We start from the raw sequence: 57,671 nt of genomic DNA, 5'->3' as shown, positions 1-57,671 counted from the left end.
CTGCTAATGGCTCATCCGTTGATAAGCCATGTCGCTTTACCCCCGATGTAGTCGCTTGGGCGCGGACTGTAGTACCCGCCATAACTGCACTTCTTGCACTGAAATTCGGTCATGAGTTCGCCGTTAACCCTAACGTTGAGGGCTGTAACGACTCCCTTGTGCAGTCCGGTCATCGTTCCGGGGCACGTTGGTGATTGCGGCATAAATTGTTGATACCACGGGAGTGCCGGGTGCTCCACCGATTCGAGCGTTCCCATTTTCCAACGGTCTGGAATGCAACGCGCATACTCTCAGAGCGAATTCAGCTCAACTCAGGTTGACTGAGCAGGACGGCCGAGAATTGATCCGCCCGTCAGAGATGAGGAAGATCGTGAACGGATGTTCCACACGGTTCGAGGGCTGGGGCGATGACATCGTGCGGTTCCTGGAGCCGACAGATGGGTACATGCTGGCCAGATTTAATCACCGCGGTGACGACCACGTGTCAGTCTGGTCGATGAATGAGTATCTGCAGAAGGTTGATCTCCTCGTCAATGCGGTCGGGAACTATCGAGGCGATCGAATATTTGGCGTCGATGAGGCCATCGCCGCCCTGGAGATCTCCGCATCCGGAGCTTGGAACCTGCAGCTACTGGAACTGAAGGATCTGCCTACACTGTCCGAAGGACGATCCCAGTTTGTTGGCGACACCGTCATCCGCGCGACAACAGCGGCTGAGCCGTCGGAGGTTGCCTATCTCGCCACGTTCGATGTTCGAAGTGACGAGCATGTCGCTGTGCATGCCTACGCACTCCAGGGCGGTCTGCTGGTCAATGACATTGGTCCTTACCGCGGAACGGTGGTGGTGCCGGCCGGAAGTCAGCTGCTGACAGTCGATGCTGCCGGGCCATGGGAGCTCTCGGTTGAGCGCGGACCAGCCTCGCCCGTCGTGCCGGTGCCGACGCGCTCGATCGAAGCGCCAGATGTTGGCACCGCAACGGGTCTTGCAGCTGAACTAGAGAAGCTGAGGGATTTGCGGGACGCAGGCGTTCTGTCTGAGGCGGAGTTTGAAGAAGCTAAGAGACGCGTCATTTCTAAGTACTAGCAGAGGCGTGCTACTCCCCGCTGCAATCTCCGGCCTTCATTTGGTACAGCACTGGGATCTCAAGGCACACGCCGGAACTCAGCGCGCGGCCGGGTCCATGACACGCTGCACTCGAAGTTGACGGTTTGTCCGCGGATGGGTTCGGACCTCTGATTAGCTAATGGTCCCAATCGCGGGCGGTCATCCGGCCCGGAGCCCATGACGTCAGGAAATATTGCAATGCACGCCGCCGAAACGAACCTGCTGAAACTGCTGCAAGGATCGAAAGTCTTCCTAGTCCCCAACTTTCAGCGACGATACTCATGGCGGAGGGCGGAGTGGGAGCAGCTGTGGGACGACCTGCTGCGGGAGTGTCGTCGAACGCATGACTCCGACGCCCAAGCGTTAGACGGTCACTTCCTGGGCAGCGTGGTGCTCCACCCAGCGCCTGGAGGGGCCTCGGTACTGATGAAGCACTTGGTCGTAGACGGCCAGCAACGGCTGACCACTGTGCTGATCCTCTTGGCGGCAATGCGAGACGTAGGCGAAAGCCTTCAGGTGGAGGGCTGGAATCCCGAGGAGTACAACGTCAAGTATCTCGTCAACGCCTACGACGATACGTACAAGGATCGACTTGTCCCGACGAAGCTGGACAGGAAGGCATACGAGCAGACGGTTCGCCACCGTGTCCCGACGGAGGGGATTGGTCAGGCGTATTCATTCTTCGCGAAGAGCATCAAGGCCGCGGTGAACGATCCGGACGAGGAGGCTCGCATCCCGCTGAAGTTGCTTGCAGACACCCTCCTCCTTCACATGCTCGTCGTGGAGATCAACACGACCCCCGGCGACTCCGTCAACAACATCTTCAACCGGCTCAACTCCAAGGGCATGCAGCTGAGCCCAGCAGACTTGGTTCGAAACGAGCTGCTTCTCAACCTCGACGAGGCGCAGGCGGACGCGGCGTACGAGCAGTTCTGGATGCCGATGGAGGGCAATCTCGTCAAGCTGAAGTCCAACGGCAACCGGGACGACCGAAAGTTTGTGACCTTTCTGTGGGCACGTGAAGTCGTGTTCGAGCCCTCAACGACACAGTCGAGCCTCTTCCTCACGTTCGAGAAGCGCTTCCGCGACGCGCTGCGCGATTTGCCTCCTGCCGATCGTGCTGAAAGGGCAATGGAGATATTCGAAGAGATCCATGCTGATCATTTGCTGTTCGTCCTGATGCAGGACCCCCTCAACGCTGCATACGACAGTTCGCCGGTGGGCAAGCCGCTTCGTCAGGCGCTCGAACGCCTAGGCAGATGGGGTTCGGATCCGTGCATACCGCTCGCGCTTTGGCTGCTCAAGTCGGCTTCTAATGGGTCGATCGAGGAACATGAGGCTGTCTCGGCGATCGACGCGATGCTCAGTTATCTCGTTCGGCGAGCATTGGCTGGCATCCCCACTAACCAGCTAAATCGGCTGATTACTCCCATCGCCAATCAGTTGGCCTCCAGAGGCGACAAGCCACTTCATGCTCGACTCATTGAAATCCTGTCGTTGCCTGGGTATCACTGGCCTAGTGACCCAGAAGTCATGGGAGCTGTTGCGAAGACCCCGTTGTACCTGTCGGCGCGCAAGCAGGTGAACTACTTGCTGACCATGGTCGAGCGCATTCTCGAGCCCCTTGAACAGGTTGACACGTCAACCCTGACGATTGAACACGTCTTGCCCCAGAGCGTTCTGACGACGCCAGGCTGGACCGAGTATTTGGAAGGTTCCAGCGTGCAGCTGGGTGACGCCGTTGCTGTGATTCATACCCTCGGCAATCTGACTCTTGTGGCGGGCCCGTACAACTCAGAAATGAGCAACAGGACCTTTGAGCTGAAACGGACTGAGTTTGGTGAGTCGCCGCTTCGCATCAACAACGTGATCGCGCACCACAGTTCCTGGTTGCCGCAAGACATCGAGGCCCGGTCCTCGGAGTTAGCCGGACTGCTGCTCGCTGCTTTGCCTGGGCCGTCGACAAGCCCGCCCGCCCCGGATCCGATGTCACTTGAAGATGACCAGCTCGACAAGCTTGAAGACATTCTGCAGAGCCTTCCCGACGAGGGTTGGACAACGGAGGTGGCGCTGCAGGAATTTCTCGGGCTAAGCGTTGATGAAGTACGGGCACTGGTGAACCGGCTCGGGCCGGAGGTCGCGCGTCTCGTCAGAGACAAGAGTGGTGGTATCCCAGATTGGTTGACTGCGGACATCGGTGAAGCCGTGCTTTCGCAAACGTTCGAGGCTAGTTCAGTCAAGTACTTTGATGCGGTGAAGTTGGGCAAGTTAAACGAGCGGGGGGAGCAGGTCGCCGACGGAATATTTGACCCTGACGATTCAGAACCTGATGAGACGTCGCCGTGGTGAGCGATCAGCAGCTGCGGCAGCGCGTCGCGCAAGCCCGTTTCTGGAGTTGGCTCTCTCCACTTGGCAACGTTGTGGGAGTAGCTTGCGGCTTGGTTGGGGTTATTACTGATCTCTTCTCTACTGCGGTCCGCGTGACGATCGTTGTCGTGGGCGTAGTGCTCTGGGCGATCGCCTCCGTTGGAGCGGCTCTAGTAGCGCGGGCACAGCGCAGGGATGAAGAAACCATTCATCAATTGAGATCCCGACTAGAGAGTGCTGGTGTGCTCGACCGCGGTTTGCCTGATCACGCCCTTCGGATGATCGCTCCAGTTGTCTTTCGAAACGACACGTCATGGCGACTGACGCTGTTCGTCTTGGAGGCGGAAGGTGACGTCTGGTATCTCCGTCCAAGAATCCGGTGCGCCTCGATCGAGATGTACGAGGCGATGCCTCGGCCGCTCATTTCCGTTGAATCATCCGTCCTGAGAGAGCTAAAGTCTCGTGATCTTCCGGCATTCGGCGAGCAGGGTGACGCGCCTGACCGCGATATCTCGCCCGATGCATGGACCGATTGGCAGGGCGAGTTCATCGCAGACTCCAGCATCGTTAAGTCACTCCGGATGCCAACGCGCAAGTATGCGTGGTGCGCGGCGCGTCAACCCGGGTACAACGGCAGAACTGTCGCGCTGGTAGCCGAGACTATTCAACCGAGTGGGGTGAACACTGACGTGCTCGCATCGAATTTGATGCCGCCGATTTTGGAGATGGTAGCGCGTCTCGTCGACCTCCCAGAGGCTGCTGATCCACAGTTCGAGCCGCAATGAAACCCAAGAGGGTTAGCAGTTCACCTGGCGCCGATTCCGATCTGAGGGAAGACCTCCGGCGAGTGAACCGTCCGCGCTGCCTCAAGGGCCGAGTCTTTCACAACAGCCACGGCGGTGAGCCGGAGACGGCGAAATTGTCGGAGTTGGGCTCGGTGCGGAGCACTGGGCTAAGTCCGTCCCATCTGGGTCGCCTAGTCGTGTCTGCTTTTCCTTGCCGCGGAACTCCTCCAATTGCCTTCAACGCTTCTTGCCCGCACTCGCTGGGCGACGCGATATCTTTCCAGCAAGTGATCAGTCAGATACTTCAGGGGATGCATATGTCGGCTGCGAACTCTGATGGCCCGACAGGTGAGCGTCGCGAGCATCACAAGCTCGCCGTTCGTTCACCGCAGTGAGAGCCAGCAGACGGCCAGCTCTCGAGCGAAACGTACTTTCCGGGGAAGGGCTAGGCGGCGCAGCAAACGTGTCGCATGCGAGTCAACCCGTCCCACGATTCAGAGGTCGGATCACGCGGGCAGGTTTGGTCTTGGTTCTGAGCATGGCGTTACTCGTGGCTCCGATTGCGCTGTGGCACGACTCGGATCCGTTTGCGCAGGTCCGTGCGGACGCCTCAGCGGCCCTTGAAGAACTGCGGGAGGGGGACCTGCTTGCCGTCGGCGCCCGGCTGGCCGCACAACGCGGCAATACCGACTTCGCGTATTTCTTCACGAAGAAGACATCGCCCCGCTTGCTCGGCGACGCACTGGGATCGGTGGCCGGCGACGGGGCAGGCTCGCCGCTCAAGAGCGACGTCGATCCGCATTCTTACGAGATTGCTTTGACGGATTTGGCGGGCACGCTCGCCCTGGCGAGTCACGGGTTCGGCGATCGGGCCCTGCCGCCCTCGTGGCGGGAGTCATTTATTTTGGCCACAACAGCGCCGGACGCTCTCCGGAAAGACGCCGCTCGATATCAGGGCGAGGAGATGCAGGCGCGTGCAGACCAGGATCGAGCCAACAAACAAAATTTGCTGCTGCTGCTCTCGCGGGGCTACTGGTCAACGGACTTTCTCCAGGGGACCACTGCCGCATTCTGGAAGCTTGATCACCGGTACAAAGGCGATGCCTGGCAGGATGAGCGAATCGACGGGGCGCAGTATGCGCCCGCTCCAAACGGGGCCTACCTATCCGATGGGGTCGTCGCACTGATGGCAGCACTGACGGCAAACCCCGCAGCCAGCAGATGGGCCTTTTCGGAATTTCAGGCTGGAAGCAAAGGCATCGAAGGAACCGACGACTCCGTCGGCAAATTCACGCACTACCTGCTATTCGAGCACCGCTATCCTAAGACGTCGGATGGCGAGGGTCTAGGAGTCACCGCAGTGCTCACAGCGCTCTCGTCGGCCATCGAAGCCGAGTCCGACATCGAGGGGGTCGCGACCGTCACCAACTATGTCCAGGACCTCTTCGGTGGCGGGGGTCCCCTGCACGACTCAAGCGTGCTTCAATCGCTAGCCCGTGATGTGAAAGCGAACAGCAGATGCACTTGGCATCCCGTGACTTACTGGAACTGCACCAAGGCGGTCGCGAGCGCTGTCTGGCGATGGGTCACGCACTGGGGTCACAGGATTCTTGACATCCTCTCGTTCGCGCCGCCACCGGTTGGCGTCGTCGCTGCAGGCTCGAACGCGGCTTGGTACGTCATCGAGGGCGACTACGCCGACGCGGGCCTGTCACTCGCTGCGGCAGTACCGGCTCTCGCGTTTGTGAAAGTTGCCAAGGCGAGAAAGGCCGGCAAGCTCGCGAAGGCCAGCAAGACCACGAACAGCGATCGGGAGATAAGACGGGCGGCTGCAGAGTCGAACGAGGTCGCGAACGCAGCACGGCAGATTAGCGGTCCGGCGCGGCGTGCGGAAGATTTGAGGCTTGCAAAGAAGGGGGCCGCACGAGTTAAGAAGTCGCCCCAAGACACGTACGCCAAGGAAGCCGTCGGACGTGACGATCTGATGGAGATGATGCCCGGGACTGTGAGGGAGAAGACACTCCACCCGAAGTGCACCATCACGTGTGAGGGAGATAGACGCGTCGACATCTATAACCCGAAGACGAGGAAGTGCATCGAGGTAAAGAAGGGCGTCGGTACGACAAACATCAGGCACGAGACCACGCAGGTCGCCAAAGACGTATTGCTGAGACAAAGCGGTATATGCAAGCGGGTGGAATGGCACTTCCTACCGGACGCTTCAGGCTACGTTGGTCCATCTGCTGCCCATCGCAGACTGCTGAAGCAGTACCGCATCCGATATGTGATCTACCTCCCGCGGGCTTATCGGTAACGTTCAACGCAGTGCTTGAAGCCGATCTCGTACGCTCGCGTAGGCCTTCGTTCCATTGCGGTCAGGTGCGGGAACCCGCACGACGGGGGGATGCCCCATCGCCGGCGTCACTAGATCGCGCAGAGCGTCGTGGTAGGCGCGCTGACGCCGCCGTCCCGAGTCACCAAAGCCGCGAGCTGGTCTGGTGGCACGGTAGCGATCTGAGCGCGACAACCAAGTCCGACACAGTGTCTTATACCCGTCGAGGTCAAAACCCAGCGACGCGTTTGCCGGGTACAGCTCAAGAGACAACAGTCTCCACGACGTGAAGTGCTGTGATTCATCGACCTCAATCATCGTCCCGCTCGATTCGTGTAAGAAGTCACCCGGGAGTGGCGTAAGTCGTTTCGCTGCCTGGTCCTCTACGGCGCCTCCGAGTGCCGAGAAGATCTCTCCCATCAATGGGCCAACGGCGGCAGCCTCAGCAGGCAGCCCAAGATGCCCGCGCTGGTTGAGCCACGACACCTTTGCTCGGGTCAGCAGTACACCATCGGCCGCAGCCGCAGCAAAGAATGCCCGCTCGCAATCTCCGACCGGCATACGTCTAAACAACCACGGCGGCAGCCGACTGATACACGTCGCTGGGCATATCTCGTCGTAGCTTCCAGGTGAAGGCGATCGGCTTCGAACCGTTGTGGCTGACGTAGTCAACCTGGCCGAGACAGTGGAATGGCGCCCCAGCACCGACCTCATTCTCTGGTGCGTCGCGGGTGAAGAGGAGAATGTCGGTGCCCGATGCACGGTGGTCGATATACCGCCGCCCGGTCGTGGACTCCGATGCTGTTGAACCCTGAGATTCCCAGTGAAACAGCCGCGTCCCTAACGCGTAATCCCGGTACATCGTAGTGTCGCTGAAGTGGCTATCAGTCTTATGAAGATTGACGAAAAAGACATCTGTGAGGAAGTCCTCGCACCACATGACGCCGGTAACCGCGCCTCGGACCGCTCGCTGCAGTGACGCCCAGTTCATGGCCGCCAGCACCTCTTCGCGTTTGTAGGTCGCATGCGAAAAGAGTGGAGCCGATGCGAGCCGACCGGTTAGCGGCTCCGGGACTATCGCCGACTCTCTCTCGCCGATCTCGAGTACGCTCGTAAGTTCCCGGCAGAATGCGGTGTTCGAGCGCAGAGCCTCCAAAGCGTCCTGGTAGCTCGAGAACATGTTGTTCAACGCTGGCCATACGGTGAAGCCCAGCATGCGAGAGTACGCCTGGTCGCGCGCTCCGAGGTCGTCGTAGTGCGGAGCGTCGGCCGCAACGAGTCGTCGATATGCGTCCGCGCGTTCCGGGTCGTCGACGTGTATGAAGGCGCGCGCTCGCTTGAGCAGCTCGGCATCGTCAGCGGGTGAGTATTCGATGAGGAGGCCCGCCTCAAATGCGAGATCTGTCCACGATCCCTTTTGGTAGACCTCGGTCAGTTCTCGTCCAGATTCCTTCAGGTATTCCGCCAGGTCTTGCTCGTTGTGCGAGCGGATGTCCGCGATCAACTGCTTGCGGGTCATTGAAATCTGGCGTCGAACGTTCTCGAGCACGATCTCCTTTGAAACCCGGTCGAGCGTGATGTGACACCCCGAGGGCAAGAAGGGGAAGTCGTGCTCGATTTGTTGCTGCAGGTCGCGGCGGCCCGACCCTGTGAGTGCGCGAAGCTTGAGGTCGAACCTAAAGTTGGCGTTCTGCTGGCCGACGAAATCCAGAACGGTGAGGACCGACTTGCCTTCGGACCGGCGTAGTCCTCGCCCCAGTTGCTGGAGGAAGATCGTCGCGCTCTGTGTGGGCCGAAGGAACAGGACCGTGTCTACCTCGGGAATGTCGATTCCCTCATTAAAGAGGTCAACGGTGAAGATGCAGACGACGTCGCGCTCGATCAGGCGAAGCCCGGCTTCATCACGCTCGGCCGTCGGGGTCTTGCCATGCAGCGCGATAGACGGAATGCCCTTGTCGTTGAAGTAACGAGCCATGTATTCGGCATGCGCAACCGACACGCAAAAGCCTAGGGCGCGCATGCGCGATACATCCACGATCTTGGCTCTGAGCTCGTGGATGACGAGGTCTGCCCGAGCGTCGTTGCCGGTGTAAATCCTCTCGAGCCCTTGAGTGTCGTATCCCTGACGAGACCACTCGACACCAGATAGGTCGACGTCGTCGGCGACGCCGAAGTAGTGGAAGGGCACGAGCAGGTCCTCGTGCAGTGCGTCCCAAAGTCGAAGCTCGGACGCCACGCGACCGTCGAAGAATTTGCTCACATTGACGCCATCGGCTCGCTCTGGCGTGGCTGTGAGTCCTAGCAATTCCTGTGGCTCGATATGCGCCAGTAGGCGTTGATACGACGCTGCTTCGGCATGGTGGAACTCATCAACGATCACCACGTCGAAGTGCGACGGATCGATCGTGGCAAGGCGATCCCGGCTCAGGCTTTGGATGCTTGCGAACACGTGCTCTTGCTTCACGGGCTGGAGACCCGCGACCATCAGCTCGCCAAAGTCTGGGTCGCGCAGGATCTCGCGGAACGTGCGGCGAGCCTGCTCTAGGATTTCGCGGCGATGGGCCACGAATAAGAGGCGAAGCTGACCGCTGGTGGTGCGAAGCCGCTTGTAATCGAGACCAGCGACGACGGTCTTCCCGGTCCCGGTCGCGGCAACCACAAGGTTGCGATGGTGCCGCCGCGCTTCTCGTTCATGTGCGAGCTCTTCCAAGATCCTGACCTGGTGCGGTCGCGGCGTGACCTCAAGCCCGCTAAGTAGAGCGGCAGCGCCGGCCGCCCCACCAGCCAGTCGCAGTGCCTCATCCAACGTGGCTGCGTCAGTATCGGGGTCGTAGGGAATGAAGGATCCGCTTGACCAGTAGCTCTCGTACGTCGTCCGAAACTTCTCAATAACCTGCGGATCGCGGGCCTCGGATACTCGGACGTTCCACTCGAGCCCGTCAACCATCGCTGCCTTAGTGAGATTAGAGCTCCCGACGTACGCAGTTCCGAACCCCGTCGACCGCTGAAACAACCATGCCTTCGCGTGAAGCCGCGTGGATTGAGTCTCGTAGCTGATGCGTACTTCGGCATCGAACTCGCGTATCAGACGATCGAGCGCTTCACGCTCGGTCGTTCCGGTGTAGGTCGTCGTGAGAACCCGAATTCGGGCCCCTCGGGCGTGCGCCTCGGTGAGGCCCTCCAGGAGAGTACGTATCCCTGTCCAGCGGATGAAGGCGCACACCAGATCGACGGACTCAGCCGTCCGAAGCTCAGCGCCGACCTCGACGTTGATCGCAGCATCTCCAACAGCATTGGTTAGCAGACCAGTCTCGCCTACCCGGCCAAGCGCACGAGGAAGTCCGCCGAGTCGAAGCTTGTCGCGATGAACCGACAGCAGCTCCTGGGGCGGCAGCGCTACGACGTCACCGTCGTTTCTCGCATCGAGCATGTTCAGCAGAGCATTCACAACGGCGACCTTCTCGGCCGGACTGGTTGTGTGGTGTAGCCGAGCTAGGACCCGTTCGGCTAGATGGGTGCTGAGGGCACGATCGATCACCTCCGGGGACAGATCCTGGAGCTCCGCGAACACCTCCGCCGAGTCAGCGATGTGCCGACGGAGAGAATCCGTGACGACCAGTTCATACAATCCGTCGGGCAGGCTGTCTGACATGCACAGAGCTTCCCATAACGGTCGGACGAGATCTGACATCCTGGGGTGGTGAGTTCGCTGCCGCTAGTCGTAGGCGCTGTCATCGTTGACGCCTACCCAAATGTCACTCGAGTACTTGCAGCGCGGCGAACGCGACCGCCTGAGTTGGCAGGCCACTGGGAGTTTCCCGGTGGCAAGGTCGAGCCTGGGGAGAGCGCTCAGCAGGCGCTGATTCGTGAAATTGCCGAAGAGCTCTCAGTGGATATTGAGGTGCTGGACGAGCTGCTCCCGCCGACCGGGACCACTTGGCCGGCGTCCAATGGGTACCGCATGCGCATCTTCTACGCGATCCTCGCCCGAGGAGACCTTCGTCTAGGCGACGGGCACGATCTAATTCGGTGGCTCCCGCGTCACGAGCTCCTTAGCGTCGGATGGCTCGCATCGGACCGCGATGTGACAGCGCGGCTACTGAGCCATATCCGATCTGAGGTCGAAGCAAACTGACGTTCCGCCAGACCCTGCCTCGCAGACACAGGGCCCGGCCCTCTAAGGATCTCTTGGCCGACTGAACCGCCCTCAGCACTTTTGTTCGATGCTTCGAGCTGGCTCGAAAGGGCCATATCGGTGAAAAGCCCTCCTCGCGACCTACATGCGAATAGCGTTCTCGGAACAGACGTCATGTGTTCCACGGGGGGTCATGTTCACACTTTCGACTCACGAGGTCGCGGACCACTGGGGCTATCATCCGGGTTCGTCGGCTGCCGCCGAGGTTTTCCGGGCATACACGTTCGACGAGATCCTCATCGTCGCGCCGGGATTCGACGATTTTGATACCGGTGCGGCTGAGGTCCGCCTTCACACCTCTCCTGTTGAACTTCCCTCGGGCACCTACTGGTTTTCGGGCGGTGGCCTGAGTTCAGTGCTCCAGGTGGTGGCCGGAGGGCCTGCGGGAGCGAGCGAGCGACAGCTCAAAGACAACCTTCTTGAAGGGTCAGCACTCGCGACCGCAGCCGACTGGTTCGAGCACCTTTGGGAAGTGGCCGTACCGATCCCAGCCCCGATGTTCGAGGTTGGCGGTGACGTCATCGTGCGGGTGTCCGGGCAGGACGGCATCATCCGGGGACGGCAGTACGCCCAGGCAGGTTGGCGATACCGCGTCTTTGCCGCGGGTGGCCTCAGCTGGCTACGCGAATCAGACATGTCTGTCCGACCTTCTTCCGATGACGCGTCAGCGTGGGTTCAGCTCAAGCCGGAGCCTCCGGATCGGTTCGCCGCCACGCTCACAAGGGCAAAGCTCAACATGAACTTTCGCGACACGCTCTATTCGTACAGCGCCACTCGCACTGTCTTCAGGCCTTACCAGTTCAAGCCGGTTCTCAAGCTCCTGAACACAGACACACTTCGGTTGCTGATCGCCGACGAAGTTGGCTTGGGCAAGACCATCGAAGCAGGTCTCGTGTGGACCGAGCTCGAGGCGCGAAGACAGGCAGACAGGGTTCTAGTGGTATGCCCGTCTTCCCTGGTCTCGAAATGGAAGCGCGAGATGGAGGAGCGATTCAGTGTCGAGCTCACTGAGCTCACCAGCGATCTTCTAGCTGAGATCAACGAGCGGCTCGAGCGAGCAACCCTCCCCGCACGCCGGGCTTACATCTGCAGTATCGAGCGGTTGCGAACCTGGGAAGGGCTTGAACGTGCGAACGACCTAGGGCTCCAGTTTGACCTGGTGATTGTGGATGAGGCGCACTCCTTCCGGAACAGCGACACACGCAGCCATGAGCTGGGAGAGTTACTTTCCGAGTGGGCCGATGCGTTTGTGATGCTTTCTGCGACTCCCGTCAACCTACGCAATAGAGACCTCTTCAATCTGCTGGGCCTGTTGGTCCCGGGTGAGTTCGAAGACCTCGAGTCGCTCGAGGAGCGACTCGCGCCAAACAGGGCCCTCAACAGGATCACCGAGTCATTGACCGATCCTGCGGTAACGAACGCAGATCGCCGCACATGGCTGGAATCAATCCGGCTCGAGATTTTCGGCGCCGCCCTTGCGGAGCGGCCGGACTTCGAACTCCTATCCGAGGTGCTTTCCCGGCCGAAGTTGAACTCTGCAGCAGCGGCACATGTGAAACGCCTCTGTGCCGAGCTGCACGCCCTCTCAGGCCAGGTGACACGGACACGCAAAATGGACGTCCAGGAGTTCAAGGCGCTCAGAAAGCCCGAGCCGATACCTGTGCACTGGACAGAACAAGAGAATCAGTTCTACGAGGCTTTCCGTCACTGGTGCGTAGAACGGGCAGAGTCCGTGGACATGCCACTTCACTTTGCGATGCAGATGCCTCTGCGGCTAGCCGGAAGTTGTCTGCCGGAAGCGGCTAACTCAGTCCTGGAATGGGTGCGCGGAGTCGACTCGGTGCCATCGGAGCCCGATGACGAAGTCTCAACCTCGGGTGGCGGCACAGGTCGAGAGTCTGCTTCTCGAGCCGTGCCGCCGAGCGAGCGGCTTATCGAACTGGCCGGACGGCTGACGGAGGACACGAAGTTCGACCAGTTCAAGGTCGCAATCGACAGCCTGGTGAACCAGGACCGTCGGGCTCTCGTCTTCACGTTCTCCCGCCGTACGCTGCGCTATCTCCGTGAACGCCTTCAGAATGACGCTCGAGTCGCAGTCCTGTCGGGCTCCCTTCCTCGCAAAGACCGGGACCAGGTCATGGCGGACTTCCGCGCTGGCAAGTATCAGGTCCTGATCGCCACCAAGGTCGCGAGCGAGGGACTGGACTTCGAGTTTTGCTCCGCGGTGGTCAACTATGACCTGCCGTGGAATCCCATGGAGATCGAGCAACGCATCGGTCGCATCGATCGCATTGGCCAGGAAGACGATGTTCTGGCCGTCTACAACTTCTACACACCAGGGACGATCGAGACTGACATCCTGATGGCGGTGTATGAGCGAATTCAAATCTTCACGCACGCGATCGGTCACCTGGAGCCAATTCTTGAGTCGCAGTGGCCATCCGTGCAGAAGCTGCTCTTCGAGCCGAACCTCACGCCGCAGCAACGAGCTCAACGTGAACGGGATGCCGCGTTGGCTCTCGAGGAGCAGGCATTGTCACTGGATGACGTTGAAACCGCCGCGCCGATGCTAGTGAGCAGCGACGGAGCCGAGATTGATGGGCTGGACGGCGAGCTGCAGGCGTCTGGTCGATATGTCGGGCAGCAGGAACTTGCCCTCCTGATTGAGGACTGGGCGGGGGCGCGCGGCGGCTCAGTAGAGCGCGACTCAACTGTCCTCAGGCTGCGTGGAAACATCGAGATGGCCGAAGAAGTGCAGGCCCTGGTCCGCACGGGCGAACGCGCGAACCACGAGGTCAGCCACATCGTGGCAGCGATGCGTGGCGACCAGTGGGTAACCGTTTCGATCGATCACGAGCTCGCCCGCACGTCGGGGTTGGAGCTTCTAAGTGCCAATCATCCGCTGACGCGCGCCGCGCTTCAGATCCCAGGGCACCGCCAAGCTCGCTACACCGTGCTTCAAATGACACCTGAGGCGTCTGGCCTGGAGCAGGGGGAGTATTTGGTCGTTCTAGCGACGGCTGAATGGGCTGGCGTGCGACCAGTGCGCGAGGTCTGGTCGGCTGGCGTCGACGTGAACCGCCGCTCGCCTATAGGCCCGGGTCTCGGGCAAGCCGTGATGTCGGAGCTGGCCCGTGGGTCGCTGAGGCCAGGACCGTGGATTACCGACCGCGAACTGACTGATGTCGTGGCGCTCGCCGAAATGTACCTCGCGAATGAGGGCAACGACCGATTGACGCAGCTCGAACAGGAGAATTCGGCGTTCCTAGCGATGAGGCGGACGTCGTACGAGCAGGTACATGAGCGCCGGATGAGGACCCTCAGGGAGCAGCTCGAGACGAATCGTGTCCGTAACCGCGCCAAGGGCGTGCGACTGACTGAATCACGGATCAACAAGCAGCTCGCTCGCTTCGAAGCCCAGACCGAAGATCTCGTACGTGCCGACAATCCAGGTCTAGAAATGAAGGACCTGGCGGCATGTCTCGTTGTGGTGCACGAATGACCGATCACCCTGACGTCCCGTACGAGCGTGCGAAGAACGCCGAGTACCTCAAGGCGCTCGAGCGTAAGCTGAAGACTCGGATCGAGATCGGGATGTCGCGGAATGAGGCATGGGCTAATCCGGGCGGAGTATCTCTTCCGTTCTCTCCAGATGACTTGCACCCATTGATCGGCCGAGTCGGCCTGGATCGGCAGCACGAGCTGTTGGGAACAGATTTCTACATCGGTCCACGCCGGCTCGTCGTAGGCGGCGTTGATGTGTACAGCTGCTTTGCCGAGGTGGCCAAGCTGTTCTTTCAGCCCGATGGAGACGGGTTCGAGGGCCACGAAAGCGTCGTCGTCCGCCGGACCTTCGAGGCCCGCCGACAGGAACTCGTCGCCGCAGACGACGAGTGGGTGCGTAAGGTGGACGACTCGCCATTCGCGCCGCAGCAGCTCAAGATTCCGGACGCCCCAGCCGGGCGTTCGAAGCGCCGATTCACGCTTCAACGGGAGGCGCCAACGTCACGTGAAGTGGACCTAGCGACGACTGAACCTGACTCCAGCCCCACCGTCAGCTCGCCGCCAGCTCAGCAGGCACCAGCGGGGATGCGGGCCGTCGAGGCAGTGCGGCGCAGGCTTTCGGCTCCACGAAGCTCCCAGCTCACCACCGTGCTAGCGACCCTGCAGCCCGACCAACATGAGATGGCGACTTTCGACCCCGGGGAGGATCTCGTCGTCCAAGGCCACCCCGGCACCGGCAAAACGATCATCGCTACCTATAGGGCAGCGTTCCTCGTTGACCCCGATCGTGGAGGGGATCCGACTGGTCGCGTGCTCCTGCTTGGTCCAACGAGTGAGTATGTCAATCACGTTCGGGGCATCCTGCGACAGCACGACCCTGAGGGGCTGATCGCCGTCACGGACATGGGGGGCCTCTTGAGCAGCTATATCGGCAGTGCAGCCAGGACCGAGCACTCTCTTGCAGGTCGGTACGATGACGTGGACGCCAGCACTCGTCGGCTGTGCGAAATCTCAGCGCATAAGGTGCGTCAGCTCGATCGGTTCTATGCGGATAAGGACCTTCGCCGGCGGTGGCTTCGAACGACGTACGACGTGCTGAGAACGAACGGCGACTCAGAAGGTACGCGAATCACGGCTAGCCCGTCCGAGGCTGCTTGGCTCCAGGAGTTGCCGTCTTTCGAGGTGGCGACGTCCCAACGACGGTACCTGCCTCTCCTTGCGCAATGCGCGCTCGCTCTCCGTCCCCCGAGCTCCCAGGAGCAATTCGACCACATCGTCGTTGACGAAGCGCAAGATGTGAGCCCGATCGAATGGAACGTCCTCGATCAGGCGAAGTCGAAGACCGGTCGATGGACCCTGGTCGGTGACATGAACCAGCGACGATCAGACACGTCTTACGAGTCATGGCAGGCAATCGCACACCACTTGGGAATTGGATCAGGCGATTCGGATTTTCAACCAACCGTCGTGACCCGTGGATACCGTTCCACGTCTCAGATCCTCGAGCTCGCCGACAAGCTCCTACCTCGCGCCCAGAGAGGCGTCGAGGTAGTACAGCGCGACGGACCGGAAGTCCAAAAGGTCTGGGCAAGTAACTCCGAGAAGCTTTTCTCGATCTCAGTCGAGATCGCTCTCGAGTTCAAAGCCACGTACTCAGACGGCACGGTTGCTCTAATTACGGCAGAGCCAACAGCATTGACTGAATGGATGGCGAGGTCAGGCTGGCGCCGTGACGGCTCAGTCCACCGCTGGGTGCTCGATGGCCGATTGCTGAACGTTTATGGCCCTGCTTCGGCGCGCGGTCTCGAGTTCGATGCAGTGGTGGTTGTTGAGCCCTCGAAGTTCAAACAACACGTTGGAAAGGCTGGTCAGTTGTACACCAGCCTGACGCGCGCGAACCGAGAGCTCGCAATCGTGTGGCAGAAGAATCTCCCTCAGGCATTGCGATAACGACCATGTCATCGCAAGAGGCGGCTCACTCCGACGGCTCGTCCGCCAACACGGCTGACGAACGGTGGGTAGGCAGCCAGGGTCAACACGGGCAGGATTGGGAACTTCGCAAACGGGTGGATGGCTACGAGCTGCTGACTCAGCGGACGAGAACGATGATCGCGCTGGACGAAATTGAGCGCATGAGCATACGGAGAAGGTGGCTGATCCTCCGGGAGCTTGTGATAGTAGGCCGCTCGACCGCTCGGTATCGCGGCCTGAGCCGTCGTGCTGCCAAGTCATTGTCGGCCTCTCTGCGCAGGAGCGCTTTGCGAGAGCGGGTGAGCTCTGAGCTCCGATCGATCATTGAATGGAACGACGCGGTCGAAGGCTGCATGGAGAGAGCGGTCTCGAACTCCCGCTGGATCCCCGAGGAGTGCATCGAAGCGTTGATTGCGAGCCGCCCGAACGTCGACACGGCGCGATGGTTCGCGTTTCGTGCGGGCGAAGAGCTCGAGGCCGCTCTGAGCGATGAGGATCGCGCTGCCATCGAACTGTTCGCGCGAGACCTCCCGGCCTGGGCGGCCGACATCAACGAAGCGATCCTGCAACGAGAACTCATTGATCGCCGTGACTTCTTCGATCTGATCGAGACGTCGCCGCTGACTGACGAACAAGCTCGCGCGGTCGTCTGCTTCGACAACCGGGTCAATGTTGTTGCCTCCGCAGGGTCGGGCAAGACCTCAGTCATGGTGGCGCGTGCTGCCTACGCAATCGAGCGGGGATTCGTGCCACCCGAGCGGATCCTCCTGTTGGCCTTCAACAAGGCGGCCGCGGTCGAACTTCAGGACAGGGTGTCGAAACGACTGACCGCTGTCGGCCTCCCGAGCGCGGGTCTCAGGGCATCAACCTTCCATTCCTTTGGTCTGGGCGTGATAGGCGACGCCACGGGCCGAAAGCCTCGGTTGGCAGCATGGCTCGACGGCGGCCAGGACGTCGGCATGGTCATGCGGATCGTCGACGAGCTGCGAGGCGAATCGATGTCGTTTCGATTCAAGTGGGACATGTACCGGCTCCTTTTCGCTCGCATCAGCGAAGATTCAAGCAACGAGGAAGAGCTGTTCGACGCGTGGGACAAGGTAAAGCGACGGTCCGGCTTCCGTACCTACGGAGGTGAGGTGGTCAAGAGCCAAGGCGAGAGGCTGATCGCCGATTGGTTGTTCCTCAACGGCGTCGACTATGAGTACGAACGACCGTATTCGGTGGACGTCGCAACTTCTTCGCGTTCGCAGTATCGGCCTGACTTCTACTATCCGACGGTTGACGTCTGGCATGAGCACTGGGCGATCGGTCATGACGGGAAGCCGCCCAGGTCGTTCATGGGCTACGCGGAAGGCATGGCGTGGAAGCGCACTCTGCACGCCACTCACGGCACCACGCTTGTCGAGACGAAGTGGGCCGACATCATAGACACGTCAGGCTTCTCTGCTCTCGCCGATGAGCTCACCGCGCTGGGATTGCAGCTCGAGTGGAACCCCGACCGGCCGATCCCTGGCGCGAAACCCGTGGACAACAAGGAGCTGGCGCGTCTCATCCGTACGTTCATGGCGCACGTTAAATCGAACTCTCTCACGCGCGAGACGATGCAGGCCCGGCTCCAGCAGGCGCCCAACAAGCTCAGGACTCAACGCACCAAGCTTTTCCTGGCCCTTTACTGGGAGATTCACGACAGATGGCAAGCGAAGCTCGACGCGGACGATTCTGTGGACTTCGAGGACATGTTGGTACGTGCTGCCGACTACGTCGAAGACGGATCGTCACAGCCCCACTACGATCTCGTGCTCGTCGATGAGTTTCAGGACGCAAGCCAGGCCCGGGCGCGATTGATCGCTGCGCTCGTGAAGCCGCCCGGCAAGTATCTACTCGCGGTGGGGGACGACTGGCAGGCGATCAATCGTTTCGCAGGGGCCGACATCTCAGTCATGACGAAATTCGAGAGGCGGTTCGGCAAAGGGCAGGTGCTCAACTTGCAGACCACCTTTCGGTGCACCCAGGAAATCTGCGACGTGTCGAGCGCATTCGTCTCGAAGAACCCGCGGCAGCTGATCAAGCAGGTCCAGTCAGCACAACCCGATCGGGGTGAGCGCGTCCTGAGCCTTGCGGCCGCGTCGACTGAAGCAGTCCCAGCAGCCATCCGAGCATGGCTCGACGGACTGGCAGCCGACGTCTCGTCCGGACGGATCAGTCCGCGACGTGACGACGTCGTCACGGTCGATGTGCTCGGTAGGTACAACTTCGACCGCGACCTCGTACCGGACTGGAGTGCGGCCGGCGTGCGGGTCACCTTCCGCACGATCCACAAATCCAAGGGCCTCGAGGCCGACTACGTGATCGTTCCCAACCTTGGCCGCGGCAGGTACGGCTTCCCGAGCCAGATCGCCGACGACCCGGTCCTCGAGCTGGCGATGTCCCAGGCGGAGGACTTTCCACACTCCGAAGAACGTCGACTCCTGTACGTCGCGCTGACTCGCGCTCGACGGCAAGCAGTGCTCATCGGCGTAGCGGGTGCAGAGTCACCATTCCTTATTGAGTTGATCAACGACGGTCTCGTTACCGCCGACCCCGAAAGCAATAGACCGGCAACCTCAATCTGCCCGGAGTGCCGGGAAGGGACACTGGTTTCCCGCTCAGGGCCGTACGGGGCCTTCTACGGATGCACGTCCTTCCCGAGGTGTCGGCACACCGCTCAGTACATCAGAGCTTGACTCGCCGTGTGCCACGAGCCGCCCGCAGTGAGTTTGGGAGAAATGCCCTTGTCGAGATCTGCACATCGCTCGTCCAGAACAACTAGCCTCAGGGCATGCCCGACATCGAACGCCGTTTTGTGATCGACCTCCCCATCGAAGCGGCGAAAGCAAAGGCCGTGGGACTGCTTGACGACCTCGCGAAGCCGTGGGGCCTGAACGCCGAGTGGACTGGCGCTACTGCCACCTTCAAAGGATCCGGCGCCAAGGGGGTGCTGAAACTAGAGGCGAAAGGCGAAGGGCAAACCCAGGGGGCAATCGAGATCGGGCTCAACATGCTTGTGCGGGCCTTCAAGGGGAAGATCGCGAGCGAGGTGGATAGCGGGTTGGACAAGATCGGAGCAGAACGGGTGGCAGGTCAGTGATGGAGGACGGTGCAATTGTTGGCGGTGGGCACCTCTCAGCAGCCGATATCAACGAGATGAACGATTCGTCTGCGTTCGAGAAGATGATCGAAACGGCATTCCTCCGAGAACTGCTTGAGGAGATGTGGTTTGGGAGGGGCCAGATCGTCGACGTCATGCATTCCTCGCTCGACGCCTTCGGGTTCGACCTCGTCCTCGAGACCAGCGGGGCCCTGAGGCATGTCCAGCTGAAGGCCAGGCGTCGTGGCGGGAAGAGTGCGCGCCTCAACATCAACACCAGGCTGGCCGAACGAGCGTCGGGCTGTGTCGTCTGGATGGAATGGGCGAAGGCGGCAGACAAGAACGCTCTTGAAATTGAGTACCGCTGGTTCGGCGGTGCTCCCGGCGAACCTCTGCCTTCACTCGGTGACCGCGTCGCGAAGCACGCGAAAGCGAACGCCCAGGGGATCAAGAACGAGCGCAGCGGAATCCGAGTGCTGGCACTAGGCCAGCTCGAGCGGATCGACGGGATCGCTGAGCTCGCCGAGCGGCTGTTTGGACCCAACACGTAGACAGCCTCTGCGCCACAGCACGCCGACGATGTTGCCGCCCATAGGGCAGGCACCGGCGTAGGGCCAATAGTTGAACCTCGCAGCCTTGGACGGCCGACATCAGAGGATCTCGGATTCATATGGCTCGATAGGACCATTTGTTGCGGGGGTTGCTCATATCCACCTCACTGGTGTGGGAGCCGCAGTAGCGTGAGCTCCGGAACCACTCGGGAGGACGAAGAATGTTGGGTGCCGTCGTTGCGTCAGGCGTTGTGGTCATATTGGTCGGCATCGCGGGGCTGGTTGCTCTTCGACGACTGAAATCTGACCGCTCGGACACATCGGTCGCTGTCTTGGAGGCTGGCGAGGCCGATGCCATCGCAAAAGCTCTGAACGGCGGGGAGTCGATCTTTCTTCCCACAGGGAGGGCTGATGAGTACGTCATGTTCTCGTCTGGTGCCAACTCGGTCTCTGGGGTGCCGATTCCGAATGATCTTGCGCAGTCCGCAGCAGGAACGATTTCTGCAATCCTTCGGGCCGGAGTCGAAGGAGCGAAAGCATCTGGACGGCTCGTGACGGTCGACGGTCAGACTGCCAAAGCTATTCGAGAAGGGGCACTTGCGGTCGACAAGGCTGGCAGGCCGCTGGCACTCGTTCGGGGTGCCGGCGGCAAGTTCGAACACGTTGCGAGGCTTTCCCCTGCCGCAGGGAAGGCTGCCGGCGCCGCCTTGGGTGCCGCCAACGTGCTTGGCGCTGTCAGCACTCAAATGCAGATGGCGAGCATCGAGGCGAAGCTCAGTGACATAGTCGACGGTGTCCGATCGCTCGAGGCGATCGCGCAGCGTGAGCTCGACGCGTCGATTTCTGCCACACGCCAGTTGGTAGAGGAAGTCATTGGCGCCAGCCGCCATGCGGGTCATCTCCCAGAGCAGTCCTGGGCGCAGCTAGCCCCTCACTACAAGGCGATCGTCGAAAATCAGCTGATGGCGCGCGGATCGGTTGAGGACCTAATCAAGAAGGCAAACGACGAGCCGAGAGGGTTTTGGCTCGGAGCAAAGGCTAACTCGCTCAAGACGAATCGCGATTTGCTGGTTGAACGGTTGCACACACTGAAGGAAGCCGATCTGAACGTCATTCGGATGCACATCGTCCGACTCTGGCACTACACGGTCGTGCAGCCGGAGCTTGCGCCTTACTTCGAGCAACTTGCGCGGCACGAGCTCCAGCGACAAGGAGAGATCGAGACTCACCTGCTCCAAGTTACGAAGGAGACTATTTCGCAGCACGGTGAGCTCGGCCCTCTGGCTGACATCTTCCATTGGAGTAAGGGTGATGCCTTCCGTCGGCAGGTTGAGGAGTTCAGCGACTTTTCCTCGTTGGCGAGAGTGAAGGGGAACGAGCCGGACGAGCAGTCGGGGCTGCCGCGCAAGGAGGCTCCGGCGTGACAGCAACGGCAATCGGTGGTGGTTCTAGCGCCGTCGCGGCTTCCGCACATGCTGCGTGCGCGCGGTTTCGAGGCACCGATCCACTCATCGTCGGAAGGTCTCGTCGCAAGCTCGCGGCGGACGTTGGTTTCGCGGACGACTCCGGCAAGATTCCTGAAGCCCGATGGCTGCGGGCCGCTACTTTCGAGAAGCTAGTGCGCGACGACAAGTTCGCCAGCGAGGTCGCTACCACCACCGTGGGCCGCCTCGGCCTCGACCGCCCTGAGTCTGTCGTGATCAAGTCGGGTCACAACAGGCCGGCCGACACGGCAGGGGTGCTGCTTGCTGCGCACGAGCGAGCTGTAGCGCATGGTTCGGCGACGATGATCTACCAGCTCGGGCTGCCGTTCGTTGGGTTCGAAGAGGACGCCGGAGCGACTCCCGTGCTCCCTGACTTCGCCGTAGTCATGCGCAAGCGCAAGGCAGAGGTCGATAGCGACGCTGACGGCAGCTGGCTGATCATGGGCGATGCGAAGGACTACGAGCGCGTACGGTCGAAGATCGACGACGGAAGGTTGCTGAAGGGTTTTCTCCAGGTCGCCCTGGGTGCGGAATCAGCCGCCGAATGGTCGAAGCTTCCGGCCGGCATGGACGTCCATCCGTACGGGGTGCTCGCCGTCCCACGCAACGCGTTTCTCCAGCCTGAGGCGCTGGTCGAGGACATCACCGATCACCGAACAGAGGTTCAGATGCGCGTCGCCGAACGGCGCGAGCAGTCAGAAGGTTTGTCGATCGGCGTCGACGACGACATCGTGGAATTCGTGGCCCATCTGGAAGCGACCTTCGACCCGGCACGCTGCGCCACGTGCACGCTGTTCTCGTACTGCCGCCACGAACTGCGTACCTCCCACCGGGCGACCGATTTGCTCATCGAGCTGGGAGTCCCTGCCGACATTCGACATCACGCAGCGGGACTGGTCGACCCCGAGCGTCAGGCCGGCCCCATCGCTCGCTCCCTGGAGGCGATGATCGTCGCGTCCCGAGAGGGCGTAGCGCAACGAACGGGTCAGCGTCGTGTGGATCCTATCGGGCGCCCAGGCACCATCAACGTGGTCGTTGCCAAGTCAGACAGCGCCGCGCTCGGCGTGCTCGGAATCTCGATTCAGCGCATCACTAGGTCAGGGCCCACGGAGTGGTCGTCCACAGTCTTCAACAACCCGCTCGCGCCGGAGACCCGCCGCGCGATCATGAAGCTCTTGGGCAAAGAGATCTCAGACGCCATCGCGGAGCAGCGGTCGGTTGATCTTAAATCGCCGGATCCTGTCCACATCGTGGTGCCCGAACGGGCGACGGCCGACATCTTGGTGTCTATCGCCGACAACCTCGCCGGCATCGAGATCAGCAGGCTGCGGTGGCAGCGGGACAAAGAGATGGGTCGGCCGCCGTTGACGTTCAACGGCGAGCCTGCGGTAGTCCCGCCACCGCTTCGCGAGCTTCAGCGCACGGCCGTGTCGTTCCTACTCGAGGAGGATCGTGCCCGTACGCTCCAGGTCCGCTCTCCGATCGTGGATGCTCGCGCGGCGCTCGCTCGGGTGGTGGTTCCTGGCGGCCCCGCTGTCAGCGCATTCCGTCTCGATTACCTGGTTGTGTGGGCCATGGCCACGGCCGACAACCCGCTCGACCACAGGGCCATCGCGGACGAGGTCGAGGAGTCGATCCACACGCCCGGCGCCAGACTGACGAGCCGCCGGTCCGACGCCATCCATCGGGCCTTCATGGGCGACGTGGAGGGGAAGGACCGACCGGCCGAGCCAGCGAAGTACGAGCAGCTGATCCTCGACGAGCTCGCCTACAAGCAGGAGGTGCTCGACGACGCCCGACGTGTGCTCGGCACGTTCCCGCAGTCCAAGGTGGGTGAGCTGCACCGTCGAGCCGAGGCGAACGCTCAGGAGGTCTGGTACCGGCGTTTGACGTTCCACGCGTCCGACTTGGTTCGCTTCGGTCGAACGACCCGACCGTGGCGCCGCGATCTTGTGCCGGTCGTCGAGAGCGACGACAAGGTTGCCAAGCAGCTAGCGGTGCTAGCCAGTCCGCAGGTTGCGCTCGACGCGGCACAGGACGCCGGCAATCGGACAGTCGCGCTCGCTAGTGTCGCCAGCGTCGACCCACTGGTCCTCGACGTTCACTCGAGGCGCATCGGAGACGAGTCCCGGATCGTCCTGCTCCACGTCAACGGGGAGCCGTGTGTCGAGGGGAACGACGTGACGACTGACAAGGGCAAGGTCGTGGGCCTGGCCATCGGTCCGCTGTCGAGTGGGCAACATGACGTCCCCAGGCGGTTCGACTGGAAGCCGGCTCGCACGCCTGAGGTCGAGGTCGGCGACGAGCTGGTCGTTGCGGACTTCGGCTGGTTCTGCGACCTCAAGAGAAACACCCACCTGGCGATCGATTTCCCGAAGGTCGATGCGAGTCGCGCGCCGCAGAAGAGCTGCGAGCTCGACAGCTTCGCGAACGACCCGTCGGGCCATCAATGGTGCTGTCGTCCCCACGAGGACGTGGAGGCCGAGTGGTCGGACACGTTGGCCGAGCGGCGCAAGAAAGGTGAGCTCAACCCGCAGGCGTGGCCACCGATCGTCGACGGAGACTCGTTCGAGGTGTCACCGGCCGGCGCAGAGCAGGGCGATCCTGGAGCGGGTCCCGCCGAACCGGTCCCGGAAGGGTTGACGATCGATGACATCGACTGACCCGTCCGTGGAGTTCGCGCTGCCTGTCGCTGCTGAACCCGCAGACGCAGTACACCGAGCAATCGCGGCCTCGGGCAACGCCGCGATTGCCGCGGAAGCGAGCGGGCAGTTGCTAGCGGCGCTCTCAGGCGACACCGACATCGAACGCATCCTGATCAAGGCGGCCGCCGGTGCGGGAAAATCGTACGTGCTCAAGAAGCTCGTGGAGGACGCCGTCAACCACGTCGACTGCCGACGGGTGGCCGTGGTCGCTTTCCAAAATCGACAGCTCTGGCCGATTGCGAAGTCGCTCGGCGAGCGGCTCGGCAGGGACGCCGTGACTTTGCTCGTCGCCAAGGGCAAGTCTGACCTCGTCCCCGACGACGTGGGCGAAGCGGCCACTGTGGTGGAGGCGATCAAGACGGTCCCTCAGGACACCCAGGTCGTCATCTCCACCTCGCACAAGATGAGCTTCGACTTCGGCAACACGCTCAAGCACCTCGGTGCGGGTGCGAACGGTGAGGCGCCGTACGACGTCCTGTTCATTGACGAGGCGTGGCAGCTGCCGCACCACCTGTTCGACCCGATCCAGGGCAAGGCGCCCATCACGATCGGCGTCGGCGACGTCGGCCAGCTGCCGCCCTTGGAGATTGGGACCAACCCGTGGCGCGGCGACCCCGGCTTCAACCCCTATCGTGCGTGGCCGACCAACTATTACGGCGACCCCGACACTTTCGAGACCGAGCTGCCCGCGGTGTGGCGGCCGACCGCCGAACAGCTGTCACTATGGCGGGCGTTCTACCCCGAGTGGGAGGCGCTGAACTGCGTGGCAGCTCCGGGAGACCGACTAGTCGAGCTCGGGGAGCTCGACGGTCTCGCCGCGACTGTGTGGGCACAGGTGGCAACCGGAGTGCCGACTCTGCTCGAGGTTGACGGGCTGCCGGATCCCGAGGCCGCCGACGTCGACCTCCCCCTCGTCGAGTTTGCCGAGGCGCTGCTCGAAGACCTGTTCGCCGCCAAGTTCGCGCTGGTACGCGCCCGTCTCGACGACACCGGCACGCCGACAGGAGAGTGGGACTCGACAGGACCGGGCGATGAGCCGGACGACACTCTCGTCACAGTGCTGGCCACGCGCAACCAGACCGTCGACGACGCGACGGATGCGGTCGAGAGATTGCGCAAGCAGTTCGACCTGACCGAGAAGGACTTGATCGCGTCGACCGTCGACTCTTGGCAGGGGCAGACGAACGGCATCACCCTCGCGATCCACCCCCTGACCGGCGCCGCTCAGCTCGACGAGTTCAACTCACAATTCGGACGGCTGGCAGTCACCTGCACTCGAGCGACTCACGGGCTGCTGATGTTGTCACGCCCCGGCCTCGACCAGCTGCTGAACGAAGCACCGGCGCGACCCGGTACGCCGTTCGGGGAGCCGGGAAATCGGCATCTTCCAAGACAAACTCATCAACGAATCCTCGCCACGTTCGCGCGGGGGACCGTCAACGTCGCACTTGAAGGGTAGAACTGACTCTGTGTCACGACTCAACGATTTGATCCGACAGGTAGCTCACCAGGACGGCAAGCTTGCAGCTGATCTTCGACGCGAATTCGACGCCCTCGCCGATAGGCGCGCCTTCGGTCTCAACTTCGAACGCCACACGCCGGAAGCGGTCGAGCTGCCCGGCCGACCAGTACGCAAGAACGACAAGGTGCGCATCCTGCCTGAGCGCGGCCAGATGCCTAAAACGGCAGACGAACGACTCTTCAAGGTCATAACGACCTATCCAGAGGGGGGCGAACGCTGGGCGGACGTCGAAGCCCTGGACGATCCGAATGAGTCGTGGTCAGTGGTCGTTGATGACCTCGTGGTGGTGGCCGAGTTCCGCGATCCGATATACCCCGGACTTGTCTCCACCGGAAAGGTCGAGCGCGGCGGCGACAAGCCCTTCCACACCGTCATCAACGCCGAGAACTATCACGCTCTTCAGTCTCTCCTGTACACGCACCGGGGCGCAGTCGACGCTATCTACATCGACCCGCCCTACAACACAGGCGCGAAAGACTGGAAGTACAACAACGACTATGTGGAGTCCGAGGACCACTATCGACATTCCAAATGGCTCGCGATGATGGAACGCCGCCTCCTGCTAGCTCGAGAGTTGTTGGATCCAGCGCGGTCTGTCCTCATCGTCACAATCGACGAAAAGGAGTACCTGAGACTCGGATTGCTGCTGGATCAAGTATTTCCAGATGCCAAGATTCAGATGGTGACTAGCATCATCAACCCAGCAGGGAGTCCACGAGCCAACGGATTCTCGCGTAGCGAAGAGTTCTTGTTTTTCGTCGCGCTCGGTGACTCTGCACCCGCGCGCACGGAATACGACATGAGCAGCGATGAACCAAGCGCTGTCGCAACTCCCGACATGTGGAGTCGGCTTCAGCGTGGTGGAACCGGTGCTCGCCGAGTGGACTCAAAGAATCTCTTCTACCCCATCTTCGTTGACCGAGGTGCTAGAAAGATCGTCGAGATTGGGGACCCCCTTCCGTTGTCGCAACCTCGCTCAAGCGTCGTCGTGCCCGAGGGCTTGACCGCCATCTGGCCGCTTCGGAAGGACGGTTCGGAGGGACGGTGGCGAGTATCCCACACGTCGCTCCGGGGGCTTGTTGAAAATGGGTTCGTCCGACTGGGCAAAGACGGCACGTCGTTGTCATACCTCCTGTCGTCAGCGGTTGCGCGAATCGAGACCGGCGAACTCGTTGTTACAGGACACGTAGATGGGACTGTTGTGCTCGAGGCGGGACAGGATGCTAAACGCGCAGTGCCGCCGAAGTCGGTCTGGTTTCGCCGTTCGCACGACGCTTCGAAGGGCGGCTCGTATCTTCTCAGAAGTCTCATTCCTGATCGAAAGTTCCCGTTTCCGAAGAGTGTGTTCGCCGTTGAGGACGCCTTGCGGTTCTTCGTCGGAGACAATGTGGAGGCCACGGTTGTCGACTTCTTCTCTGGTTCTGGCACTACGGCCCATGCCGTGATGCGCCTGAACAGGCAAGACGGCGGGCGCCGCCGCTCCATCTCAGTTACCAACAATGAAGTATCCATTGATGAGCAGGGCAAGCTCCGAAAGGAGGGATATCGACCCGGCGACCCCGAGTGGGAGATGTGGGGCATTTGCGACTACATCACTAAGCCGCGCATCGAAGCCGCAGTCTCGGGGCAAACTCCCGATGGCGAACCGATCAGGGGCGACTACAAATTCACAGACGAGTTTCCGATGGCCGAGGGATTTGAGGAGAACGTCGAGTTCTTCACACTCACTTACGAGTCCGCACTTCGTGTAGCGAGCAATCGCGAGTTCTCCAAGGTTGCGCCTTTCCTGTGGTTGCGGGCGGGCTCGAGGGGTCGCAGGATTGACGAGATCACGTCAGGTTGGGATGTAGCCGAAGCATACGGTGTCATCGCGAACCTCGATCTGAGCGAGCAGTTCGTTAAAGCCGTTGAGGCGCAGGACGGACTCACGCACGCGTTTATTGTTACCGACGAAGACCGTCTATTCGAGGCGATGGTGCGGCAATTGCCGGCTCACATTGAGCCGGTCCGTCTGTACTCGTCTTACCTCCGCAACTTCGAGATCGAGGCTGCGAGGGCCGCACGATGAAGTTCACGCTCAAGCCGTATCAACAAGCGGCCCTCGAGGACATGCTCACCGCACTGGACCAGGCGACTACGGTCTATCGGCGTGATGCGACTCCGACATCGGTCTCCTTGTCGGCCACTACAGGTGCGGGCAAGACCGTCATTGCTTCGGCTGTCATCGAGTCGTTGTTCTTCGGCAACGACGACTACGACTTCGAGCCTGACGAGGGTGCTGTGGTCGTGTGGTTTTCCGACAACCCGAACCTGAACGATCAGACGCGATTCCGGATCATGGAGGCCTCCGACAAGGTGACGTCGACGGATCTCGTGACGATTGAGCCGCCATTCGCGAAGCCGAAGCTGGAGCCCGGAAAGGTGTACTTCCTCAACACGCAGAAGCTCTCCAAGACGTCGCTTCTCACCCGCGGACACGAGGTCGTTGACGAGGCGGACGTCCTCGAAGGCACCCACTCGAGCGTCCAGCCTGACTTGCAGGGATACACGATTTGGCAGACCATCGCCAACACGATTGAAGACCCCGACCTGACGCTCTATCTCATCATCGACGAAGCGCACCGCGGATTCGGGACTAAACAGACTCGGGACAAGTCGACCATCGTGCAGCGACTGGTCAACGGGCACGCTGGATATCCGCCGGTCCCGGTGGTGTGGGGCATCAGCGCCACCATCGGCGACTTCAAAGGCGCGATGGACGATGCAGACGTGTCCGGCGACAGACGCTACCTTTCCCCAGTTGTAGTCAGCGGGTTCCAGGTACAGGAGTCCGGTCTAGTCAAGGACATCGTCAAGGTGGACATCCCCGCGGAGGCACAGGCAATTGACATGATGCTCGTCCGTCGCGGCGCACAAAAACTCAAGCACTCCTCGCAGCGATGGGACGCGTACTGCACGTCGCAAGGCTTGCCTGACGTCGTCAAGCCACTCCTTGTACTCCAAGCCCCGAGCACGCCCGACCACGACAAGCTCGGCGAAGCGCTGGACGTGATCTTCGACGTGATGCCTGATCTGGGATCAGACGCCGTGCGGCACGTGCTTGGGGAGCACAACCCGCAGACTTTTGGCTCGTACCAAGTCGACTGGATCGAGCCCCAAGTCGTGGAGGACCGGTCGCACGTGCGGGTGCTCGTCGCGAAAGAGGCTATCTCGACCGGATGGGACTGCCCTCGCGCAGAGGTGCTCGTGTCGTTCCGGCCCGCGAAGGACCACGACCACATCCAGCAGCTTCTGGGCCGCATGGTCCGTACGCCGCTGGCTCGCCGCGTCCCCGGCGACGACGAGCTGAACTCGGTCGACTGCCTGCTGCCATTCTTCGATCGAAAGACCGCTGGCGACGTGGTCAAGTTGCTCACGGCGCAGACGGATGGGGTGCCCAACTCACCCAACCGCAAGGTGATCGTTGAGGAATGCGTGATGACCCCGAACAAGGGTGTGCCCGAGAGTGTTTGGAGGCTGTGGGACGCGCTTCCGACGATGACGATCCCGCAGCGCGGCACGTCCCCAGTGAAGCGCCTAACATCACTCGCACTTGCGCTATCGACCGATGGGGTGCGCAAGGACGCCTTGGCCGAAGTTTCAGTGCGCATGCATCGTGTGCTTGACGAGGCCGCGGTCACCTACAAGTCGCGAGTCGAGGCCGCCACTGAGGAAGTGCTCGCCGTTCGGCTGCAGGAGATCTCAGCGAAGTTCGGGGCGAAGGGTGTTGAGTACGTTGACATCGTTGAGCAGGCTGACGAGCGTGCAATCCGCTTCGCTTTCGATGACGCCAAGAAGGCGTTCGGCCCGGACATTGCGAATGCGTACGTCGACCACCTGACCGCGGGCGACGACAGCGACGACGCGTTGCGGGACGCCTTCGTCCGGACTGCCGCTCTCTCTTACGTACCGGAGGTCCGCGAAGCCGTAGACAAGAAGTCCGACCAGATGGCCGAAGACCTGTTTGAGGAGCACGCCGACGCGATCGAGGCACTGCCCGACGACCGACGCCAAGAGTACCGCGACATCAATGCGCTTGCGGCTACGCCGCAAGTCTATCGCCTCGGCCGGCCGCGGACGCGGATCGAGGACTACGTCGAGACCGACGAGCACGGGCAGACGACTCGCGCCGAGCTGGTGAAGTTGCACCTCATGTCGGACGAGAACGGCGATGCGCCCATCACGAAGCTCAACGACTGGGAGGGCGAGATTGTGAAACACGAGATTGCCCGGGAAGGTGCAATCGCTTGGTATCGCAACCCGCCTCGCCAGACCGCCGACTCGCTCGGCATCGCGTACCGCGATGAAGCGACGGGCAACTGGCGGTCGATGCACCCGGACTTCATCTTCTTCCACGAGGTCGAGGGTGAGACGAAGGCCTCAATCGTCGACCCGCACGGGCACCACTTGGAGGATTCGCTCGTCAAGCTTCAGGCGCTCGCCGCATTCGCGGAAGAACACGGCGACTCGTTCCACCGGATCGAAGCGCTCAGCAAAGTAGGCAATGTGATGAAGTGCTTGAACATGAAGAGTGGGGACGTGCGGGGAGCGTTGAAGGTCGGCGGTCAAACAGTCGACTGGTACTACAGCTCCCAGTTCGCCGAAAACTACTACGCTGAGCAACCAGCATGAGCTCGAATGAGCACCGCTTTCGGGTGTATGTCATCGAGCTCGACGACACCGGGCTCGGCGATTGCGGCAAGGGTGCTGTGTACGTGGGAGAGACGTGGCACTCGGCAGAAGAGCGATTCGCCAAGCACATGGCGGGACAGAAGGCGGCACGCGTAGTGACGAAGCGTGGTGTGAAGCTGCGTCCCGACCTGGCCCCGGACGAAACCTTCGACTCTCGGGGCAAGGCACTGCGAGCAGAACGACGCACCGCGAACCGGCTCAAGCATCAGGGGTATCGCGTATGGGGTGGCCAAGGGCACCGTTCCATGAAGTCCTCCGAAAAGAAGAAGTAGCACGTGGCGAGCCCGTGTCGCAGGGCTGGCATTCGACGCCGACCAGCAGGCCCCACCGCTCATGGCGGCCTGAACGAGTCGACCTCTATCGACGAGCTAGGCCTAGGCGTCATCCGCGACCGCATTGCGAGCGCTCTGCGTCCGGACCTCACAATCCGCCACACAAGGCCGAAGTATCTGCTGTTCATCCCGAGGACTCTCACGACCTCGCCGGCACGATCCCCGAGCGAATGGCCCACGAAGTGCGCGGAGCGGAGCAGCAGGTACTACATCCTGTCGATCCAGGTGGCATGATCGCGGCTGTCCCATGAACTTCCACCCGTCGATCTATCTGTCGTAGGGGCCGTGAGCCGATCAACCACGCGACGCGCTTGGACGGCGGTCAAATCTCTCAGCGAAGTTACGGGGGAGAGGACCACTGACTCTACGAATCTTTTACGGTCCTCCTGCGAGACAAGCCCGAGTTCATCAAGGCCTTTCCGGATAGCGGCGACCTGTTCCTCCCGCGCGGGCGCCGGCACCTGTCGGACCCGGTCAGAGGATTCCTCGCCGAGATCGAAAAGCCCGTCGCTCATGACATCGATCGTAGGCGCAGTCGGGAGAGATGATGCTCGCGGCATCTAGGTGCCACGGTCGCGAGTGAAGCGAAACCGCGGTTCGCGAACGTATCGGCGACATGAGAAGGCGGCTTGCTAGTGAGGGGGAACAGCCGGTTCAACGCCACCATCATGACCACGCCGGCGACGTCGAGAAGCTAGATCGGATGCTCACGACTAGTGCTCGGGTGGTCGCGCCCCTTCCGACTAACTAGAGAATGGCTCGCGGTCGAGCTCATCCAACAGCTCTGAGAGCCTCACCGCAAGCAATCCCATGGCGCATGCCCACGGTTCGCCGGCCTCGTCGAGATACAGGTCGCGCCGGAGCTCGAGCATGATGGCGCGCACGGCGCGGTCGCGGCCATAATGCTTCAGCGGGACGTAGCACCCTGCGAAGGGTGAATCGATGCCCGTGTCGTAGCCGCCGAATCGCAAACGGGCGAGCGCGGTCAGCGTGTCGGGCGTGTGGAACGGGTCGGTGCCAAGGCAGATCTCCGGTCGCGGTACGTCACTGTGCAGCTCGTACGGAAGCGGATCGCGCGGATACGAATGGAGGTCGATCATCGTCACTCCACCGACGGACTCGAGACGCTCGTCGACGAGGACGCTCAGTGCTTCCGCGTATGGCCTGAAGTAGCGGTCGCCGAGCCCCGAGATCTCGTCGGCCGATGGATCGCGCAGGATGTAGCCGTCGGAGGTACGGGTGTAGACGGCGCCCATGCCGACCTCGTTCATCTCCTCCCGCTCGTCAGGGAACCGCTCGGGTCCACGACCAGGCGCGAGAGGCCGTTGACGAAGATCCATGGCCGCAGAGCTGCGATCGAGGCTGCCCGCTCTGCGATGACATCGGTGTGGGCGTCGGTGATCGCGTCGAGCTCACGCTCGAGAGCGGCATCGTCGAGCGTGATGGCCGCGCGCACGTCGGGCGGGATGGTCCGCGACGAGTGGGGGACGTGGATGACCACCGAGGAGTCCGGGTGACCCGCGATGACGCGAAATGCAGCGGTCATGCGCCGCGCCGTCCGCTGCGGCGCGACTTCATGTGAACGTCGCTCGACATCGCCCGTGCGGCGAATGCCGAGCCGGCGACTCCTTCGACGACGACCCGCTGCTCCATGGCGCCCAGCAGCTCGATCTCGGCCTCGAACTCGGCACGTCGCTCGAGCGGGATGTCGTTCCAGGACCGCTTGATCTTCTCGATTGCACGAGTGATGTGGTGGCGGCCGCGCTGGACGTCGCCGCGGCTCAGGGCACGCATGCCGCGGCGCTTGCGCCGCTGGATCTCCTGCCACAACACCTCCGCCAGCACGTCCCGCCGGGGCGCGGCAGGGGAGTCGTACGGCGAGGCGATCTGCGCCCACAACGTGTGACGCACGGTGCGCTCTGAGAGATCCTGGGTGCTGAGGTAGTCAAACGTCAGCGTCGCAAGCTTGCGTCGACCGGGCTTCGTCGCAGTGCGCGGTACGAACTGGATGACGAGCGACTTCGTCTCGTCGGACTGGAAACCACCGAGATCGATCTGCAGGCCGTCCGGCGTGAGCTGGGTCGTCAGCTCGTTAAGGACGTCGATCTGGGTCGCGCCGGTGCCGAGCTGCACGGTGAGGCGCCCTGAGAGGAAGCGCTGGCCGAGCAGCTCGCCACACTCCTGACCGATCTGGCCGGCTGCGGTGTCGGCGTCCTCGGCGAAGTGCTCGTTGCCACCTCCAGCTCGTGAGATCGCCGTCAGCAGCAGAGGGTCGTACCCGAGACCGAGGCCGAGCGACGACGTGCTGATGCGGCGATCGAGCTGCTTGCTGACGTAGCCGGCAAGCACCTGAGCGTCAGTGATGCCTTGATTGGCATGGCCGTCGCTGATCAGCAGCACCCGAACGCCTTCGGGCACTCCCAGCCGCTTGGCCTCCTCGAGCGCCTTGAGCAGTCCGCCGCCGAGGTCGGTCATGCCGCGTGCGTCGACGGAGCGAATGGCCCGCTTGATCACCTCGCGATCGGCCACGGGAGCGGCGGGCACGGTGAGCTCGACTCGGTCGTCGAAGGACACCAAGCCGAACGAGTCTGCCGGTCCGAGCTGGTCGACGATGTCGCACAGAGCCCGGCGGGCGTGCTCGATCTCGGCACCGCCCATCGAGCCGCTGCGGTCCAGGGCGACCACGAGGTGCGTGGCCCCGCGCTTCTGCTCGGTATCCACTGACGGCGCGGTGATCTCGACGAGTGCGGCTGCCGCGTCGCTCTGATCGAGGTCGGGCGTGATCCAGAAATAGCGATCGTGGTCCAAGCGTGTCTTGAGTTCCATCATTGACCTCTTTCCGTTAGGCTATGCAAGCAGCATAGTGCACTCCGCAGACATTATGCAAGGAGCGTAATCATGTCAGGCACGTCACGGACCCCGTCCACGTTTTCTCGAATGCTGGTCGAGTACCGCAAGCGCAAGGGAATGTCCCGGTCCGACCTGGCCGCCGCGGCCGACCTCTCGTACCCGTACGTGTCGCAGCTCGAGACGGGCATGCGCAAGCCCTCGCGCGAGGCGGTCGCCAAGCTGGCGCGGGGTCTCGGCATCGATCCGCTCGATTTCGAAGCCTTGATCCCTACGAGTGATGGTGGCGGGCTGGAACCGCGGCGCGTTCGCGAGGTCACGGCAAGGCTGAACAGCTCGCTCGGCCTTGAAGGGCCGCCCGACAGCAGCGACGAACCGGGGTCGCCCGGACGACTGTCGGCGTCGATCGTGTTCGACCGCGACGTGCTCATCGGCGAGATGCTCGACCTGCTCGAAGAGTTCGATGCAGAGGAACGATTCGACGTGCTGTCCGAGCTCCAGCGCCGTGCGATGAAGAACATCGTCGCGGAACAGTCTCGCCGGACATGAGCGTCTCATAAACAGAATTATGCTGGCAGCATTGATTCTGTCGGACCCTGCCTCTACGGTTTGCATAAGACCTAGGAGACAGGAGCGTGGCGATGGGATCGTACGAAGAGCAGGTCGTCGACGGGGCTGTTGACGCCGCATGGCTCGCATTTCGCGTGCGGCTGGCGGACAGGCTGGTCGAGCTGGGCGATGGCGACGAGATCGTCCTTGCGGTCACACCGCCCGCGGAGCAGTCGCCGCTGCGGGTTCGCTTCTGCGCTGTCGACGACGAGTCGATCGAGGCACGCTTCGTGGGTCTGGTCTCGCAGTCACGTCGTCTCCGCATTCGCCGCTCGACGTGGGCTCGCCTGCGATCCCTCGGCGTCGTCGCGTCCGGAGGTCGGATGACAGTCGAGCGTTCGAGGGTCGACCACGTGGCCTACACGGTCTACGCCTTCCTCCACGAGGAGCTTCAGATCGTCCACCCGTCATTCGTCGACGTACCGATCGGGAATCTCGTCCTCGTCGACCCGCCGCAGGATCTCGTCGCCCCCAAGACGCCCGCTCCGCTCCCGGAGAGCATCGTCCCCACGTCGCGCGACGATCTGGTCGTTTGGGTCGACCGCACGCTCACTCAGTGGCTCGGGTACGTCCCGAAGAAGCGAGGAGACGGCAGCATCGGCATCAATCGGGAGGGCGACTGCCTCACGATTCGGGTCAGCGGCTCGCGACCCTTGGTCGAGGTGTTCGCGGTGGTCGCTTCAGATGTCGACCGCAAGCGCGCTCGCAAGGAGGTCGCCGTCCTCAACAGCCGCTTCCACTTCTTCCGCTTCTTCCTCCACCAGGACTCCCTGTTCATGGCCACGACCGTGTCTGCCATCCCGTTCGCGCCGGAGCACTTGAGCGACGCGATCGACATGACGCTGCACTTCCTCAAGCACCGTGCGCCCAAGGTCGCGACCAAGCTCGTACGTCGTGAGCCGGTGCAGGAGACCCCGGCGGCCGAGCCGCCGTGCGTCGACGAGCAGCTCCTCCTCGTCTACGGCTCCGCGGACGCCCACGAGGCGATGATCGAGATGGCTCGCGGCTTGACGAACGACTCGACCCGAAGCCTCGACGCCTGGCGTCACGCGGCGTCCGCGGCCGGCAAGCTCGCCCGCGAGAAGGCCTCGCAGCTCGAGCGCGGTCCTGTCCAGAACGCCTTGATCGAGCAGTACCTCGTGTGGCGCAAGGTCGCCCAGGCGATGCGCGCCGCCGTCGCCGAGATCGGCAACGAGAGGCAGGTCGCCTGATGGACACGTTCAGCTGGGACGATCTGGAGCACTCCCTCGCCCGTCACCTCCCGACCATGCCGGACGACGCGATCTTCACCGTGTACGTCGACGAGAGCTCGCGTCCCGGTTTCGATGCCGACTTCGACGATCACCCTCGGTACGTCCAGCTCCTGGCGTACGGCGACGGGATGGTGCGCTGCGAGGTGGTCAGCAACACCTACCTGCCCGACGACATGAGGCACACGATCGACGACCTGATTCGTCCACGCGCCGACGGTTGGAATTTGCCTGCCGACGGAAAGACGTCCGGCCGCCGAACATCTACCTCGACATCGATGCGTCCGACGCGCTTGCCGTCGCCCAGGCTGCTGCGATGACCATGCGCGTGTTCCACAACGTGTGGCACGTACGTGAGGCCGGGGGAGTCATCTGCGATGCAGACAAGCTCCGTGGTCCCCGCGCGTCCGAGGTGCTCGAGGCACCTGCCGATTTCCGCCCCGCTGCCCCGACGAAGTGACAGGATCGCAGCTATGCCGAATCCCATGCTGTGGCCTGCAGAGCCGAAGTTCGCCAGCGGCGCCGAGCAGCGGGTCTGGACCGCGCTCCGCGACCAGCTCGGCGACAACGACCTGCTGATCGCCAACCAGCGCTTCACCGATCACGCGCGTGACTACGAGCTCGACATCGCCGTGGTCTTCGACGGGCTCGGCGTTGTCGTGCTGGAGATCAAGGGCGGTCAGGTCTGGGTCGAGAACGGAACCTGGCTCCAGCAGCTGCCCGACGGGGTCAAGCGCCGCGACCCGGTCGAGCAGGCGATGAAGGCCAAGCACATCCTCAAGACCTGGGTCGAGGAGTCGATGGCCTGGGCCGGCAAGCGACCGATCCTCTGGGCGCACGGCATCGTGCTGCCGGGCGTACGCCTCGATCCACAGTTCGACATGCCGGACTGTCACCGGTGGATGGTCGTCGACCGCGGCGACATGCCTGACCTGGTCAGCCGCATGCGCAACATGATCACGTTGCAGGAGCGCGAGGCGCGGCCCTGCGACGGGTCAGACATCGCGGCGATCTACGAAGCCTTGCAGGGCCGGTTCCTGCCTCAGCGCATCTCGGCTCCACCATCGGACGTCGTGGCGGATCGCGTCGCCGATCACGACGAGGTGATCGAGCGACTGAGCCTCGAGCAGTCGCGCATCCTGGACTTCATCGCGCACGTGGACCAGGTCGAGGTGCGCGGGGGAGCGGGCAGTGGCAAGACCTGGCTCGCCGTCGAGCAGGCGCGCCGCCTGGCTCGCCAAGGTCAGCGGGTCGCGCTGATGAGCTACTCCCGCGGGCTCTCGGTGTGGATGAAGCGTCGCCTCAGCACGTTCGGGCCCAAGGACCAACCTGCGTACGTCGGCACGTTCCACGGCCTCGGCACTGCCTGGGGCGCTACGGAGGGCAGCGACAACGACTCGGACTTCTGGGAGAACCGCCTTCCAGCCGAGATGCTCGAGCTGGTCCGCCAGAAGGAATGGGGCGAGCTGTTCGACGCGATCGTCATCGACGAGGCGCAGGACTTCGCGGACTCGTGGTGGCCCGTCGTGCTCGAGGCACTGAAGTACGAGGACGGCGGTCTCTACGTCTTCACCGACGAGGGACAGCGCATCTTCCAGCGGTTCGGCGACTCCCCGGCGGGCTTGGTCCCACTGATCCTCGACCGCAACCTGCGCAACACCAAGCAGATCTCTCAGACCTTCTCGTCCATGGCGCCCAATCGCCTGCGGGTCAGCCAGCACGACGGCGAAGAGGTGCGATTTGTTGATTGCGATCACAGTGACGCGCTCGACCGCGCCGACGACATGGTCGACCAGCTCATCGACGAAGGCTGGCAGCCGTCTGACATCGCTGTGCTCGCCACCGGCCAGCGCCACCCCGAGCAGAAGGCTCGGCAGGAAGACGGCTGGGAGGCCTATTGGGACTCGTTCTGGGATAAGGACCAGGTGTTCTACGGGCACGTCTCGGGGTTCAAGGGACTTGAGCGGCCGGCCGTCATCCTGGCCGTCAACGAGAAGCCCGACCAGGAACGCGCCAAGGAGCGCCTCTATGTCGGCTTGTCCCGCGCCCGGGACCTTCTCGTCGTGTGCGGCGATGCGAAGCACATCGAGGATCACGGCGGACCTGCCGTGCTGAAGCGACTGAGGGGTGGGCGAGCAACGTGAGCGATGAACGCCAAGTCGAGCTGTTGCAGCGAAGGATCGATGCTGATTTCCCTAAGCCTGTCGACTCGCACTGGCCGGGCGGATACCCGAACGACATCGAGGCTGCGCTGATCGACACTACCTACTCGGTGCAGGCCAAGTACGGGTCCGAGGCAACGGGGGTGAGGGCAGTGGTCGCTCGGTGGCGGGCGGAGCGCGACGGGGCTGCCGATGACCTGAATGCCCTGGCCGCTCCGGCGGGCCGCGGCTTGGCTGATGTTGCTCGGAACGACGCTGTGCTCAGCGGGCGCCGAAAGTACGAGGTCGTGGGTGACGCCGCGCGCGCACTCGTGGCGGTCGGCGTGCAGCACAGCTCAGACCTTGCGGACCCCGAGACTCGTGAGCACGCCAAGGCAGCGTGGATGCGCGTCCACGGTCTGGCCGGCGTCACCTGGGCCTACTTCTCGATGCTGGTGGGATATCCGGACGTCAAGGCCGACGTGCACATCCGTCGGTACGTGGCCGAGGCCTTGGACCAGCCAGACGTGAGCGAGGAGCTCGCACGGTCGCTTCTGCACCAAGTGACATCGCCCTTCGCGGATGTCACGCACCTGGATCATGCGGTGTGGCGACTTCAGAGCAACCGAGGGGCCCCCACGTCGTGACCTCAACGCTGTTCTCCACGCGGGATGCCATCGACCGCGAACGGTTCTATGCCGAACGTCGCATCTCCGCAGGGCATCGTCTCTTGCACGAGGCTGTGGGCGATGGAGCGCTCGGAGGGCTGTGGGTCGTTCGAGGCCCGTTGCGAGAGAGGTCGTCCGTCATCGACGGAATTGCGGCTGCCTCGCTGATCGATCGCCGAAGCATCACTTACGCATCGCTGCACAGATCCAGCTCACAGATCGGCCTCAGCGTGGTAGCAACCGGTGCCGAGACCTCCGTGCAGCAGCTCGTGGACGGTGCGGCGGGGGACCGGACAGCGATTGGTTTCGAGCTGAGCGAGACCCGGCTGTTCGACATCGTTGGCACCGATCTCGATCTCGTCGAAGGGTTGCGCCATGCGGCCCCGCCCGACCTCGGTCGTCCGCTCGATCTCTTGGTGCTCGATGGAGTCGATCTCGCCCCACATCGGGTCATGCAAGCACTACAGGTCGAGGACATGGCCCACGGACGGGCAGACTGGATCGGCGCGTTTCGTTATCTCGCCCGGCACTCCGCAACAACTGTCATCCTCGCCACGGGCGACGACGTTCTCGGAGGTAGGCCGGATCCGGACATCGGCGACCATGACGTGCTGATCGACGTTGGGTGGCACGACGATCGACAGATGGAGTTCCCGGTGACGGTCACGTCCGGCCGGTTCGAGCGGACTCGCCTGTTGGCCTCATGGATCCCACACCGCGACGGACTCGCATGGCGGCCTGCACCTGACCGCAGCTGACACCAGCTGCTTGGATCAGGTCGACACGTACCAGGGACAGATGCGGTGGCGACGTGGGCCGACGGCCACTGTCTCAGTAGCGATCGTTCGTCGCCTAAGGCATCATCCCAGGATGAGCGTCGAATCTCGCGTGCAACTGGCATTGGACATCGACCACTCGCCCGCGGAGCTGATCCGCGACGCAGCGTCAAGACTGCGTCGTTTCGGGCTGAGCGCGCTGGAGACCGGTCCTTGGAACATCGGCGAGGAAGGAAACCCGAACGCCACTCCCACCGCGGCCGACGCAGTAGCTTTCCAATGTCTCGTGTCGCCTGCCGTCGGTGTTGCACTCTCTGAGGTGCTACTCGAGGCTGCCCGCTGCCTCGAACAGTTACCCGAAGATCTTGCGATCGTGATGACCCGAACCGCCACCATGCTGGGAGAGATCAGTAGTCATACAAGCCTGGGCTCGGAGTGGTGGGACTTCGAGACGTCGCAGGACGGCTAGTTCCGACATCGGATGGATCGGCGGGTAACAGTCGATCAACGCAGCCGGCTGACGCCGACAACATCCTCGGCGCGGATCTCGTGGAGGGTTGCCTGGAGGAGATCGCGACCGGACCACTGACAGGGTTCGAAGATCGACAGCCAGGAGGCCTCCACCTCTTCGCGAAGGTACGCGGGCCAGGTATCGACAGGCGCGTGGGTGAGGCCGTGCGCGTCGAGACGCTCAAAGAACTCATCCAACAGGGGTTCGACGCGGCGCCCGTACGCGTCCGATCTCTCACCGGGAAGAGACTCGACGAGCAAGGTCCTGTTGAGCACGCAGTGCCAGTCGCTGAAGTGGGAGACGAGGACGCGATCGCGAGGGACTCGGCACCGGAGCAGCACGTCGTCGCGCGAAAGACCCATCGTCTTCAGGTCGGCCCGCCGACCCTGCGCCCACATCCAGACGATGCCCTCGCCCGTCGTGGGGAGTCGCTGCTCCATCTGGCCAGCCATCCACTCGTAGCCTTCGGCGAGATCGTGATCGTTCGGCCACCGGCCGGGCCGGTGGATGCCAGTCCGAAGGAGGTCCTGAAAGACGGAACGATGCTGCACGGACTGCAGGAGAAGGTCAGGGCCCTCAGGGTCGTGCTTGGTCGACACCCACGCCGGCCTGAAGCGCGCGCGAGGTAGCGGCAACGCGTAGGTCGTCATCCGTTTCACTCTATGGCGAGGATGCGACAGATCCACCGAGCTGTTGGGTGTTTGGTGCCGCCCGGAACGAAACAATCCAGATTGATGCAGAAATTTTTGCAAGCTTCTGTCAGGCGGGGGCTCTTATCCATGAGCCCGGCAAACGTCCGGAGCTGACAACTCACCTCCAAGGACGAAATCATGACTACCAACACCACCTTCCGCACCGTTGCCAAGCTGGCTCTCGCTGGCGCCATCTCAGTCGTCGGCCTGACTGCCACCGGCACCGCGGCGCAGGCTGCCCCCTGCACCGACGGCAAGGTCATCATCGCCAAGCCGGGCGTCACGACGTACGGGACCGAGTGCGACGACAAGATCTCCGGCACGACCGGCAAGGACGTCATCCATGGCATGGGCGGCGACGACGAGATCATGTCGGCCGGCGGCGATGACAGTGTGTACGGCGGCAACGGCCACGACGAGATCTACACCGGCAGTGGCGCCGATCTGGTGCTGGGCGACGCGGGCGACGACTTCATCATGGGCGGCACCGAGAAGGACATCATCAACGGTGGCGCCGGCGATGACATCATGCGCGGCGAAGAGGGTAACGACATTCTCACGAGCTATGCGGGCCCCAACGTGCACGACGGCGACGACGAGCTTCTCGGCGGCGACGGAAATGACACGCTCGGCGGGTACGAGGGCATCGACTATCACCACGGCGGGTCCGGAGACGACACCATGGAGTCGCACGAGGCCCTGCCGGTCCGCGACAACTTCGTCGGCGGTCCGGGCAAGGACACGTTCAAGGTGCAGGACTTCATTGACCACAGCTTCGTCAACCGTGACGACGTGCAGAACGACAACTTCGACTACCCGGTCACCAACAAGAACACCAACGACTGGATCCACTGATCCAGCACCATGCCGTCCGGCCGCACACGATCCAGGGGTGTGCGGCCGGACTGTGTACGGATCAGAGTGCGGCAGCCTGCTGGACGCCGGAGACCACGGCGAGACGGAGCCGCGACTCGTCCTCAGAGCCTGGCTCGGCAGTGAGCACCACGATCTTGAGGTCCGCGTCGCTGTCCGAGAGCACGTCGCAGTCGACCGTGATGGGCCCGACGACGGGGTGGTGGACGATCTTGTGCGCCTCGCGATGAGCGCCGACGGCACCGGCGCCCCACAGCTCGGCGAACCTTGCGCTGCGGGCCAGCAGCTCAGCGACCAGGGCGGCCAGGTGCGGGTCGCTCGGGAACCGTCCGGTGGCCCTCCGCAGGTCGCAGACCACGGCAGCCTCGATCTCGTCCGGGTCGGACGAGACGACAGTCCACTGCGACAGGCCTCGGGGCCCGTCGTCGATCGGGAAGGTGTCCTTCGCGAAGTTGCGCCGCTCCGGCGCCACGCACGACTGGTCGCCGAAGAGCGCGGACCAGCCGCGGTTGGACCAGATGAGCTGCCAGTCGGCGGCGAAGACCGCGGCGGCGCTCTCGTCGAGCCGGTGGAGCACGCGCTGGACGCCTCGCGGGATGTGCCGGGGGACGTGCCCCTTCGAAGGCGCAGCGAGCCCGGCCAGTCGGTAGAGGTGGTCGCGCTCGTCGTCGGTGAGCTGCAGCGTCCGGGCCAGCGCCGCGACGACCTGCGCGGACGGGGTCGTCGAGCGGCCCTGCTCGAGGCGCACGAGATAGTCCACGGACACGCCGGCCAGCTCGGCCACCTCTTCGCGTCGCAGGCCCGGGGAGCGACGCGAATGTCGTGCGGGCAGACCCGCGGCCGCCGGCGACAGACGATCGCGCCAAGCCCGCAAGGTCGTACCGAGAGCGGTCGAGTCAGTGGTCACCTCTCCAGTGTGACGCGGTGGTGGGCGTGCTGGGTGGTACTGCTGCTCCTACCGTCAGGCCGTCCCTGTTGCGGCGGTCGGCGCCGACCCACGATGGACGTATGACCATCACCTTCATCACCGGAGCCAACAAGGGCCTCGGACACGAGACCGCCCGCCGACTCACCGAGCTCGGCCACACCGTCCTGCTGGGAGCACGCAATCACAAGGCCGGCACCGCAGCCGCGGAGCGCCTCGGTGTCCGCTTCGTCCCAATCGACGTCACCGACGAGGCGTCAGTGTCCGCAGCGGCCGCCGATGTCGCCGCCCATGAGGGCGCCATCGACGTGCTGATCAACAACGCCGGCATCTCTGGCCCCATGGGCGAGGCTGAGGCGCTCACCGGCCAGGACGTCCTCGAGGTGCTCGACGTCAACGTGGCCGGTGTCGTACGTACGACAGCCGCGTTCCTCCCACTGCTGCGCAAGTCGGGCGACCCCGTCGTCGTCAATGTCACCAGCGGCATGGGCTCCCTGGAGCTGACCCACGACCCGTCGCGCGCCGAGTCGCAGCTGGTGCTGCCGGCCTACACCGCGTCCAAGGCGGCGCTGACGATGCTGACGACCCAGTACGCCAAGGCACTGCCCGACGTACGGATCAACGCCGTCGACCCCGGCTACACCGCCACGGACTTCAACGGCCACAGCGGCCCGCAGACCGTGACCGAAGGGACCGACGCGATCGTGCAGCTGGCCACCGAGGGTCCAGGCCACGGCTCGGGACGCCTCGTCGACCGCGACGGCGAGATCACCTGGGGCTGACGCCAAGAGCGTGATCCGGGGGTCGCTGGGTACGGTCGAAGCATGAAGGCAATCACCTACACGACATACGGCGACGACCCCGCGATTCTCGAGCTGACCGACGTCGCCGAGCCCAAGATCGGACCCGACTGGGTCAAGGTTCAGGTCAAGGCGACCTCGGTCAACCCGGTCGACTGGAAGCTCGCGACCGGAGGCATGGACGGCATGCTCGACGTCTACCTCCCGGTGACACCCGGGTGGGACGTCGCCGGCGTCGTCGAGGCGGTCGGCCCCTCGGTCACCACGCTCGAGCCCGGCGACGAGGTCTTCGGGTATGTCCGCAAGGACGCCGTGAGCGGCGGCACGTACGCCGAGAAGGTCTCGGCCCCCATCCGTACGGTCGCCAAGAAGCCGAGCAACGCGAGCTTCGCCGAGGCGGCGGCGATCCCGCTCGCCGGCCTCACGGCGTTCCAGTGCCTCGTGCACGCGCTCGATGTCGGCAAGGACGACACGGTCCTGATCCACGGAGCCTCTGGTGGAGTCGGCTCGTTCGCGGTCCAGATCGCGAAGTCCCTCGGCGCCCGGGTGCTGGGCACGGCGTCCGAGGCCAACCACGACTACCTCCGCGAACTCGGCGCCGAGCCGTTCACGTACGGCGAAGGGCTGGTCGAGCGGGTGCGGGAGGCGATCCCCGACGGCGTGACCGCGGTGCTCGACCTCAACGGCGGAGACCTCGAGGTCAGCCCCGACCTGCTGGCGGACTCGTCGAAGGGCCGGCTCGTCTCGATCATCGACCCGGTCGTCAAGGAGATGGGCGGCCAGTACGTCTTCGTCTCGCCTGACGTGGACGACCTCGACGAGCTCGCGGCGATGTTCGACGACGGGACGCTCAAGGTCGAGATCGCCGAGACGTACGCCCTGGCCGATGCTGCCAAGGCGTGGGGGCAGAGCCAGAGCGGTCACACCCGCGGCAAGCTCGTCATCACCATCGACTGACCCAGACAGCAGACCGGGCCGTACGTCACTCGCGTGGCGTACGGCCCGGTCTTGTTCTGTGCGTCAGGCCAGCGGCAGCAGATCGGTCAGCTGCGTGAGCAGCGAGCTGACCGTCGGGTCAGCCGTGACCGTCGCGACCACGCTGTCAGCGGCGTCCGACACGGCGTCGGTCAGCTTCTGCGCCTCCGGTGAGGGAGTCGCCAGCGGATCGAAGATCGTACCGAGGCCGACCGGCAGCGGGTTGTTGTAGACCGCGACGCCGGTGCCGACGAGGAGGTCGACGACCAGGCAGCCCTGGCCGATCGGCGTCTCGCTCGCCGACCAGGTGCCCGTGCCCAGGAAGTCCATCGTGCGCGGCTTCGCCACGTGCATCGGTGAGCTGACGAACGGCTGGATCCACACCGGGTAGCCGTTGGGCTCGTCCGTGGCGGTGTCGACGCCGACCACGGCCGAGGCCGTGTTGACGAGGGCGTTCGATGAGAACTTGCCCGTCACGTGATAGACCGGGCCACCGGCGAGCGCACCGAGCGGTCCCGCCGTCGGGACGCGCGGCAGCAGGTCCGTCTTGGTGACGTTGTAGCCGTTGTCCTCCTTGCGGGTGTAGCGCTTGGGCTCGGTCGTCGAGCTCGCCGAGTTGGCGACGCAGGCACCGCCCGACAGCCGCAGCGAGCTGTAGATGTCGAGCACGATGCCGGCCTGCGCGGTGGCGTCCGAGCTGATCCGGATGCCGCCCTTGCCGCTGGTCCGGTCGAGCTGCAGCCCGTTGAGCAGGCTCAGCGACAGGCGCTGGTCCTGGTTGTCGACCGAGACCTCGGTGGCGAGGATCTTCGCCAGGTCGATGCCCTGCTCGGCCGCAGCTGCGGACAGCTGCTTGAGCAGATCGTCGTACACCGCGTCGTTGGCCGTGCCGACCGACATGAGGGTGCGGCTCGTCCCGTCGATCCTGACCGCGGCGATGAACGCCTTGGTGTCGAGGTCGAAGACCCCCATCAGCACGTCCTTGTCGGCCGCGGTCTCGTGCTTGTTGATCGTCATGAGGCGCGGCACGCAGCCGAGAGCAGGCTCGCAGTCACGCGCCTGGACGGGCAGGCAGGACTCGACGTCGGCGACGCACTCGGCCGGATCGCTCGGCAGCGCGAAGTTGCCATCAGGCAGCGTGTAGAAGCGCTGCTCGTTGTCGTCGTTGCGAGCGTGCACGGCCGACTTCTTGCTGCCGATCGAGAACGTGAACTCCGCCGGGTTGGTGTTGGCGGAGACCCGGCCCTTGCCGAGGATGTCGACGAAGTCGACCTGCCACGGGCGGTACTCGAACGTCTGCGTCGTCACCTCGGGTCCGCTGATGACGCTCTTGCCATCAGGGCCGGGGCGGCCGATCGAGCAGGTCGAGAGCGTACGCACCATGTGCTGCGTGCTTGTGGTGACGGTGTAGATGCCGGCCGGCTTGCCCTTGAGGTCCACGGTGTCGGAGAAGCCGTGGGAGGTGTTGGCGTCGGTGGTCGGGAAGTCGCCGCGATAGTTCGTCGCTGCAGGCGCCGGCTGCGGGTTGAGCGGAGCGCCCTTCGGACTGGCACCCAGGCTCGCCAGGTCGGTGGCGCGGACCGGGCTCCTGGAGGTGAGCACGGTGGACCCGTCCGGTGCGGTGACCGTCAGCGTCGTACGAGGCGAGTTGTTGGTCCCGGTGGGGAGGTCACCGCGGCACACGGTGGCGCCGATGACCGTGGCGAGGTGGGTCTGCGGCGTGAAGGCCTGGGACGAGAACGTGCGGTAGTAGGAGAGTGCGCCCTGGTCGACCTTGAGCGCGACCGAGCTTTCGCGGACGACGGGCGGTGTGCCCGGCTCGGTCGGTGTGACGGACGTGGCGGCGTTTGCGGACGGAGTGATGGCCGTGGCCAGGGCCGCCGTAAGCGCCCCTGCCAGGAGAGCCACTGGGAGGCGGCGGGTCCGGGCGCCGCGGTGGGCGCGGGTGACAGCACGGAGGGACATGGGAGGCTTCCTTCTGCTGAGACAGCGTCCCCCCGGGGACGCAACGCTGTTGGTGTGTGCGTGATCACACGATCAACGACGGTTGGCGTACCCGAGTTATCTGGTGCTTTTGTACTAGTTCCTGTGGGCCAGATGGGCTGTGCACAGGCTCGGGTCCAGACACTCTTTGCTGTCCGGGAGGATCTGTAGGCTGGGACTGGGCACTGATCGATGTCCGATAACGACTGCAATAGCAGCGAAAAATGTTGGCCCGAGTCTTGCGCGACCGGCCGATTTCTGGTTGACTAGAACACATGTTCGAAGTCTCGCCTCCGACCCTCGCGGATGTCGCGCGAGCCCTGGACGCGATCGACCTCAGCACGTACGACCGCATGAGCCCGCGTGAGCAGATCGCCGCGTGTGAGGCTCTGGGTCGCCTCGAGTCACGGGTCAAGGCGCACCAGCTGGTGGCAGCCGCCGCAGCGGATCGGTCCGAGGCGGCATCGACGATCGGTGCCGCCTCGACCGGGGCGATGATCGCAAATGGCTTCGGCGGCGACCCCGGAGCCGCGGCCAGGCTGCTCAAGCAGGCCCGCAAGATCGAGGACTTGTCCGCGACCCGGCAGGCGCTGGCCCGCGGTGAGGTGTCGCTCGCCCAGGCCGAGTTGATCGCCGACAGGGTCAAGGACCTGCCGGGCGATCCGAGCGAGGCGCAGCGCGAGGGATGCGAGACCCAGCTGCTCGATGATGCCAAGAGGCTCAGCCTCAAGGACCTCAGCCGCCGGGCTGACCGCATCACCGAGACGTTCGCGCCCGACCAGGTCGACGCGCACGAGAACGAGACCTTGGCCCAGCGCGAGAAGCGGGCCCGCAAGAGCTCCTACTTCTGGATCGCCGACCGCAAGGACGGCACCTACAAGGGCGAGTTCGTCATCCCGGAGGCGCAGGGCGAGATGCTCAGGAACGCCCTGCAGGCGCTCAACGCGCCACAGGTCAAGCAGGCTGAGGACAATCCGATGCTGGCCGTCCTCGACGACAAGCCAACCTACGGCCAGCAGATGGCCAGCGCGTTCTGCACGCTCATCGAGCACCTGCCGGCTGACAAGCTGCCCGACACCGCGGGTGTCGGCGTGACGGTGACCGTCAACATCGATCTCGCGAGCCTCATCGACGAGCTCAAGGCCGGCACCCTCTCCACCGGCTGCCGCGTCTCGGCGTACGAGGCACGCCGCATGGCGTGCGAGCACGGACTGCTGCCGATGGTCTTCAACGGCAAGCCACTCCCACTGGATTGTGGCCGCGAGCAGCGCCTGTTCAACCGTGCCCAGCGACGCGCCGCCGAGAAGCGCGACCGCGGCTGCACCTTCCCCGGCTGCGACCGGCCACCGTCATGGTGCGTCGGGCATCACGCCCGCAAGCACTGGGCGAGAGGAGGGGCCACCGACCTCGGTGACATCGTCCTGATCTGCGCGCACCACCACCGGGTGATCCACGCGGACGAGGACTGGGAGGTCAGGTTCGCCGGCGACGGCTACCCCGAGTACGTCCCGCCGGCATCGATCGACCCCAGACGAAGGCCGATGCGGAACTCACGATTCCGCGCCGATCTGCCCACGTCAACCGCCGCCTGAGCCCTCGCAGTCAGGGCTCATCCGGCATGCCCCGGGCCGGGTCACACCACCGACGCGGTGTCCTCCACGTGCTCATCGGCCTTGTGCTTGCGCCCGACGATCAGCCCCGCGATCAGCGCGCCCATCGTGCCGAGCAGCTCGTCGCTGAGCGTGTCCTCGTACGCCCCGTCGAGCTCGGTGCCGCGCCGGATGAAGGTGTACCACTCACCAAGCTCCCAGCCGACGGCCAGGATCGCGCCGAGGCCGGTGATCGTGAGGACGAGACCCCACGCCGGACCCGACCAGATGAGGCGCAGCAGCAGCCCGCAGCCCCAGAGCAGCAGCAGCCAGTTGAAGAAGTGGTTGGCGTTGTCCCACCAGTCCACCGAGTCATACAGGTCGACGGTGTTGCCGGAGACGTCGATCAGGAACGGCGTCATGATGAGCGCGAACGCACCCCACGGCAGCTCGTGAGCGGGGGTGCGCTGGCCTTTTGACAGGCTCAAGGTCCGCTCGGCAGGCGTCTTGAGCCGGCCCAGGTCGCGCCACCACCAGACGGCCGGGACGATCAGCATCATCAGGGGATAGGCGAGCAGGCGGTAGCCGAAGCCCTTGCCCTCGAACTGCTCCAGTCCGGCGAACGCGCCGACCAGCAGCTGGATGAACGTGAGCACGAAGATGACAACAGCCGCGTAGAAGCCGCGGGTCCGTGGGATCTGCATGGCGAACACCTTCCCACACGATCTCGCCGTGCAGGCCCGGCTTGGCTCGCCTAGCGTCGAGTCATGAAGAAGCCGAGCTACAGCGCCCTGATCTCCGGCGCCACCGTCGCCTACTCCGTCTTTGCCCTCACCAACCCGCGCCACCTCGGCAAGGCGTTGACGCCGAGCCCGCTCAAGCAGCCCGACTACGACGTCGTCGCCCGTACGTTCGGCGTCCGCGACCTGGTCATCAGCGCGCTCGCCCTTGCGGCGCCCACGGCAGCCACGCGCGAGCACGCCATGTTGGGCCGCGTCGTCTTCGACCTCACGGACTGCGCCCTGTTCACCCGCGAGGCGGCGACCACCGGTGCCAAGGCCAAGGTCATGGCCGCCACCCTCGGCTACGCCGCCCTCAACGCCGCCGCGATCGCCGCCGACCGCAAGCGCTGAGCTCGCCGGACAGCGTCACCTGACCCGCACCTCCCGCACAATCGACTCACACGTCCATGGGAGGGAGCCCGTGATGGGGACGAGTGATGTCAAGATCATGCAGCTGCGCCGCGACGGCGAGTGCGTCTGCGGCGCGTTGGTGCCTCGCGGGACGACGGCCGGCTGGCACCCCGAGCTGCGCATCGTGCTGTGCGCGACGTGCCTGAAGCTCGAGACGCCGCCCACGCCGATCGAGGTCGGCACGCCTGGCGGTTCACTGCAGCGTGAGTACGAGCGACGCAGGGCAGCGCGGGAGAAGCGGACGCGTGAACGCCATCCGCACATCGGAGGCCTGCTGCTCAGGCTGGCTGGCCCGGTCCGTACGACGGAAGCTTTCGCCGTCGGAGCGCGCGGAGAGCGCGAAGCCGCCGAGAAGCTGCAGCGCGAGGTCGGCGACACGGTCCTGTTCCTGTTCAACCGCAAGCGCGGCACCGGCAGGACGAGTGGCGACATCGACATCATCGCGATCGCGCCGTCCGGGGTCTGGATCATCGACCCCAAGAAGTACGTCGGCAAGAAGGTGCGGGCCAACCGCGCCGGCACGATGTTCGTCATCGGCGGAACCCGCAGGCCGCAGCTGTCGGAGAGCATGCGGCGCCAGATCGAGGTGGTCACCGCCGGCGTCCGCAGCGGGCCGGCGCCGACCGCGCCCGTGCGAGCGGCGTACTGCTTCATCGGTGCCGACCTGCCTTGGTCGAGCCTGACCGTGGACGGCGTGGCGGCACTGACGATGCGCGGAACGGTCAAGGCGCTGCGCGAACCGGGACCGCTCGGCGCCGACGAGCGCGCACGACTCCATGCCGACCTGAGCCACCGATTTCCGCCGGCATGACGGACAGCGAGGTGACCGACTGTCCGTGAGGGCCCTATCCTGACCCGATGCTCCACATCCGCCTCGGCGAGCTCCGGCAGGTCGACCCGATGAGCGACGATCTCGGTCGCAGCTTCGTCGGCTACCGCGCTGGAATGACTGACGCCCAGGTGTACGAGGCGAACCGCGGTTGCTGGCGGCTGGGGGCGCGTGCGCAGGACGAGCGATACGCGATCTTCAGCTTCGACGGCATCGTCCGCCAGGCCCTGGAGATCTCGAGCGTCGAGGCCGCACCGAAGCGGTCGATGCGCAGCGTCGTCTACGGTCGCGTGCTGGGCCCGGGCCACCACGTGCACGACACGTACGTCGGCCGGCCCGCGCCGGAGTCGCGCGGCCGCAACCCCATCTCGTACGTCCCGGACACCCCCGTGCCGGTCGGGCACGAGACGTTCCACGTCGGCACGCACGGCGCCGGCTTCGGTGACCCGGTGTCCAACCGCGAGGTGGAGCTTGTCGCGATGAGCTACGCCAGCGGTGTGTACGCCGTCGACGGCTGGATCGTCGAGGACGTCAGCGCGCTCAACCTCGGCTGGGACATCACCGCCACCAAGGGTCCGGCCGTGCGGCACATCGAGGTCAAGGGTGTCGCCGGCCCCAACCCCAAGGTCCTCGTCACCCGCAACGAGTTGCGTGCCGCGGGGCATGACCTGGACTGGCTGCTCGTCGTCGTCACCGACGCGCTGACCGGGCCGCGGCTGCACGAGTACGGCCCGGCGCAGATCCGCCGGCTCGCCGTCCCGCTCGCGTACGAAGTGGACCTCCGCGGCGCCTGAGCCGCCACCGCACACCAGCCCTGTCCGCGGGGCCGACTTGTCATGCCCGGACGCATTCCCTTAGTGTGAATGAAAATCATTCCCAATAAGGAAAGCGACTCCCATGCGACTGGTACGACGATCCCGGGTGGCCCTTGCGGTCATCATCACCTCGATCGCCCTCGGCACCGCGGCCTGCGGCGGCAGCAGCAGCAACGACAGTGACGCCGCCAACGTCTCGTCCGACAACGAGCCGGCCGGCCAGCTCTCCGGCCCGCGAATCGTGGTGACGTACGACGGGGGAGTCCGGGTGCTCGAGCGCGACACCCTCAAGACGGTCGCCGACTTCCCGATGGACGGGTTTCTGCGGGTCAACAAGGCCGGCGACGAGCGGCACGTCTTCGTGTCGACCGAGACCAAGGGCTTCCAGCTGCTCGACACCGGGGTCGAGGTCGAGTCGCACGGCGACCACGCGCACTACCTGCCCGACGGCAAGCCCGAGCTCGGCAAGACCTTCGAGGCGCCGGAGCCCGGTCACGTGACGGTGCACGACGGCAAGACCGTGCTGTGGAGCGACGGCGCCGGCACCGCGCAGGTGCTCGACACCGAGGATCCGACCGAGGTCGAGGAGACCTACAAGGCGCCGAGCCCGCACCACGGCGTCGCGGTGCAACTCGAGGACGGCCTCCTCGTCACCGAGGGCACGACCGACAAGCGCACGGGCGCCAAGGTCGTCGACGACGGCAGGACCATCGCCAGCAGCAACCAGTGCCCAGGCGTGCACGGCGAGGCCACGGCCGGCAACGGCGCAGCGGTCATCGGCTGCGAGAACGGCGTGCTCGTCTTCGACCAGGGCGAGTTCACCAAGATCGACAGCCCCGACTCGTACGGGCGCATCGGCAACCAGGCGGGCTCGCCGTCGTCGCCGATCGTGCTGGGCGACTACAAGGTCGACAAGGACGCCGAGCTCGAGCGTCCTGAGCGCATCACGCTGATCGACACCGAGACCAAGAAGCTGAAGACGGTCGACCTCGGCACGAGCTACTCGTTCCGCTCGTTGGGCCGAGGCGCCGCCGGCGAGGCCATCATCCTCGGCACCGACGGAGCGCTCCACGTGCTCGACGCCAAGAACGGCAGCACGCTCTCGACGATCAAGGTCGTGAAGCCGTGGATGGAGCCGGTCGACTGGAAGCAGCCGCGCCCGACGCTGCACGTCAGCGGCGACACCGCCTGGGTCACCGAGCCGGCGACCTCGACGGTGCACGTGGTCAACATCCCGTCAGGCAAGGTCACCGACAGCGTCAAGCTCGACGTGATGCCCGACGAGCTCATCTCCGGCTGAACGACCGGTGGCCGGGGGAGACCTCGGCCACCGGGCTCAGGCCACGTCCATGCCGAGGGTCCGCAACCTCGTACGGATGTCGTCGAGCAGGCGGGTGGGGAACTCGGCGGTACGCCGGCAGCGCTCGACCAGGTAGACGATCTTGTTGAGCCGCGGTCCCGGCTCCAGGTCCCGCGACGCCAGTGCGGGCCGCAGCACGTTGCGGTCGAAGGCGCCGTCGCTGTGCACCTCGACGCCACGCCACAGCGCGAACGCCTGCTTGAGGTCGCCGTGCGCGACGACCCCGTGCTCCGGCGACAGCGCCACCGCGATCGCAGCGACCAGCCACGCGTCGTCGTGCTGCAGGGACTCGACGCCCAGCTGCACGGTGCCCGAGCCGTCCAGCTGCGCCCGCGGTGCGTCGAACTCGATGACCGCACTGAAGGTCAGGCCGGGCCAGCGCAGCCCGATGCGCGTGCCGCTGTCCGTCACGGAGATCTTCTGGCCCGGCGCGGGCGTGGTGGCCTCGCCCGAGGGCGAGACGAGCTCGACGATCGCGCCGTTGGCCCGCTGCCCGCGGTGCACGACGGGCTGGCCGGGGGTCGCGGTGATCACCAGCGCGGGGTCGCTGACGTGGGGCAGGCGCACGAACACGTACGCCGACCCGTCGATGCGCTCGGCCACGAGGTGCTGCTGCTCCGGCAGGTTCATCCGCCGTGCGAGCACGAAGGCCGAGCCCGGCTCCAGGTCCGCCTCACCCGCGTACTGCTCGCCGGCTGACCAGGCGATGTGCAGCACCCGTGCTCCTTCGTGGAACGTGTTCCGCCGCGGCTCGACTGCGGCGGCGCATGACCCTCACGATGATGCCATGACCGGCACTCTCTCAGCTCTCGCCTCCAACCTGCTGATCGTCGTCCTGTTCGTGGCCGTCGTGTGGGGTGGCCTGCGCATCGCGCAGAGCATCTTCGGCGTCAGCTCCAAGAAGGCCGCGGCGTCCGAGGTCGCGGCGAAGCTCGTGGCGTACCCCACCGGCTCGTCCGCAGTGCTGCGCCGCCGGTTCGTCCGCGCCCTGACCGGCCAGCACGTCGTGATGCCGAGCGGCGAGCGGCTCGCCTTCGCCGAGCTGACCGTGCGGGTGGCGCCGGAGGACCTCGAACGGCTCGACCCCGAGGGCGACCTCGATCGCTTGGGCGAGGATGGCGCCAAGCTCTACCTCGCGCACGCCGAGCGCGCCGGCTGGGCCGTGCCGGACGAGGTGAGGGTGATCGTCGAGGTCGACCCTGGGCTGCGGTCCGGCTGGGTGCCGCCGGCCCGAGGCAGTGGCCGGGCCGACCCTGCCCGACGCGAGCCGGAGCGTACGCCGATGGGCTGGGACGTCGTGGGTGAGGACGTGATGATGCCGAAAGCACCGGCCGCCGACCCGGCGAGGACGATGAGCTTCCCGGCGCTCGTGCCGGACCTCGAGGACAGCGCACCGACGATGAACGTGGCGGCGGGCCTGCGCTTGGAGCGCGGCGGGCGGTCGGCGCCGGTCCCGATGGAGGGCGCCGTGCTGGGTCGGCTGCCCGAGAGCCCGCTGCGCTTCGAGGAGCCGCAGGTGTCCTACCGGCACGCCGCGATCCGCCTGAACGGCACGACGTGGGAGGTCAAGGACCTCGGCAGCACCAACGGCACGACGGTCGACGGTCAGCGCATCGACGACTGGACCCCCGTGCGTACGGGCTCGGTCGTCGGCCTGGCCGGGGTCGACATCGTGGCCGCGACCGACACGGCCGGGACCGTGCATCTGCAGGGCCTCACCAGTCACTAGGGACAATGGACCTGACCGACGTACGTTCATGGTGAGCGTCTCGCCCTACTGGAGCAGGAGGACCAGCCCGATGCCGGATCCTCTCGCCAGTGCGCCGACTCCGCAGGGCACCGTGCCGGTGGGGCAGCGATTCGAGCTCCTCGGCCGCATTGGCGCGGGCAACCACGGCGTGGTGTTCCGCGCGCGCGACGGCCAGCTGCAGCGCGAGGTGGCGATCAAGCGGTTCTCGCACTTCCTCGCCGACGACCCGCGCGCGATGCGCCGGATCACGCGCGAGGTCGCGACCCTGGCACGGGTGTCGCACCCCAACGTCGTGACGGTGCACGACCTCGTGCACATGCCGGACGGGGACGGCGAGATCACCCCGCACCTGGTCATGGAGCTCGTCGAGGGCACGTCGCTGCGTGACCTGCTCGCGACCCGCGGCCCCAGCATGCGGTCGGTCGTCGCGGTGCGGGGCGTGCTCGAGGGGCTCGCGGCCTGCCACCACGCCGGCATCCTGCACCTCGACATCAAGCCCGCCAACGTGTTGGTCACACCCCGCGGGGGCATCAGGATCGTCGACTTCGGCATCGCCCGCGCCGCCTCCGACACCACCGCGACGGTCGCCGGCACCCCGCACTACATGGCGCCGGAGCAGTTCGACGGCCGGGCCGACGAGCGCAGCGACATCTACTCCGTCGGCTGCCTGCTGTACGAGTGCCTGACCGGTGCGCCGCCGTTCGAGGGCACGATGGCCGCGCAGGTGATGGCCCACCGCAACAAGCCACGCCCCGACCCCCGCGAGCTCGCCCCGGACGTGACCCCGGCACTGGCTGCCGTGGTGCAGCGCGCGATGGCGATCGACCCGTCAGCGCGCTACCAGAGCGTCGGCGAGATGCTGTCGGCCCTGGCGACGGTGGAGCTGGGGGCCCTCTCGACAGCCTCGAGGAGCGAGCCCTCGGTCCCTCACCCGGTCGAGAGGACGGCCGGCCCGCGCGTCACCCGGGTCGACCGCCTCCAGGCGTACGCGGTGGGGTTCGCGCTGAGCGCGTTCATCGTGGCCCTGCTGCCGGGGCTCGTCTGGTCCACCACGCTCTTCGTGCCCGAGGCGCAACGGCCACCGGCGATGCGCGACCCGAACGCGACGGCGTGGTGGCTGCTGGCCGTCGCGATCGCCGGGGTGTTCCTGCTGATGCGCCGCCAGGTGTTCCTCGCGTCGATCGGTGGACCGGCTGTGGGTCAGCCGCAGCCACCGCGGGTGGTTGACCCGATGATGCGGTCGGGCCTTCGGCTCGCCGCCTCCGCCGCCTTGCGTGGCTCGCTGCCGATGCTGTTCCCCTGGTACGTCCTGCTGGTGTCCGGCTTTGCCGAGGCCGGCGGTGTGCCCTGGCCGGACAACCTCTTCGACTCCACCTGGGGCCTGGCCTGGGTGCTCATGCCCGCGGCCGTGGTGGTGCTGGTCATGCGGGGCGTCACCCGCCTCCGGCTTCGCTTCGGATCGCTGCTGATGGCGATGATGCACCTCGGCGGCGCCGGGCTGGCGGCGGTCCTGTTCGTCGCCTACCCGTTCGCGATCTGACCCGCTCGGCGCTTGACCGACCGTCCACGGGGTACACCCTTCGTGCGGCGCACCCGTCGCACATCAGCAACACGAAGCGAGGATTCCCATGGAGATCATCGGTCTGATCGTCGCAGGCGCCATCATCGGCCTGCTCGGCAAGCTCGTCGCTCCGGGCGACAAGGACAACATCCCGATCTGGCTCACGATTCTGTGTGGCATCGGTGGTGTTCTCATCGGTTACGCCATCTACTCCGCGTTCGGCGGCGACGGCAGCTCCGGCGTCGACTGGGTCCGCTGGGCAGTCGCCATCGCGACCGCAGCCGTCCTGGTCGTCATCGCCTCGACCGTGACCGGACGCAGCAACAACCGGACGCGCATCTAACCAGCGATGCGTGTGAAGGACCCCGGCCACACGGCCGGGGTCCTTCCTCGTTCGGCGCGGTTGCACGCAGACCCGCTGGGTACGCCTCGGCCATGAGCAAGCTGATGGCAACGGCGGTGTTCGCGTCGGGGTACGTCCTGGGGGCCAGGGCCGGACGGGAGCGGTACGAGGAGATCCGGCGCGCGTACGTGAAGGTCGCCGGGCACCCGAAGGTCAGGGAGACGGTGGACCGGCTGGAGGACCAGGCGCTCAATCGCTACAACGACAACCCACCGCGCACCTAGACTGGGCAGGTCGCCGACGGGGGAGTCCATGGTCAAGATCATCAGCATCATCGTGTCGCTGCTGGCCACCGTCACGGCTTCCGCGCAGGCCGACATCGTCACCGACGACGGCGCGTATGCCAACCAGACGCCGTACGGCGACCCCGAGTCGACGTCGGTCAAGGCCCCGCCGCCGGGCTACGAGCTGATGTTCCTCCAGACGGTGGCGCGCCACGGCTCGCGCAGCCAGACCAGCAACGACGGCGAGCAGCGGGCCATCGCCGTGTGGCGCGTCGCCGCCAAGCGCGGGCAGCTGACGACCGCCGGCAAGCTCTTCGACGACGACCTCACGGCGTTCCAGGCCGCAGAGAGCAAGGTCGGGTACGGCCGGCTCAGCACCATGGGTCGTCAGGAGTGGGTCGGCATCGGCCGCCGCACGGCCGCCAACTATCGCGAGTTCCTCGACCGGTCCGCGGCGAACGGGGACGACATCACGTTCCGGACCACCAGCGTCTACCGCACCCAGCAGAGCGCGTCGTCACTGCGCGCCGGGCTCAAGGCTGCCGTCCCGACGCTCGACCTCAAGGACCGCACGACCGACGACCGGATGCTGATCGTCAACGGCGCCTCGACGAGGGGCAACGCGGCGATCGCGAGTGTCGAGCGACGCTCCGACGTCCGCGCGGCGGCCCGGCACGTGCTGCGCCGGCTCTACTCCGCGGCGTTCGTCGACGGGCTGGCCAACCCGGTCGCCAAGGCGCTCGACATCTACGCCCTGTATGCCATCTCGGCGGGCATGCGCGGCGACACCCCGGTGACGTTCCAGCGCTACGTGCCCCTCGCCGATGCGCGTGTCCTGGGATATGCCAAGGACGCCCACAACTTCTACCGCTACGGTCCCGGCGTCAAGGGCGAGACCAGCTCGTTCCGCCAGATCCGCCCGATCGTCCAGGACTTCTTCACCCAGCTCGACAAGCGCATCGCCGGCGGGGACACCGCGGCGGTTTTCCGCCTCGCCCACGGCGAGACCACGATGCCGTTCGCGGCCCAGACCCGCATGCCGCGCAGCGCGACGCAGGCGGCGGCCGGCACCCCGTACTCGTACGGCAACAACCCGTGGCGCGGCTACGTCGCGGGCCGCATGGCCGGCAACATCGAGTGGGCGGCCTATCGCAACAGCGCTGGCGCCGTGCTCGTCACGATCCGCTACAACGAGCAGCCCATCCGCATGAACAGCTCGTGCACCCCGTCAGCCCTGGGCACGTACTTCTACCGCATCACCGCGCTCAAGCGCTGCATGCTCTGAGCGGCTGGCTACTTCCGCAGGCGCACGAGGTCGGCGAGGGCAGCGTCCGACAGCTCGGTGAGCGCACCCTCGCCGCCGTTGACGACGGCGTCGGCCAGCGAGCGCTTGGACCGGATCAGCTCGGCGATCGACTCCTCGATCGTGCCCTCGCTGATGAGCCGGTGCACCTGGACGTTCTTGGTCTGCCCGATGCGGTGCGCGCGGTCGGTGGCCTGGTCCTCGACGGCGGGGTTCCACCAGCGGTCGTAGTGGATGACGTGGTCGGCCTTGGTCAGGTTGAGGCCCACGCCGGCGGCCTTGAGCGACAGCACGAAGACCGGGATCTCGCCGCCCTGGAACCGGTGCACCATCTTCTCCCGCGCGCGTACGGTCGTGGCACCGTGCAGGAACTGGTGGCCGATCTTCTTCTCCTCGAGGTGCCGGGTCAGCAGCCGGCCCATCTGGGCGTACTGGGTGAACACCAGCGTCGCGCCGCCCTCGGCGACGATCTCCTCGACCAGCTCGTCGAACACGCCGAGCTTGCCGGAACGGCCGGTGATGCGGCCGTCGGGCTCACGGAGGAACTGCGCGGGATGGTTGCAGATCTGCTTGAGCTGGGTCAGCAGCTTGACCACGAGACCGCGGCGCTGGATGCCCTGCGCGTTCTCGATCTGCGCCATCGTGCTGCGGACGACCGCTTCGTAGAGGCCGACCTGCTCGCGCGTCAGGTTGATGCGGTGGTCGGTCTCGATCTTGGGCGGCAGCTCCGGCGCGATGCCGGGATCGGACTTGCGACGGCGCAGCACGAACGGCCGGATGAGCTGCGACAGCCCGGTCGCCTTGCCGGAGTCGCGGCGCGACTCGATCGCCCGCGACCAGGTGTTGCGGAACTGCTGGTTGGTGCCGAGCAGCCCGGGCGTCG

General features: G+C 64.4%; 45 protein-coding genes and 1 pseudogene (1 of these 46 running past the window's edge). 37 read left to right on the top strand and 9 right to left on the bottom strand.

Going from position 1 to position 57,671, the window contains the following annotated elements; translation table 11 throughout:
• Positions 1-358 precede the first annotated feature (358 nt).
• The 4 genes from AB0N22_RS06295 to AB0N22_RS06280 all read left to right on the top strand — a co-directional run bounded on the left by AB0N22_RS06295 (position 359) and on the right by AB0N22_RS06280 (position 6,571).
• The gene (locus AB0N22_RS06295; protein WP_364637254.1) at positions 359-1,084 is read left to right on the top strand and encodes an SHOCT domain-containing protein; all 726 of its coding nucleotides are present in this window, start codon (positions 359-361) and stop codon (positions 1,082-1,084) included.
• Positions 1,085-1,282: 198 nt separating this feature from the next.
• Positions 1,283-3,454, top strand: a complete 2,172-nt coding sequence (locus AB0N22_RS06290; protein ID WP_364637252.1) for a DUF262 domain-containing HNH endonuclease family protein — start codon at positions 1,283-1,285, stop codon at positions 3,452-3,454.
• Positions 3,451-4,257 (top strand): hypothetical protein, encoded by an 807-nt coding sequence (locus AB0N22_RS06285; protein ID WP_364637250.1) that lies wholly within the window; start codon positions 3,451-3,453, stop codon positions 4,255-4,257. Before AB0N22_RS06290 ends, AB0N22_RS06285 begins: the two co-directional genes overlap by 4 nt.
• 538 nt (positions 4,258-4,795) lie before the next feature.
• Positions 4,796-6,571: a hypothetical protein gene (locus AB0N22_RS06280; RefSeq protein WP_364637248.1), complete on the top strand. Its 1,776-nt coding sequence runs from the start codon at positions 4,796-4,798 to the stop codon at positions 6,569-6,571.
• A gap of 583 nt (positions 6,572-7,154) precedes the next feature.
• Here the strand turns inward: AB0N22_RS06280 and AB0N22_RS06275 are convergent.
• Positions 7,155-10,241, bottom strand: coding sequence for a DUF3427 domain-containing protein (locus AB0N22_RS06275; protein WP_364637246.1), 3,087 nt, complete (start codon positions 10,239-10,241; stop codon positions 7,155-7,157).
• 45 nt (positions 10,242-10,286) lie between these two features.
• Here AB0N22_RS06275 and AB0N22_RS06270 point away from each other — a divergent pair, with 45 nt between their 5' ends.
• From AB0N22_RS06270 to AB0N22_RS06215, 12 genes are all read left to right on the top strand, one after another.
• Positions 10,287-10,724 (top strand): NUDIX domain-containing protein, encoded by a 438-nt coding sequence (locus AB0N22_RS06270; RefSeq protein ID WP_364637244.1) that lies wholly within the window; start codon positions 10,287-10,289, stop codon positions 10,722-10,724.
• Between the two features lie 193 nt (positions 10,725-10,917).
• Positions 10,918-14,286, top strand: a complete 3,369-nt coding sequence (locus AB0N22_RS06265; protein WP_364637242.1) for a helicase-related protein — start codon at positions 10,918-10,920, stop codon at positions 14,284-14,286.
• The gene (locus tag AB0N22_RS06260) at positions 14,283-16,238 is read left to right on the top strand and encodes a UvrD-helicase domain-containing protein (protein WP_364637240.1); all 1,956 of its coding nucleotides are present in this window, start codon (positions 14,283-14,285) and stop codon (positions 16,236-16,238) included. The genes AB0N22_RS06265 and AB0N22_RS06260 overlap by 4 nt, the downstream gene beginning before the upstream one ends.
• Before the next feature lie 5 nt (positions 16,239-16,243).
• Entirely contained in the window at positions 16,244-18,982 is a 2,739-nt protein-coding gene (locus AB0N22_RS06255) for a UvrD-helicase domain-containing protein (RefSeq protein WP_364637238.1), read from the top strand.
• A 95-nt stretch (positions 18,983-19,077) separates the two neighbouring features.
• Positions 19,078-19,386 (top strand): polyhydroxyalkanoic acid system family protein, encoded by a 309-nt coding sequence (locus AB0N22_RS06250; protein WP_364637236.1) that lies wholly within the window; start codon positions 19,078-19,080, stop codon positions 19,384-19,386.
• On the top strand, positions 19,386-19,937 hold the full coding sequence (locus tag AB0N22_RS06245) for a hypothetical protein (RefSeq protein ID WP_364637234.1): 552 nt from the start codon (positions 19,386-19,388) through the stop codon (positions 19,935-19,937). The genes AB0N22_RS06250 and AB0N22_RS06245 overlap by 1 nt, the downstream gene beginning before the upstream one ends.
• Before the next feature lie 221 nt (positions 19,938-20,158).
• Positions 20,159-21,361 carry a hypothetical protein gene (locus AB0N22_RS06240; protein WP_364637232.1) on the top strand — a complete coding sequence of 401 codons (1,203 nt, stop codon included), beginning with the start codon at positions 20,159-20,161 and terminating at the stop codon, positions 21,359-21,361.
• Positions 21,358-24,084 (top strand): hypothetical protein, encoded by a 2,727-nt coding sequence (locus tag AB0N22_RS06235; protein WP_364637230.1) that lies wholly within the window; start codon positions 21,358-21,360, stop codon positions 24,082-24,084. The genes AB0N22_RS06240 and AB0N22_RS06235 overlap by 4 nt, the downstream gene beginning before the upstream one ends.
• Positions 24,071-25,585 carry an AAA family ATPase gene (locus tag AB0N22_RS06230; protein ID WP_364637228.1) on the top strand — a complete coding sequence of 505 codons (1,515 nt, stop codon included), beginning with the start codon at positions 24,071-24,073 and terminating at the stop codon, positions 25,583-25,585. The genes AB0N22_RS06235 and AB0N22_RS06230 overlap by 14 nt, the downstream gene beginning before the upstream one ends.
• A gap of 10 nt (positions 25,586-25,595) precedes the next feature.
• Entirely contained in the window at positions 25,596-27,716 is a 2,121-nt protein-coding gene (locus AB0N22_RS06225) for a DNA methyltransferase (protein WP_364637226.1), read from the top strand.
• Complete coding sequence (locus AB0N22_RS06220) at positions 27,713-30,319, top strand: DEAD/DEAH box helicase family protein (RefSeq protein ID WP_364637224.1); 2,607 nt, start codon at positions 27,713-27,715, stop codon at positions 30,317-30,319. The genes AB0N22_RS06225 and AB0N22_RS06220 overlap by 4 nt, the downstream gene beginning before the upstream one ends.
• Positions 30,316-30,651 carry a hypothetical protein gene (locus AB0N22_RS06215; protein WP_364637223.1) on the top strand — a complete coding sequence of 112 codons (336 nt, stop codon included), beginning with the start codon at positions 30,316-30,318 and terminating at the stop codon, positions 30,649-30,651. The genes AB0N22_RS06220 and AB0N22_RS06215 overlap by 4 nt, the downstream gene beginning before the upstream one ends.
• A gap of 803 nt (positions 30,652-31,454) precedes the next feature.
• On the opposite strand, the pseudogene AB0N22_RS06210 reads toward AB0N22_RS06215, so the two are convergent.
• Together AB0N22_RS06210 and AB0N22_RS06205 are read right to left on the bottom strand one after the other, a co-directional pair.
• A pseudogene (locus AB0N22_RS06210) lies at positions 31,455-32,257 on the bottom strand (N-formylglutamate amidohydrolase).
• Complete coding sequence (locus AB0N22_RS06205) at positions 32,254-33,537, bottom strand: VWA domain-containing protein (protein WP_364637221.1); 1,284 nt, start codon at positions 33,535-33,537, stop codon at positions 32,254-32,256. Before AB0N22_RS06205 ends, AB0N22_RS06210 begins: the two are co-directional and overlap by 4 nt.
• A 111-nt stretch (positions 33,538-33,648) precedes the next feature.
• Between AB0N22_RS06205 and AB0N22_RS06200 the strand changes: the two genes are divergently transcribed.
• The 8 genes from AB0N22_RS06200 to AB0N22_RS06165 all read left to right on the top strand — a co-directional run bounded on the left by AB0N22_RS06200 (position 33,649) and on the right by AB0N22_RS06165 (position 39,471).
• Complete coding sequence (locus AB0N22_RS06200) at positions 33,649-34,107, top strand: helix-turn-helix transcriptional regulator (RefSeq protein ID WP_364637219.1); 459 nt, start codon at positions 33,649-33,651, stop codon at positions 34,105-34,107.
• A gap of 92 nt (positions 34,108-34,199) precedes the next feature.
• The gene (locus AB0N22_RS06195) at positions 34,200-35,378 is read left to right on the top strand and encodes a hypothetical protein (protein ID WP_364637217.1); all 1,179 of its coding nucleotides are present in this window, start codon (positions 34,200-34,202) and stop codon (positions 35,376-35,378) included.
• Complete coding sequence (locus AB0N22_RS06190; protein ID WP_364637215.1) at positions 35,378-35,737, top strand: hypothetical protein; 360 nt, start codon at positions 35,378-35,380, stop codon at positions 35,735-35,737. Before AB0N22_RS06195 ends, AB0N22_RS06190 begins: the two co-directional genes overlap by 1 nt.
• A complete protein-coding gene (locus tag AB0N22_RS06185; RefSeq protein WP_364637213.1) occupies positions 35,734-35,877 on the top strand; it encodes a hypothetical protein in 144 nt (47 codons plus the stop codon). The genes AB0N22_RS06190 and AB0N22_RS06185 overlap by 4 nt, the downstream gene beginning before the upstream one ends.
• 13 nt (positions 35,878-35,890) lie before the next feature.
• The gene (locus AB0N22_RS06180) at positions 35,891-37,561 is read left to right on the top strand and encodes an NERD domain-containing protein/DEAD/DEAH box helicase (protein WP_364637211.1); all 1,671 of its coding nucleotides are present in this window, start codon (positions 35,891-35,893) and stop codon (positions 37,559-37,561) included.
• Positions 37,558-38,205 (top strand): hypothetical protein, encoded by a 648-nt coding sequence (locus AB0N22_RS06175; protein WP_364637209.1) that lies wholly within the window; start codon positions 37,558-37,560, stop codon positions 38,203-38,205. Before AB0N22_RS06180 ends, AB0N22_RS06175 begins: the two co-directional genes overlap by 4 nt.
• Positions 38,202-38,984, top strand: coding sequence for a hypothetical protein (locus tag AB0N22_RS06170; protein WP_364637207.1), 783 nt, complete (start codon positions 38,202-38,204; stop codon positions 38,982-38,984). The genes AB0N22_RS06175 and AB0N22_RS06170 overlap by 4 nt, the downstream gene beginning before the upstream one ends.
• A gap of 112 nt (positions 38,985-39,096) precedes the next feature.
• Positions 39,097-39,471, top strand: coding sequence for a hypothetical protein (locus AB0N22_RS06165; RefSeq protein ID WP_364637205.1), 375 nt, complete (start codon positions 39,097-39,099; stop codon positions 39,469-39,471).
• Between the two features lie 35 nt (positions 39,472-39,506).
• On the opposite strand, the gene AB0N22_RS06160 is transcribed toward AB0N22_RS06165, so the two are convergent.
• On the bottom strand, positions 39,507-40,163 hold the full coding sequence (locus tag AB0N22_RS06160) for a DUF3841 domain-containing protein (RefSeq protein WP_364637203.1): 657 nt from the start codon (positions 40,161-40,163) through the stop codon (positions 39,507-39,509).
• A gap of 180 nt (positions 40,164-40,343) precedes the next feature.
• Between AB0N22_RS06160 and AB0N22_RS06155 the strand changes: the two genes are divergently transcribed.
• A complete protein-coding gene (locus AB0N22_RS06155; protein ID WP_364637201.1) occupies positions 40,344-41,060 on the top strand; it encodes a hypothetical protein in 717 nt (238 codons plus the stop codon).
• 61 nt (positions 41,061-41,121) lie between these two features.
• Here AB0N22_RS06155 and AB0N22_RS06150 read toward each other — a convergent pair whose 3' ends face one another.
• A complete protein-coding gene (locus AB0N22_RS06150; RefSeq protein ID WP_364637199.1) occupies positions 41,122-41,985 on the bottom strand; it encodes a helix-turn-helix transcriptional regulator in 864 nt (287 codons plus the stop codon).
• A 101-nt stretch (positions 41,986-42,086) separates the two neighbouring features.
• Between AB0N22_RS06150 and AB0N22_RS06145 the strand changes: the two genes are divergently transcribed.
• Together AB0N22_RS06145 and AB0N22_RS06140 are read left to right on the top strand one after the other, a co-directional pair.
• On the top strand, positions 42,087-42,785 hold the full coding sequence (locus AB0N22_RS06145) for an SDR family NAD(P)-dependent oxidoreductase (RefSeq protein WP_364637197.1): 699 nt from the start codon (positions 42,087-42,089) through the stop codon (positions 42,783-42,785).
• Between the two features lie 42 nt (positions 42,786-42,827).
• Complete coding sequence (locus tag AB0N22_RS06140) at positions 42,828-43,760, top strand: NADP-dependent oxidoreductase (protein WP_364637195.1); 933 nt, start codon at positions 42,828-42,830, stop codon at positions 43,758-43,760.
• Positions 43,761-43,823: 63 nt separating this feature from the next.
• On the opposite strand, the gene AB0N22_RS06135 is transcribed toward AB0N22_RS06140, so the two are convergent.
• Positions 43,824-45,743: a hypothetical protein gene (locus tag AB0N22_RS06135; protein WP_364637193.1), complete on the bottom strand. Its 1,920-nt coding sequence runs from the start codon at positions 45,741-45,743 to the stop codon at positions 43,824-43,826.
• 293 nt (positions 45,744-46,036) lie between these two features.
• On the opposite strand from AB0N22_RS06135, the gene AB0N22_RS06130 reads away from it, so the two are divergent.
• Positions 46,037-47,353 carry a DUF222 domain-containing protein gene (locus AB0N22_RS06130; protein ID WP_364637191.1) on the top strand — a complete coding sequence of 439 codons (1,317 nt, stop codon included), beginning with the start codon at positions 46,037-46,039 and terminating at the stop codon, positions 47,351-47,353.
• 41 nt (positions 47,354-47,394) lie between these two features.
• On the opposite strand, the gene AB0N22_RS06125 is transcribed toward AB0N22_RS06130, so the two are convergent.
• A complete protein-coding gene (locus AB0N22_RS06125) occupies positions 47,395-48,054 on the bottom strand; it encodes a hypothetical protein (protein ID WP_364637189.1) in 660 nt (219 codons plus the stop codon).
• A 63-nt stretch (positions 48,055-48,117) separates the two neighbouring features.
• Between AB0N22_RS06125 and AB0N22_RS06120 the strand changes: the two genes are divergently transcribed.
• The 4 genes from AB0N22_RS06120 to aztD all read left to right on the top strand — a co-directional run bounded on the left by AB0N22_RS06120 (position 48,118) and on the right by aztD (position 51,487).
• A complete protein-coding gene (locus AB0N22_RS06120) occupies positions 48,118-48,483 on the top strand; it encodes a hypothetical protein (RefSeq protein WP_364637187.1) in 366 nt (121 codons plus the stop codon).
• A gap of 73 nt (positions 48,484-48,556) precedes the next feature.
• Positions 48,557-49,354, top strand: a complete 798-nt coding sequence (locus tag AB0N22_RS06115; RefSeq protein WP_364637185.1) for a nuclease-related domain-containing protein — start codon at positions 48,557-48,559, stop codon at positions 49,352-49,354.
• A gap of 47 nt (positions 49,355-49,401) precedes the next feature.
• Entirely contained in the window at positions 49,402-50,166 is a 765-nt protein-coding gene (locus tag AB0N22_RS06110) for a DUF3883 domain-containing protein (protein ID WP_364637183.1), read from the top strand.
• A 127-nt stretch (positions 50,167-50,293) separates the two neighbouring features.
• A complete protein-coding gene (aztD, locus tag AB0N22_RS06105; protein WP_364637181.1) occupies positions 50,294-51,487 on the top strand; it encodes a zinc metallochaperone AztD in 1,194 nt (397 codons plus the stop codon).
• Positions 51,488-51,523: 36 nt separating this feature from the next.
• On the opposite strand, the gene AB0N22_RS06100 is transcribed toward aztD, so the two are convergent.
• A complete protein-coding gene (locus tag AB0N22_RS06100; RefSeq protein ID WP_364637179.1) occupies positions 51,524-52,264 on the bottom strand; it encodes a hypothetical protein in 741 nt (246 codons plus the stop codon).
• A gap of 70 nt (positions 52,265-52,334) precedes the next feature.
• Between AB0N22_RS06100 and AB0N22_RS06095 the strand changes: the two genes are divergently transcribed.
• The 5 genes from AB0N22_RS06095 to AB0N22_RS06075 all read left to right on the top strand — a co-directional run bounded on the left by AB0N22_RS06095 (position 52,335) and on the right by AB0N22_RS06075 (position 56,770).
• A complete protein-coding gene (locus AB0N22_RS06095; RefSeq protein WP_364637177.1) occupies positions 52,335-53,276 on the top strand; it encodes an FhaA domain-containing protein in 942 nt (313 codons plus the stop codon).
• A 70-nt stretch (positions 53,277-53,346) separates the two neighbouring features.
• On the top strand, positions 53,347-54,837 hold the full coding sequence (locus AB0N22_RS06090) for a serine/threonine-protein kinase (RefSeq protein ID WP_364637175.1): 1,491 nt from the start codon (positions 53,347-53,349) through the stop codon (positions 54,835-54,837).
• An 88-nt stretch (positions 54,838-54,925) separates the two neighbouring features.
• Complete coding sequence (locus AB0N22_RS06085; RefSeq protein WP_364637173.1) at positions 54,926-55,201, top strand: GlsB/YeaQ/YmgE family stress response membrane protein; 276 nt, start codon at positions 54,926-54,928, stop codon at positions 55,199-55,201.
• A 92-nt stretch (positions 55,202-55,293) separates the two neighbouring features.
• Positions 55,294-55,485 (top strand): hypothetical protein, encoded by a 192-nt coding sequence (locus AB0N22_RS06080; protein ID WP_364637171.1) that lies wholly within the window; start codon positions 55,294-55,296, stop codon positions 55,483-55,485.
• A 28-nt stretch (positions 55,486-55,513) separates the two neighbouring features.
• Positions 55,514-56,770: a histidine-type phosphatase gene (locus AB0N22_RS06075; protein WP_364637169.1), complete on the top strand. Its 1,257-nt coding sequence runs from the start codon at positions 55,514-55,516 to the stop codon at positions 56,768-56,770.
• Positions 56,771-56,778: 8 nt separating this feature from the next.
• Here AB0N22_RS06075 and AB0N22_RS06070 read toward each other — a convergent pair whose 3' ends face one another.
• Positions 56,779-57,671 carry the 3' end of a DEAD/DEAH box helicase gene (locus AB0N22_RS06070; protein WP_364637167.1) on the bottom strand. The gene runs 1,699 nt beyond the window's last position, so only the last 893 of its 2,592 coding nucleotides appear in the window; the start codon falls outside the window, past its right edge; the stop codon is at positions 56,779-56,781.

The sequence above is a fragment of the Aeromicrobium sp. NPDC092404 genome (assembly GCF_040684095.1).
Lineage (GTDB): Bacteria > Actinomycetota > Actinomycetes > Propionibacteriales > Nocardioidaceae > Aeromicrobium.
This window is presented reverse-complemented; position numbering and strand designations above follow the sequence as displayed.

What these genes read in the sequence shown, in the direction of transcription:
- AB0N22_RS06295 (WP_364637254.1), top strand. Translation starts at nt 359, where the DNA reads ATGAGGAAGATCGTGAACGGATGTTCCACACGGTTCGAGGGCTGGGGC.
- AB0N22_RS06290 (WP_364637252.1), top strand. Translation starts at nt 1,283, where the DNA reads ATGACGTCAGGAAATATTGCAATGCACGCCGCCGAAACGAACCTGCTG.
- AB0N22_RS06280 (WP_364637248.1), top strand. Translation starts at nt 4,796, where the DNA reads ATGGCGTTACTCGTGGCTCCGATTGCGCTGTGGCACGACTCGGATCCG.
- AB0N22_RS06275 (WP_364637246.1), bottom strand. Translation starts at nt 10,241, where the DNA reads ATGTCAGACAGCCTGCCCGACGGATTGTATGAACTGGTCGTCACGGAT.
- AB0N22_RS06265 (WP_364637242.1), top strand. Translation starts at nt 10,918, where the DNA reads ATGTTCACACTTTCGACTCACGAGGTCGCGGACCACTGGGGCTATCAT.
- AB0N22_RS06260 (WP_364637240.1), top strand. Translation starts at nt 14,283, where the DNA reads ATGACCGATCACCCTGACGTCCCGTACGAGCGTGCGAAGAACGCCGAG.
- AB0N22_RS06255 (WP_364637238.1), top strand. Translation starts at nt 16,244, where the DNA reads ATGTCATCGCAAGAGGCGGCTCACTCCGACGGCTCGTCCGCCAACACG.
- AB0N22_RS06250 (WP_364637236.1), top strand. Translation starts at nt 19,078, where the DNA reads ATGCCCGACATCGAACGCCGTTTTGTGATCGACCTCCCCATCGAAGCG.
- AB0N22_RS06245 (WP_364637234.1), top strand. Translation starts at nt 19,386, where the DNA reads ATGGAGGACGGTGCAATTGTTGGCGGTGGGCACCTCTCAGCAGCCGAT.
- AB0N22_RS06240 (WP_364637232.1), top strand. Translation starts at nt 20,159, where the DNA reads ATGTTGGGTGCCGTCGTTGCGTCAGGCGTTGTGGTCATATTGGTCGGC.
- AB0N22_RS06230 (WP_364637228.1), top strand. Translation starts at nt 24,071, where the DNA reads ATGACATCGACTGACCCGTCCGTGGAGTTCGCGCTGCCTGTCGCTGCT.
- AB0N22_RS06220 (WP_364637224.1), top strand. Translation starts at nt 27,713, where the DNA reads ATGAAGTTCACGCTCAAGCCGTATCAACAAGCGGCCCTCGAGGACATG.
- AB0N22_RS06215 (WP_364637223.1), top strand. Translation starts at nt 30,316, where the DNA reads ATGAGCTCGAATGAGCACCGCTTTCGGGTGTATGTCATCGAGCTCGAC.
- AB0N22_RS06205 (WP_364637221.1), bottom strand. Translation starts at nt 33,537, where the DNA reads ATGGAACTCAAGACACGCTTGGACCACGATCGCTATTTCTGGATCACG.
- AB0N22_RS06200 (WP_364637219.1), top strand. Translation starts at nt 33,649, where the DNA reads ATGCTGGTCGAGTACCGCAAGCGCAAGGGAATGTCCCGGTCCGACCTG.
- AB0N22_RS06195 (WP_364637217.1), top strand. Translation starts at nt 34,200, where the DNA reads ATGGGATCGTACGAAGAGCAGGTCGTCGACGGGGCTGTTGACGCCGCA.
- AB0N22_RS06190 (WP_364637215.1), top strand. Translation starts at nt 35,378, where the DNA reads ATGGACACGTTCAGCTGGGACGATCTGGAGCACTCCCTCGCCCGTCAC.
- AB0N22_RS06185 (WP_364637213.1), top strand. Translation starts at nt 35,734, where the DNA reads ATGACCATGCGCGTGTTCCACAACGTGTGGCACGTACGTGAGGCCGGG.
- AB0N22_RS06180 (WP_364637211.1), top strand. Translation starts at nt 35,891, where the DNA reads ATGCCGAATCCCATGCTGTGGCCTGCAGAGCCGAAGTTCGCCAGCGGC.
- AB0N22_RS06165 (WP_364637205.1), top strand. Translation starts at nt 39,097, where the DNA reads ATGAGCGTCGAATCTCGCGTGCAACTGGCATTGGACATCGACCACTCG.
- AB0N22_RS06160 (WP_364637203.1), bottom strand. Translation starts at nt 40,163, where the DNA reads ATGACGACCTACGCGTTGCCGCTACCTCGCGCGCGCTTCAGGCCGGCG.
- AB0N22_RS06155 (WP_364637201.1), top strand. Translation starts at nt 40,344, where the DNA reads ATGACTACCAACACCACCTTCCGCACCGTTGCCAAGCTGGCTCTCGCT.
- AB0N22_RS06145 (WP_364637197.1), top strand. Translation starts at nt 42,087, where the DNA reads ATGACCATCACCTTCATCACCGGAGCCAACAAGGGCCTCGGACACGAG.
- AB0N22_RS06140 (WP_364637195.1), top strand. Translation starts at nt 42,828, where the DNA reads ATGAAGGCAATCACCTACACGACATACGGCGACGACCCCGCGATTCTC.
- AB0N22_RS06135 (WP_364637193.1), bottom strand. Translation starts at nt 45,743, where the DNA reads ATGTCCCTCCGTGCTGTCACCCGCGCCCACCGCGGCGCCCGGACCCGC.
- AB0N22_RS06130 (WP_364637191.1), top strand. Translation starts at nt 46,037, where the DNA reads ATGTTCGAAGTCTCGCCTCCGACCCTCGCGGATGTCGCGCGAGCCCTG.
- AB0N22_RS06125 (WP_364637189.1), bottom strand. Translation starts at nt 48,054, where the DNA reads ATGCAGATCCCACGGACCCGCGGCTTCTACGCGGCTGTTGTCATCTTC.
- AB0N22_RS06120 (WP_364637187.1), top strand. Translation starts at nt 48,118, where the DNA reads ATGAAGAAGCCGAGCTACAGCGCCCTGATCTCCGGCGCCACCGTCGCC.
- AB0N22_RS06115 (WP_364637185.1), top strand. Translation starts at nt 48,557, where the DNA reads ATGGGGACGAGTGATGTCAAGATCATGCAGCTGCGCCGCGACGGCGAG.
- AB0N22_RS06110 (WP_364637183.1), top strand. Translation starts at nt 49,402, where the DNA reads ATGCTCCACATCCGCCTCGGCGAGCTCCGGCAGGTCGACCCGATGAGC.
- AB0N22_RS06095 (WP_364637177.1), top strand. Translation starts at nt 52,335, where the DNA reads ATGACCGGCACTCTCTCAGCTCTCGCCTCCAACCTGCTGATCGTCGTC.
- AB0N22_RS06090 (WP_364637175.1), top strand. Translation starts at nt 53,347, where the DNA reads ATGCCGGATCCTCTCGCCAGTGCGCCGACTCCGCAGGGCACCGTGCCG.
- AB0N22_RS06085 (WP_364637173.1), top strand. Translation starts at nt 54,926, where the DNA reads ATGGAGATCATCGGTCTGATCGTCGCAGGCGCCATCATCGGCCTGCTC.
- AB0N22_RS06080 (WP_364637171.1), top strand. Translation starts at nt 55,294, where the DNA reads ATGAGCAAGCTGATGGCAACGGCGGTGTTCGCGTCGGGGTACGTCCTG.
- AB0N22_RS06075 (WP_364637169.1), top strand. Translation starts at nt 55,514, where the DNA reads ATGGTCAAGATCATCAGCATCATCGTGTCGCTGCTGGCCACCGTCACG.